The organism is Paenibacillus ihuae, from assembly GCF_001368795.1.
In the GTDB taxonomy this organism is placed as follows: domain Bacteria; phylum Bacillota; class Bacilli; order Paenibacillales; family Paenibacillaceae; genus Paenibacillus_AQ; species Paenibacillus_AQ ihuae.
On record NZ_LN831198.1, the window covers coordinates 3144506 to 3185647 of the forward strand.

General features: G+C 47.3%; 48 protein-coding genes and 1 pseudogene. All 49 read right to left on the reverse strand.

Annotated elements, in window-relative coordinates:
* The coding region (locus AQR02_RS34285) for a site-2 protease family protein (protein ID WP_245237615.1) at positions 1 to 127 on the reverse strand (127 nt) is incomplete at its 3' end.
* Between the two features lie 149 nt (positions 128 to 276).
* Entirely contained in the window at positions 277 to 1416 is a 1140-nt protein-coding gene (locus tag AQR02_RS14275) for a 1-deoxy-D-xylulose-5-phosphate reductoisomerase (RefSeq protein WP_054941048.1), read from the reverse strand.
* A gap of 22 nt (positions 1417 to 1438) precedes the next feature.
* Positions 1439 to 2242: a phosphatidate cytidylyltransferase gene (locus AQR02_RS14280; protein ID WP_054941049.1), complete on the reverse strand. Its 804-nt coding sequence runs from the start codon at positions 2240 to 2242 to the stop codon at positions 1439 to 1441.
* A gap of 21 nt (positions 2243 to 2263) precedes the next feature.
* A complete protein-coding gene (locus AQR02_RS14285) occupies positions 2264 to 3037 on the reverse strand; it encodes an undecaprenyl pyrophosphate synthase (protein WP_054941050.1) in 774 nt (257 codons plus the stop codon).
* A gap of 79 nt (positions 3038 to 3116) precedes the next feature.
* Positions 3117 to 3671: a ribosome recycling factor gene (gene frr / locus AQR02_RS14290; protein WP_054941051.1), complete on the reverse strand. Its 555-nt coding sequence runs from the start codon at positions 3669 to 3671 to the stop codon at positions 3117 to 3119.
* Positions 3671 to 4399 (reverse strand): UMP kinase, encoded by a 729-nt coding sequence (gene pyrH / locus AQR02_RS14295; RefSeq protein ID WP_054941052.1) that lies wholly within the window; start codon positions 4397 to 4399, stop codon positions 3671 to 3673. The genes frr and pyrH overlap by 1 nt, the downstream gene beginning before the upstream one ends.
* A 108-nt stretch (positions 4400 to 4507) precedes the next feature.
* On the reverse strand, positions 4508 to 5158 hold the full coding sequence (gene tsf, locus AQR02_RS14300; protein ID WP_054941053.1) for a translation elongation factor Ts: 651 nt from the start codon (positions 5156 to 5158) through the stop codon (positions 4508 to 4510).
* A 129-nt stretch (positions 5159 to 5287) separates the two neighbouring features.
* Positions 5288 to 5989 (reverse strand): 30S ribosomal protein S2, encoded by a 702-nt coding sequence (gene rpsB / locus AQR02_RS14305; RefSeq protein WP_036692565.1) that lies wholly within the window; start codon positions 5987 to 5989, stop codon positions 5288 to 5290.
* A gap of 200 nt (positions 5990 to 6189) precedes the next feature.
* Complete coding sequence (locus tag AQR02_RS14310) at positions 6190 to 6816, reverse strand: endolytic transglycosylase MltG (RefSeq protein WP_054941054.1); 627 nt, start codon at positions 6814 to 6816, stop codon at positions 6190 to 6192.
* Positions 6813 to 7379, reverse strand: a complete 567-nt coding sequence (locus AQR02_RS14315) for a hypothetical protein (RefSeq protein ID WP_054941055.1) — start codon at positions 7377 to 7379, stop codon at positions 6813 to 6815. Before AQR02_RS14315 ends, AQR02_RS14310 begins: the two co-directional genes overlap by 4 nt.
* 34 nt (positions 7380 to 7413) lie before the next feature.
* A complete protein-coding gene (locus AQR02_RS14320) occupies positions 7414 to 7758 on the reverse strand; it encodes a hypothetical protein (RefSeq protein WP_245237449.1) in 345 nt (114 codons plus the stop codon).
* Between the two features lie 45 nt (positions 7759 to 7803).
* The gene (locus tag AQR02_RS14325; RefSeq protein WP_054941057.1) at positions 7804 to 9207 is read right to left on the reverse strand and encodes a flagellar assembly protein A; all 1404 of its coding nucleotides are present in this window, start codon (positions 9205 to 9207) and stop codon (positions 7804 to 7806) included.
* A gap of 28 nt (positions 9208 to 9235) precedes the next feature.
* A complete protein-coding gene (locus AQR02_RS14330; protein WP_054941058.1) occupies positions 9236 to 10024 on the reverse strand; it encodes a FliA/WhiG family RNA polymerase sigma factor in 789 nt (262 codons plus the stop codon).
* A 75-nt stretch (positions 10025 to 10099) separates the two neighbouring features.
* Positions 10100 to 10510, reverse strand: a complete 411-nt coding sequence (locus AQR02_RS14335) for a hypothetical protein (protein ID WP_342447456.1) — start codon at positions 10508 to 10510, stop codon at positions 10100 to 10102.
* Positions 10511 to 10512: 2 nt separating this feature from the next.
* On the reverse strand, positions 10513 to 11010 hold the full coding sequence (locus AQR02_RS14340) for a chemotaxis protein CheD (RefSeq protein ID WP_054941060.1): 498 nt from the start codon (positions 11008 to 11010) through the stop codon (positions 10513 to 10515).
* Positions 11003 to 11629 (reverse strand): chemotaxis protein CheC, encoded by a 627-nt coding sequence (locus AQR02_RS14345; protein WP_054941061.1) that lies wholly within the window; start codon positions 11627 to 11629, stop codon positions 11003 to 11005. Before AQR02_RS14345 ends, AQR02_RS14340 begins: the two co-directional genes overlap by 8 nt.
* Before the next feature lie 3 nt (positions 11630 to 11632).
* The gene (locus AQR02_RS14350; RefSeq protein ID WP_054941062.1) at positions 11633 to 12094 is read right to left on the reverse strand and encodes a chemotaxis protein CheW; all 462 of its coding nucleotides are present in this window, start codon (positions 12092 to 12094) and stop codon (positions 11633 to 11635) included.
* Positions 12095 to 12121: 27 nt separating this feature from the next.
* Positions 12122 to 13021 (reverse strand): chemotaxis protein CheA, encoded by a 900-nt coding sequence (locus AQR02_RS35570; RefSeq protein WP_425339977.1) that lies wholly within the window; start codon positions 13019 to 13021, stop codon positions 12122 to 12124.
* Entirely contained in the window at positions 13005 to 14198 is a 1194-nt protein-coding gene (locus tag AQR02_RS35575; protein WP_425339978.1) for an Hpt domain-containing protein, read from the reverse strand. The genes AQR02_RS35570 and AQR02_RS35575 overlap by 17 nt, the downstream gene beginning before the upstream one ends.
* A 34-nt stretch (positions 14199 to 14232) precedes the next feature.
* Positions 14233 to 15624: a protein-glutamate methylesterase/protein-glutamine glutaminase gene (locus AQR02_RS14360; protein ID WP_054941063.1), complete on the reverse strand. Its 1392-nt coding sequence runs from the start codon at positions 15622 to 15624 to the stop codon at positions 14233 to 14235.
* Between the two features lie 38 nt (positions 15625 to 15662).
* On the reverse strand, positions 15663 to 16538 hold the full coding sequence (locus AQR02_RS14365) for a MinD/ParA family protein (RefSeq protein ID WP_054941064.1): 876 nt from the start codon (positions 16536 to 16538) through the stop codon (positions 15663 to 15665).
* Positions 16538 to 17935: a flagellar biosynthesis GTPase FlhF gene (gene flhF / locus AQR02_RS14370; protein ID WP_054941065.1), complete on the reverse strand. Its 1398-nt coding sequence runs from the start codon at positions 17933 to 17935 to the stop codon at positions 16538 to 16540. The genes AQR02_RS14365 and flhF overlap by 1 nt, the downstream gene beginning before the upstream one ends.
* A complete protein-coding gene (flhA, locus tag AQR02_RS14375) occupies positions 17932 to 19965 on the reverse strand; it encodes a flagellar biosynthesis protein FlhA (protein ID WP_054941066.1) in 2034 nt (677 codons plus the stop codon). The genes flhF and flhA overlap by 4 nt, the downstream gene beginning before the upstream one ends.
* Before the next feature lie 20 nt (positions 19966 to 19985).
* A complete protein-coding gene (flhB, locus tag AQR02_RS14380; protein WP_054941067.1) occupies positions 19986 to 21080 on the reverse strand; it encodes a flagellar biosynthesis protein FlhB in 1095 nt (364 codons plus the stop codon).
* A gap of 22 nt (positions 21081 to 21102) precedes the next feature.
* Positions 21103 to 21894: a flagellar biosynthetic protein FliR gene (gene fliR, locus AQR02_RS14385; protein WP_245237451.1), complete on the reverse strand. Its 792-nt coding sequence runs from the start codon at positions 21892 to 21894 to the stop codon at positions 21103 to 21105.
* 4 nt (positions 21895 to 21898) lie between these two features.
* Entirely contained in the window at positions 21899 to 22168 is a 270-nt protein-coding gene (fliQ, locus tag AQR02_RS14390; protein WP_054941069.1) for a flagellar biosynthesis protein FliQ, read from the reverse strand.
* A 21-nt stretch (positions 22169 to 22189) separates the two neighbouring features.
* Positions 22190 to 22957 carry a flagellar type III secretion system pore protein FliP gene (fliP, locus tag AQR02_RS14395; RefSeq protein WP_054941070.1) on the reverse strand — a complete coding sequence of 256 codons (768 nt, stop codon included), beginning with the start codon at positions 22955 to 22957 and terminating at the stop codon, positions 22190 to 22192.
* Positions 22954 to 23481 (reverse strand): flagellar biosynthetic protein FliO, encoded by a 528-nt coding sequence (locus AQR02_RS14400; RefSeq protein WP_054941071.1) that lies wholly within the window; start codon positions 23479 to 23481, stop codon positions 22954 to 22956. The genes fliP and AQR02_RS14400 overlap by 4 nt, the downstream gene beginning before the upstream one ends.
* Before the next feature lie 9 nt (positions 23482 to 23490).
* Positions 23491 to 23856 carry a response regulator gene (locus AQR02_RS14405; RefSeq protein WP_019910416.1) on the reverse strand — a complete coding sequence of 122 codons (366 nt, stop codon included), beginning with the start codon at positions 23854 to 23856 and terminating at the stop codon, positions 23491 to 23493.
* Between the two features lie 26 nt (positions 23857 to 23882).
* Positions 23883 to 25184 carry a flagellar motor switch phosphatase FliY gene (gene fliY, locus AQR02_RS14410; RefSeq protein ID WP_054941072.1) on the reverse strand — a complete coding sequence of 434 codons (1302 nt, stop codon included), beginning with the start codon at positions 25182 to 25184 and terminating at the stop codon, positions 23883 to 23885.
* Positions 25174 to 26173: pseudogene (gene fliM, locus AQR02_RS14415) on the reverse strand (flagellar motor switch protein FliM). Before fliM ends, fliY begins: the two are co-directional and overlap by 11 nt.
* 39 nt (positions 26174 to 26212) lie before the next feature.
* Complete coding sequence (locus AQR02_RS14420) at positions 26213 to 26680, reverse strand: flagellar basal body-associated FliL family protein (protein ID WP_054941073.1); 468 nt, start codon at positions 26678 to 26680, stop codon at positions 26213 to 26215.
* Complete coding sequence (locus AQR02_RS14425) at positions 26677 to 26901, reverse strand: flagellar FlbD family protein (RefSeq protein ID WP_054941074.1); 225 nt, start codon at positions 26899 to 26901, stop codon at positions 26677 to 26679. The genes AQR02_RS14420 and AQR02_RS14425 overlap by 4 nt, the downstream gene beginning before the upstream one ends.
* A gap of 120 nt (positions 26902 to 27021) precedes the next feature.
* Positions 27022 to 27840, reverse strand: coding sequence for a flagellar basal body rod protein FlgG (gene flgG / locus AQR02_RS14430; protein WP_054941075.1), 819 nt, complete (start codon positions 27838 to 27840; stop codon positions 27022 to 27024).
* Between the two features lie 124 nt (positions 27841 to 27964).
* Entirely contained in the window at positions 27965 to 28348 is a 384-nt protein-coding gene (locus AQR02_RS14435; RefSeq protein WP_054941076.1) for a TIGR02530 family flagellar biosynthesis protein, read from the reverse strand.
* Positions 28345 to 28839 carry a flagellar hook assembly protein FlgD gene (gene flgD, locus AQR02_RS14440; protein ID WP_054941077.1) on the reverse strand — a complete coding sequence of 165 codons (495 nt, stop codon included), beginning with the start codon at positions 28837 to 28839 and terminating at the stop codon, positions 28345 to 28347. The genes AQR02_RS14435 and flgD overlap by 4 nt, the downstream gene beginning before the upstream one ends.
* Positions 28840 to 28865: 26 nt before the next feature.
* A complete protein-coding gene (locus tag AQR02_RS14445) occupies positions 28866 to 30374 on the reverse strand; it encodes a flagellar hook-length control protein FliK (protein ID WP_054941078.1) in 1509 nt (502 codons plus the stop codon).
* Between the two features lie 23 nt (positions 30375 to 30397).
* A complete protein-coding gene (locus tag AQR02_RS14450; RefSeq protein WP_054941079.1) occupies positions 30398 to 31345 on the reverse strand; it encodes a MotE family protein in 948 nt (315 codons plus the stop codon).
* A gap of 18 nt (positions 31346 to 31363) precedes the next feature.
* On the reverse strand, positions 31364 to 31807 hold the full coding sequence (fliJ, locus tag AQR02_RS14455; RefSeq protein WP_054941080.1) for a flagellar export protein FliJ: 444 nt from the start codon (positions 31805 to 31807) through the stop codon (positions 31364 to 31366).
* A 6-nt stretch (positions 31808 to 31813) separates the two neighbouring features.
* Positions 31814 to 33127: a flagellar protein export ATPase FliI gene (fliI, locus tag AQR02_RS14460; protein WP_054942108.1), complete on the reverse strand. Its 1314-nt coding sequence runs from the start codon at positions 33125 to 33127 to the stop codon at positions 31814 to 31816.
* Complete coding sequence (locus tag AQR02_RS14465) at positions 33120 to 33968, reverse strand: FliH/SctL family protein (RefSeq protein ID WP_054941081.1); 849 nt, start codon at positions 33966 to 33968, stop codon at positions 33120 to 33122. The genes fliI and AQR02_RS14465 overlap by 8 nt, the downstream gene beginning before the upstream one ends.
* Positions 33961 to 34977 carry a flagellar motor switch protein FliG gene (gene fliG, locus AQR02_RS14470; protein ID WP_054941082.1) on the reverse strand — a complete coding sequence of 339 codons (1017 nt, stop codon included), beginning with the start codon at positions 34975 to 34977 and terminating at the stop codon, positions 33961 to 33963. Before fliG ends, AQR02_RS14465 begins: the two co-directional genes overlap by 8 nt.
* Positions 34978 to 34981: 4 nt before the next feature.
* Positions 34982 to 36571, reverse strand: a complete 1590-nt coding sequence (gene fliF, locus AQR02_RS14475) for a flagellar basal-body MS-ring/collar protein FliF (protein WP_054941083.1) — start codon at positions 36569 to 36571, stop codon at positions 34982 to 34984.
* Between the two features lie 34 nt (positions 36572 to 36605).
* The gene (fliE, locus tag AQR02_RS14480; protein WP_054941084.1) at positions 36606 to 36914 is read right to left on the reverse strand and encodes a flagellar hook-basal body complex protein FliE; all 309 of its coding nucleotides are present in this window, start codon (positions 36912 to 36914) and stop codon (positions 36606 to 36608) included.
* A gap of 29 nt (positions 36915 to 36943) precedes the next feature.
* Positions 36944 to 37396 (reverse strand): flagellar basal body rod protein FlgC, encoded by a 453-nt coding sequence (gene flgC / locus AQR02_RS14485; protein WP_054941085.1) that lies wholly within the window; start codon positions 37394 to 37396, stop codon positions 36944 to 36946.
* Between the two features lie 6 nt (positions 37397 to 37402).
* Positions 37403 to 37810, reverse strand: coding sequence for a flagellar basal body rod protein FlgB (flgB, locus tag AQR02_RS14490; protein WP_054941086.1), 408 nt, complete (start codon positions 37808 to 37810; stop codon positions 37403 to 37405).
* A 380-nt stretch (positions 37811 to 38190) separates the two neighbouring features.
* Complete coding sequence (hslU, locus tag AQR02_RS14495; protein ID WP_054941087.1) at positions 38191 to 39591, reverse strand: ATP-dependent protease ATPase subunit HslU; 1401 nt, start codon at positions 39589 to 39591, stop codon at positions 38191 to 38193.
* A 33-nt stretch (positions 39592 to 39624) separates the two neighbouring features.
* Positions 39625 to 40167: an ATP-dependent protease subunit HslV gene (gene hslV / locus AQR02_RS14500; RefSeq protein WP_054941088.1), complete on the reverse strand. Its 543-nt coding sequence runs from the start codon at positions 40165 to 40167 to the stop codon at positions 39625 to 39627.
* A 126-nt stretch (positions 40168 to 40293) separates the two neighbouring features.
* The coding region (gene trmFO, locus AQR02_RS34290; protein ID WP_245237454.1) for an FADH(2)-oxidizing methylenetetrahydrofolate--tRNA-(uracil(54)-C(5))-methyltransferase TrmFO at positions 40294 to 41142 on the reverse strand (849 nt) is incomplete at its 5' end.

The following is a 41142-nucleotide window of genomic DNA, read 5'->3' on the forward strand; positions in this document are numbered from 1 at the left end:
AACCGATAGCGAATTCACGTACAAGAATACCGGCGCGTTTGGCGAAATAATAATGTCCCCATTCATGGACGGTCACCAGAACAAAAAACATAAGCACCGTTAAAAAGACGACTCTTACCATTTCCATCCGTAACATTCCCCCTTTAGGTGTAAGACCGAAGTATGTCCTCTTAATTTATCATTATTCCAAGGCCCGGCACAAGAGAATCAACAGTCTCAGCCTATTTTTCAGGGTAACGCAAATTTCCCAGCTTAAGCAGCATAAATATCATATATTTACAGCTTGGATGCAAGCTCCCGGGCAGCCGCATCACAGTGTTCTATCTGCTCTAAATCGGGATTGCCAACATTTTCATGCTGCTGTAGTACTTCTTCAATAATTTCCTCAATACGCAGGAATGAAATCTCATGACGCAGGAAGCGGGCCACGGCGATTTCATTGGCTGCATTAAAAGCTGTGGTTGCCGTTCCTCCCGCTTTCCCACATTCGATCGCAAGCCGCAGGGCCGGATAACGGATATAATCCATTTCGCGGAAGGTCAGGCGTCCAATCTCAGCCAGCGATAAACGGGCTGCCGGTGAAGACCAGCGGTCCGGATAGGTCAGCGCATACTGGATCGGCACGCGCATATCAGGAGTACCGAGCTGTGCAATGATACTGCTGTCGCGGAATTCTACATAGGAGTGGATAATGCTCTCCGGGTGCAGCAGCACATTCACCTGCTCATAGGGGAGGCCAAACAAATGGTGGGCTTCAATTACCTCAAGTCCCTTATTAACCATGGTTGCCGAGTCTATGGTGATTTTGGCACCCATACTCCAGTTCGGATGACGCAGCGCGTCCTCCACGGTAACATTCTTGAGCTGATCGCGGGTATAGTCGCGGAAAGAGCCGCCTGAGGCGGTAACTGTAATGCTCGCAACATCGGCGCGGTTTTCACCGTTCAGACATTGAAAAATTGCCGAGTGCTCGCTGTCAACCGGAAGAAGCTTTACCCCTTTTCGGTCAGCCAGTTCTGTTACCAGATGACCTGCTGTTACAAGTGTTTCTTTATTAGCCAGTCCGATATGCCGGCCGGCTTCGATAGCAGCCAGCGTTGACTTCAGCCCCACACTGCCTACCACAGCGGTCACAACCGTATCAGCAGCTCCTCCGGCAGCGATTTCAACCAATCCCTCACTCCCGTAGAAGAGCTCCACACCGGATGGCAGGCTCGATCTGATGTCATCCGCAAGCTGCTTGGTGGATACGGACACACGCCGAGGCTGGAACCGGCGCACCTGCTCTAATAATAGGGCGGTATTGCTGCCAGCAGCCAGCCCATCTACTTCAAAGGCTTCCGGATGCATCGCAACGACATCCAGCGTCTGCGTGCCAATGGACCCGGTTGAGCCGAGAATACTTATTTTTTTCACCGTTGTACCTTCTCCCCGTCGTTTAATAGAAAGGCATCAGCATTACGATATGTACGAAAGGAAATACGATAATCCAGCTGTCGCAGCGGTCAAGTATGCCACCATGACCAGGCAGCAGAGAGCCTGAATCCTTAATACCGTACACCCGTTTATAGGCAGACTGTACAAGATCTCCAAGCTGACCGAGAACAGCACAAGAAATACCGATTAGCAGTGCTCGTCCGATAGTCAGCAGATCAGGAACAAATAGTGCAAAAATAACCGAAATCACAACGGAAATGAGAACCCCGCCAAGGGCGCCTTCTACCGTCTTATTGGGACTGATCGCCGGCCAGAGCTTATTCTTTCCGAAGCTTCTGCCAACGAAATAAGCGCCTGCATCACTACCCCAAATGCAGCAAAGCAGCAGCAGTGTCCAGAAGAGGCCATGTTCATCACCCGCAGCACGGGCCGTACCCATATAGGAGAAACCCATTCCTATGTAAACAATCCCGGTAAACAGCAGGGCAGTAATCTTAATATCCTGTTTATTTTTAGTGAATACTGTCACGAGCAAGAACAATAACAGCATCAGCCATATGCCCTGTTCCCAGGACAGCCATGGGGAGACATCAAGCAATCCCCAAGGAATCATGAAACAAACGATCGAGGCATACCCCAGCAGGGAAGTGCTACTGAATGGAGAGAGACCCGTCATTTTCACAAATTCAAACATTCCGATGAGCGCCATGGCAGTCAGTAGGAGCTGATAGGACCAACCCCCAAAAGCACACAGGCCCAAAAAAACTGCTCCGGCAACAATTCCGGTAATCAATCGTTGCTTCAAAGGTTTCCATCTCCCATCAGGCTACTTCAATCCGCCATAGCGGCGTGTACGGCGCTGATACTCGGCAACAGCCTGCAATAAATGCGATTTGTCAAACTCCGGCCAGTATACATCCGTAAACCACAGCTCGCTGTATGCGATCTGCCAGAGCATGAAATTGCTCAGCCGCATTTCTCCGCTGGTGCGGATCAGTAAATCAGGGTCAGGCAGCCCCCCGGACAATAATCTGCTGTCAATCAGTTCAGATGTAATCTCATCTGGAGAGAGCCGTCCTGCTTTTATGTCATTACCCAGTTCGCGCATACAGTCTTCTATCTCTTTACGGCTCCCGTAGTTCAGCGCAAAATTTAAGATTAGTCCAGTATTGTGCTTCGTCCGTTCAACTGCCTCTTCCATAGCCTTACGGGTATGATTAGGCAACGCATTACTATCACCCATTACGCGTACCTGTACATTTTTCTCTATCAGTTCATCCAGTTCAAGCGCAAGAAATTCCACTGGCAGACGCATCAGGAAATCCACTTCATCTTTAGGCCGCTTCCAATTTTCCGTAGAAAAAGCATACATCGTGAGGAATTCTACTCCAAGATCATTTGCGGCTATGGTTGCGCGTTTTACTGCTTTCATCCCGTTTTGATGACCGACAATGCGCGGAAGGCCGCGGCGCTTAGCCCAGCGACCATTACCATCCATGATTACCGCCACGTGCCGGGGAATGTTGTCCGGTGAAATCTCGACTGGCTGTTCTTCCTGCCTGTCTTTACGGCTAAGCCATGCTTGAACCCGTTTGATCATTTCCGTTTCCTCCAAGCTCATATCAGAAAGAGACAAACCCCACCATATAAGGAGGGGCCTTGAGGTCTCTTGATTATCATTATACTTCCATAATCTCTTTTTCTTTGGACAAGAGCACCTTATCGACTTCAGCTATGAACTTATCCGTTGATTTCTGAATATCTTCCTGGTGTCCGCGCGACTCATCTTCCGAAATGCCGTTCTTTTCCATCTTCTTGATGTCATCGTTAGCATCGCGGCGGATGTTGCGGATGGCTACCTTCGCCTCTTCACCGAACTTCTTGGTGAACTTCACAAGTTCAGTACGGCGTTCCTCAGTCAGCGGAGGAATGGATAGGCGGATGATCGTACCGTCATTGGCAGGTGTTAGTCCAAGATCAGACTTCATAATCGCCCGTTCAATGTCGGCTACCGACGATCGGTCCCAAGGCTGGATAAGCAGCGTCCGGGAATCCGGTGTACTGATATTGGCCAGCTGGTTAACCGGCGTAGGTGCACCGTAATAATCAACTTGAATGCGGTCCAGCAACGCTGTCGATGCGCGTCCTGCCCGCAAAGTAGCCAAATCGCGTTTTAGGGAAGAAATCGCTTTTTCCATACGCTCCTCGGCATTTTTCTTAACTGCCTGTGGCATTAATCTACACTCCCTTTAACAATCGTCCCGATTTTCTCACCAAGAACGACACGTTTAATATTGCCTTGCTCTGTAATAGCAAACACAATGAGCGGTATATTATTATCCATGCACAGCGAGGAAGCGGTAGAATCCATAACTCCAAGGTTTTTGTTCAGGACTTCCATGTAGGTCAGTTGCTCAAATTTCTCGGCTGTAGGGTCCTTAAAAGGATCCGCAGAGTAGACACCGTCTACTTTGTTCTTCGCCATTAGAATGACTTCTGCTTCAATCTCAGCTGCTCTAAGCGCTGCGGTTGTATCCGTTGAGAAGAACGGGTTTCCTGTTCCTGCGGCAAAAATAACCACGCGTCCCTTCTCCAAGTGACGGATCGCCCGGCGGCGGATGTACGGTTCGGCAATCTGCTGCATGGAAATGGAGGTCTGCACCCGCGTTGGAACATCAATTTGCTCCAATGCATCCTGCAGAGCAAGCGAGTTCATAACTGTGGCGAGCATCCCCATGTAATCGGCTGTTGCACGGTCAATGCCGCTTGCACTGCCGGCGATCCCGCGCCAGATATTTCCGCCACCGCATACAATGGCAACCTGAACGCCAAGCTCGACCACTTCTTTCACTTGCTCCGCGATGGAAATAATCGTCTCAGCATCAATACCATATCCGTTTTGTCCTGACAGTGATTCCCCACTTACCTTAAGGACGACTCTCTTAAATACCGGCTGTTCCAAATGTATACCCTCTCTTTCTTACAAAAGACGGAACACTACGTGTATGTGTTCCGCTCTTTTGATGCTTGCCATTATTCAGTTCAATGAAGCTGTAATTAAGTTTATCTATTATTGATTAACTTGTGCCATTACTTCTTCGACAAAATTGTCAACTTTCTTTTCCAGACCTTCGCCCAGCTCGTAACGAACAAAACGACGGATAGAGATGTTTTCACCGATCGTGCTGATTTTTTCGTTCAGCAATTGGGAGATCGTTTTGTCAGGGTCTTTAACGAAAGGCTGTTCAAGCAAGCAGTATTCTTCGTAGAACTTGCTGATGCGGCCTTCAACCATTTTCTCAACGATTTTCTCAGGCTTGCCTTCGTTCAGAGCTTGAGCTTTCAGAATTTCTTTTTCTTTCTCTACAGCTTCAGCAGGAACTTCTTCACGACGAACATACTGCGGGCTAGCTGCAGCGATCTGCATTGCGATATCGCGTGCGAATTCTCTGAAGGAATCCGTTTTACCTACGAAGTCAGTTTCGCAGTTGATTTCCACCAGTACGCCGATACGTCCGCCAGCGTGGATGTAGGATTCAACAGTACCTTCAGTAGCGATACGTCCTGCTTTGTTTGCTGCTGCGGAAAGACCTTTTTCGCGGAGCAGTTCAGCGGCTTTAGTGATATCGCCGTTTGCTTCTTCAAGTGCTTTCTTACAATCAAGCATACCTGCGCCTGTTCTTTCACGAAGTTCTTTTACGGATTTTGCGTCTACTGCCATTGTTATTCCCTCCAGATAATTGTCGTTTTATTCCATTTAAGGCCATTATCCTAAAAAAAGGGCAGTGAGAGGTTATCCACCTGCCAACCACCCTTTTCATTTAAGTTCTAGTTTAATTCCGGCTACTACTTAAGCAGTAGTTGTGTCTTCGCCCTGGTGAGCTTCAACAACAGCGTCTGCCATTTTACCAGTCAACAATTTAACGGCGCGGATAGCGTCATCGTTACCTGGGATTACGTAGTCGATTTCGTCCGGATCACAGTTAGTATCAACAATAGCTACGATAGGAATACCCAATTTGCGAGCTTCCGCAACAGCGATACGCTCTTTACGCGGGTCAATGATGAACAGCGCGCTTGGCAGACCTTTCATGTTCTTGATACCGCCCAGAAATTTTTCAAGACGATCTTTCTCTTTGCGGAGAAGGATAACTTCTTTCTTAGGCAGAACTGCGAAGGTACCGTCTTCTTCCCAAGCTTCCAATTTCTTCAGACGATCAATACGTTTCTGAATAGTCTGGAAGTTAGTCAGGGTACCGCCCAGCCAACGTTGGTTGATGAAGAACATCCCCGAACGTTCAGCTTCTTCTTTTACGGAATCTTGAGCTTGTTTCTTTGTTCCTACGAACAGGATTGTGCCGTTGTCGCCAGCGACGCTTTTTACAAAGTTGTAAGCTTCCTCTACCTTTTTAACCGTTTTTTGCAGGTCAATAATGTAAATTCCGTTTCTTTCAGTGAAGATATAACGATCCATCTTTGGGTTCCAACGACGAGTCTGGTGACCGAAGTGTACCCCAGCTTCGAGAAGCTGTTTCATGGAGATTACTGCCATCTTCACACACCTCCTAATTTTGGTTTATTGTGTGTCTCCTCCGCCGCGCGTCATTTTTCTACAAGACTTTCTTCTGAAGAAAGCACCCCTTGTCGAAATCAACCGGCGTGTGTTTTAACACCGTCAATTACTATACCATAATAAAATAATGTATGCAACGATTCATGAAATATTTTGTGATTTTCTGCCTTTGTGTAAGTTCATTTCACTGTAATCAGCTTCTCAATTATAGAGTTTACGCTTTCCCCTTTGGTGAAATTGTAGCTGCCATATTGAATCTTTGCATTAATTTTGCGGCTCATGGCAGTTTTAAGAAACTCGGTCTGCTCCTTAATGACCCCGGCCTTTGCCAAAAGCTGTGCAGTTTCTGTAAGTGTGCTGCCAGCCGGAATGCGAACAGCAACAACTCCGTTTAATGCGGCCTGTGGAGTAGCCGGTGCCTCAGGGGCTGTTCCTGCGCTTTGTACCGGCTTGGAGGGGACGGCCGGCTCTGTGGGCGCAGCAGCAGCACTAGGCTGCACAGCAGCTTCCGGTGACGCTGCAGCGGATGGGACTGGAGATGGAGTGCTGGCGGCATCGCTTGCCTCCGGTTTGTTCTTATTATCAGTCTGACCGGCAGGTTCAGTAACTTGCGCCGATGGCTCGAGACTCGCTTGGGGATCGGCCGCAGGATCTGTTACTGTCAGATTCAGTTTAGCTGCTTGCTGGACAAGCTCCTCTTTTGTTAACGAAGGAGCTGCTCCACCGGAGATCATCACCTGAAGGAGAAGAGCGCCTGATATCAGTCCGGTTCCCAGACCGAACATAAATGAGCGGTTCTTGATCATACCGACTCCTCCTGCTTCGCCAGCTGCAGAATGAGCTGGACTTCACCGCGCTGAAGTCCAGCAGTTTTGGCAATGAAGTCTATAGACTTGCCCTGTTCATGCAATTCAAACAGCCGCGGATAACGCAGCTTGATCGAACTAATAGGCTTTGCCTTTGGCTCAGGAGACACAGTCTCAGCACTTCCCGGAGGAGCCGCTGCAGTAATCTTACCTGCATTGTCTTTAACAAGAGCCGTCAGTTGAAGTAGACCCTTTTCTTCTACCATTAGCCTGGAATCAAACAGCAGCATATTTTTTTGCAATTCGGCGACCTGCTCCCGGAGTCCGCCAATCTCTTCCTGAAGAGCCGCTTTGGTGCTCTGTGACTGCTGCTTAATGCTGCCGACAAGCTGTATCATTTCATTATTCTCACGCTCGATATCGGCCATATAGAGTTCAAGTGCTGCTTCGGTGTCTTTCAGGCTTTGCTTCTCGGCTGGGTCTGATTGTCCGCGTGCCGGCAGCCTAAGAGCATAGACAATAGCAACAGCACCTACCAGCACGATGTATACCCATGGTTGCAAATGCTTTATCTCCTTTTTATATCATTTGAGCATCTCAGAGACTGAGATCAATGCGGCGGCCTTTATATGGATGTTCTGCATCATGGACGGCATCCTGTTTGCGTTCCTCTTGGGCAGATGACTGATTTCCCCGGCCATCCCCTCTGCTGCTGTCATTACGAAGCTTCGCCTCCGCAGATTCATCAACCTCTGTTGTCCGCTGGGCCAGCTCAGCGCTGTGCTTCACATTCTGTGCAGCCAGCTGCTGCTGATCAAGCACAGGACGATGCAGGTGTTCATTCTGAACCTTCCCTGCATCCGTTGTCCGAGGCAAGGCAATTTGTAATTCAACCGGTTTCAGGCTCATGGTAATCCCCTTCCTGAAAGACAACTTGTTCATTCATTACATAAAGCAATGGCCGGCTGCCTTACGCTGCCCGCCTTGTTAAATATACGGGGTCAACGAAATATCGCCTTCCGTATAGCGAAATACAACCCGTTCCGTCGGATCTTTGACGAATCTGGTATATCTACCGATTACAATTTTAGAACCGCCATAGATCGTTTTGATCACTTCCACTTTAGCTCTAGTCGTATCTTCAAGCATTTTCTCAATTTCCAGCACACGTTCTTTAATCCGCTTTTCCTCACGCATGTGAGACTGTTTCGTTGCGTTCAGCTTCACACGAAGCGCCACCTTGTCAGGTGACAGCTGGCCGTTGTTCGCGAGTTGATTCAGCAAATATAGCGCCTTATTGGTTTTGTCCTCATTTTCCAGCAGGTGTTTGAGTTCCTGACGAAGCTCATTTATCTCATTACGCAGCTCAGGAACTACTCCCACTTCAATTGCCGTGGCGGTTGACATCGTATTCCCGATAGTCCGGGCTACAACTTTTTCCCCCGCCTGTACAATTCCGCCTACGATGAGGCCTTTGGTCCCATTGCACAAAACATCATGCCCTGCGCGTATATTCGAATGCATTATACTCTGGGACACAATCACATCTTCACCAGCAACTACATTCCCATCCTGGATAAAGGATACCTTAACATTTTTGCCGGCACTGACCAGGCCTTTATTGTATCCAATAATCCCCCCGGTAATTTCTATCGAACCGCCAGAAATCAACTCCGCGCCTTCCACGCCTCCGACAACACGAATGTCCCCTGCAGATTTCACCGTAAACCCGGTTAACACGTTACCGCGGATAACTACTGTCCCTACAAAATCAATATTGCCTGTGCTGTAATCCACATCACCATTGACTTCGTATACAGGAAACACATTGATTTTCCCTTTGTCTGTAAGCGTAACTAAGCCGTCAATGGCCGCGTACATCGCAGTTTCGCTCTGGTCGACCAGTACGTTCTTACCAACTTTGAAGCGAGCTTCTTTCCCTGCTCTGAAAGGAATCTCCTCTCCGGTGACTGTTTTCCCCTTCTGTCCGGGTACCGGCGGAATCGTTTTCCCGATGATTTGTCCCTTCAAAACATTATGCAGACGTACCAGATCTTTGTAGTCGACCTTACCGTCTTCCTTTTCCAGCGGTTTGCGGTCTTCTTCAAGATCTACGGTCAGAACAACCTTTCCGTCAACACCATGCACCGGCTCATCACCAATTGCAATGGGTACTCTGCTGAAAAAATACTCTTCAGGGTTGCTGCTGATCCGCTTCACAATATCCCGCTGTATGCCGTAACGAACCTCATGACTGTGCAGGAAGCTCTCCAAATCTTCGAAGGAACAGGTGAAATTCTCATCCTTCTTGGAGAACTGTAGGTAGGCAATCCCTTTATCCTCAGAAAACGTAATACTTACGTATTGATCCAAAGCATAATGACCGATCAATATTGCTCCCCCTTGTCACCGTCTCCGGTTAATCATTCTGCATGAGAAGGTCGCGATTTTTCTCAAGCGTTCCCCTCAGGCGCAAAATCGCCTTTGAATGAAGCTGCGAAATACGAGAAGGGGATAATGACATCACCTCTGCGATCTCGCTTAAAGATAAATCCTCATAATATAAAAGGGACACTACGGTCCGTTCTTTCACCGTTAATTTTTCGATGCCTTTGGTGAGTGTATCGCGCAAGTAAAATTCATTCACTTTACGGTCTGGATTCTTAGCTTTATCGTCCACCAGGATGGACATCCGTGTCTCCGACTCTTCTTCACGAATAGGGTCTTCCAATGAGCAGAGTGACATGACCGCAACATCCTGCAGCATGTTCTGAAACTCCGGCTCAGAAATATTTAAATATTGGCTCATTTCCTCGTCACTGACTGATCTTAAATATTTCTGCTCCAGCTGCTGGTAGGCATCCTCGATTTTTTTGGCTTTTTCACGGACAGATCTGGGAACCCAATCGCTTTGGCGTAACGAGTCCAGAATAGCACCGCGTACACGCCAAGAGGCATAGGTTTGAAATTGCAATCCGCGTTTGTAGTCGAATTTCTCAATCGCATCAATAAGCCCCATTACACCATTACTGGCCAAATCGTCTTTTGATACATTTTTGGGCAGTCCGACAGCCAATCGGCTGGACACGTAATCTACAATATGGAGGTAATTCTCAATCAGCTTTTTTTTGGCTTCAGGATCACCGTGTTCTTTCCACCGTTCCCAAAGCACGTCTGTTACCGATAGAGAAGCTTTATGCTCGTTCAATGGCTTTCACCCTTCCCAAAGTTTAGTCAGCGGGCATTATGCGGGAATGATAGTCGTTTGGCCGCAAGCACTCGCTTATTCTTCTTTCAGGTGACGAACGGCCTTGGCCAATTCTTCAGGATCTTTCATGGAGACCAGCTTGGGCGGCTGCAGCGGTGTAAAGGCTTCACTGCCTCCGCTTCCTTCTGCCGGCTTTGGTTTCAGAAGGTTGATCAATTCCTCATCCTCGTCCGGAGTACTGAGATCAAGCTTAGTACCAAGCATATCATCTTCCGCGGCATTTTCTCCGGTCATCTCTGGTGCCGGGGACTGTTTAACAATAAAACCCAATACCCATCCCAGGAGGAATGCAAGCACAAACCAGATAATAAATCCATAAATCCCCCGAATTAGACTCGTCCCAAGTAAATTATGCCCGTAATTCGTAAGAAAGGTAAATAAAAAACCAATCACTCCGGATAAAATGCTTAGTAATATTTTTCCCATCACTATATTTCCTTAGCGCCTTTTTGCACACTGCGGATGTAAAGCACTCCTGTGCTGCAGGCAATTTCTATCGTACGCCCAAAATTTCCGCCTGTGTCTTCGGCAATTAAAGGGATGTTCAAAGCCTCTAAAGCTAGCTTACAGGATTCCACGTTACGAGGCCCGATCCTCATGGTGTCATTCCCCCCGGCAAAGGCAAACATTTGAGAGCCACCGGCCATCTTGGCTACGATCCGGCTGCGAACCGCTCCAAGCGCCAGCAAGCGGGACAACAGCTCCGGCACTGCAGTATCCGCAAACTTGGCGATATTCATTTGACCCTCACGGGCGATCTCCGACGAAGGCAGCATCACATGCGCCATCCCCGCCAGCTTCTTCCCGGGATCAAACATTGTAAGACCAACGCAGGAGCCAAGTCCAGTGGTGCGGATAAGACTCTCTTGGCTGCCTACATTAAGATCTGCCATTCCAACCTTAATAATGCTTTGTTCTTCAATCATTATCAAACGGTACTCCTAATGATTTGAAAATTTTCGGGAATGATTCGGGATCAGGAATAAGGAAAAATTGTCCTTCTATTTCATTCTGGCCTTCCAGGAACGTCGTATCAATGAGCAGTGCGTCATCCCCCATTTGGCCGAACTGCAAGAGTCCATAGCCCAGGATCGCCCCGGCCATATCCATCGCGAGAGCAGGCACAGTCGGATACATGGACAATGACGTAAAGTCTGCAAGGGAAGAAAGGTAAGAGCCGGCCAGAATATTGCCGATTTCACTCAAAGCTGAGAGCTCCATTTCACCCAGTTCCTGATCAGGAGAAATTTCAATACCTGCGACGCGGTTAAGAAGGTTCATAGCCGCTTCCGGTGTTAGAATGAAAAAGAGATTGCCGGGGGCCTCACCTTCAACCCGCAGAAACACTGCGTAAACCAGTTCTTCTGCTCCGCCGACCTTATCCGTAATTTCTTCAAAGCTCAGGAGCTGCACTTTGGGTACAGCCATATCAATCGGCTTGTTCAGGAGCTGGGATAATGCGGTGGCGGCGTTACCTGCTCCAATATTACCGACTTCCTTTAAAACATCCATTTTGAAGTCCTTGAAGTTTTTGAACAGCTCCATAACCTAGCCCTCTAGGCTTTCCAGTTGCACAATTTCACTCTTATTCAGCACTTCAGTCAGGTTTAGCATAATCAGCAGTCGATCTTCCCCGATTTTGGCCACCCCATCCAGATATTTCGCCTTGATACCGCCCACTACATCCGGTGGTGTATCGATGGAATCACGGTTCAAATCAATGACATCATTAGCGGAATCAACAATAAATCCTACTTCCATCTCATTCACATTAACGATAATAATTCGGGTCTGATCCGTATGTTCTGCTTCTTGAATTCCGAAACGGCCGCGCAGATCAATTACCGGAATGACCACACCTCGTAAATTAATGACTCCTTTGATAAAGGAGTAAGTCTTCGGCACACGGGTAATCGGCATCATACGTTCAATGGTTTGGACTTTTTCCACTTCAATCCCGTATTCTTCAGAGCCAAGCTTGAATACTATTACTTTGATATCATCAGCCATGGAATGAACCTCCCTGTTCTATCCTAATTATTTTATAAACGCATTCGGATCAATAATAAGTGCAACCTGCCCGTCGCCAAGAATAGTCGCACCGGAAATGCCTTGAACCTCAGGCAAATATTTACCCAGATTCTTAATTACAATTTCGTTTTGTCCGATGAAGTCCTGCACAGCCAGTGCAACCAGACGTTCGCCCTTGCGGACAACGACGATTTCTGTTTCTTCTTCCGTGCTTTCATCAAAATCAGGTACTGCATAGAATTTGCTTAGCGAAAGCAGCGGAATATGGCTGTTGCGGAACTCAATCATTCTGTTACCATGGATTGTGCGGATCTGGGTATTTTTCACAATTCCGGTCTCTACAATCGATGAAAGCGGAATTGCATATTTTTCAGAGCCAATCTTTACTAACATGGCAGCAATGATAGACAGGGTCAATGGAAGCTGTACCGAGAAGTTTGTACCTTTACCCGGAGTCGAATAGACAACCACATTTCCGCCAAGCGAAGTGATCTTGGATTTTACAACGTCCAAGCCTACGCCGCGTCCAGAGACATCGGAAATGACTTCTGCTGTGCTGAAGCCTGGTGCAAAGAGAAGTTGAATCGCCTCGTCATCTGAATAGGAAGCAGCTTGTTCTTGAGTAATAATTCCTTTTTTGATTGCAGATTGCAAGATCTTCTGCGGCTTGATTCCGGCCCCATCGTCCTCAATCTCAATAAATACGTGATTACCGCTATGGAAAGCCCGCAGATTAACTGTACCGGTATCCGACTTTCCTGAGGCAAGCCGGTCTTGAATCGACTCTACACCATGGTCAACAGCGTTGCGCAGCAAATGCACCAGCGGATCTCCAATTTCATCAATGACCGTGCGGTCCAGTTCCGTTTCCGCACCTGTAACCACAAGATCAATTTTTTTTGTCAAGGGATTTGGCGAGGTCACGAACCATGCGCGGGAACCTGTTGAATACGGTATCTACTGGCACCATCCGCAGTTTCATAACAATGTTCTGCAAATCGCCGCTGACACGTCCCATATGCTCAACAGTTTCAGTAAGATCACCGTTCTGCACTTCAGAAGCAAGCTGTTCCAGACGGACACGGTCGATCAGCAGCTCGCTGAACAGGTTCATCAGCACATCCAATCGTTCGATATCTACGCGGATCGTTCTCGAAGGTGCTCCGCCAGTCCGTACGGGCGCTGATTTGCCGTTCTCCTCTTTCGCTGCAGTAGCTGCTGGAGCTGTTGCAGGGGCAGATGCCGCAGACTCTTGCACAGGGGTAGCAGGAGAAGCTTCAGCTGTAGCAGCAGACATCTCCTGAGCCATCTGTGATAAGGACTCTTGGTCAAGCGCTACTGCAGTTACCTTGTCGATCTCAGACAAGTTCAAAATCATTCTTTGAATCTCATTAGCATCCTTTTGGGTTATGTAATAGAGAGAGAATCCATAGTCGAATTTCTCCTGCTCTATGTCCTGAACCGAAGGGAAGGATTTGACCACTTCTCCTGAACGCTCCAGGAGATCAAAAACCATATAAGCCCGTACCGCCTTCAACTGACAATCCTTACGGATTGCTACGTCGACATACAGCACCTGATGTCCTTCCTGCAGCGATTGCTCCAGAACGGAATACTGGAACTCATCCAGAGATATTTGGGCATCGCCAGTGGTTGCAGCCGCAGCAGTTACTTCAGCTGCAGCACCGGCCGCAGCAGGAACTTCCCCCCGAACGATAGCCTGAAGCGAAGATACGATAGCAGTAACATCCGCTTTACCTTCTCCCCCGCCCGTAATATCCTCTACCATGGATTCCAGGGCATCCAAGCTTTTGAACAATGTGTCAAATATGAAATCCTGCATCCGCAGTTTATTATTGCGAACCAGATCAAGTACATTTTCCATCTGGTGGGTTAGGGAAGCTAAATCCTCAAACCCCATTGTAGCCGCCATACCCTTTAGGGTGTGCGCAGAACGGAAAATCACCTGCACAATACTAATATCTTCAGGATTTGCTTCCAGCCCCATCATGCTCTCATTCAATGACTGCAGATGATCATTTGACTCATCAATAAACATGGATAAATATTGGTTCATGTCCACTAACGAGCACCTCCCCTTCGAGTTCGCTTTTCCTTTATTTTACATTTTGTACCAGCCGTGGTGCGATTTCTTGCAACGGCAGGACATATTTAACACACTTTAATTCCACTGCGGAACGCGGCATTCCGTATACAACGCAGGTTTCTTCACTCTCCGCAAACGTTGAGCTGACCCCTGTATCGTAAAGTGCCTTCATCATTTTTGCTCCGTCACTGCCCATCCCTGTCATGATTACCGCATGGCGCTCCAGCGCTGTCAGCGGCAGCAGTGATTCGAACATGGTATCTACGGAAGGCCGATGGCCGTTGCGTGCTTCTTCATTCGTAAGCTCAATTGCATATTGTCCTCCGGATGCCGGAACAACCTTAAGGTGAAATCCGCCAGGGGCGATATATGCCGCTCCCGGACGCAGAATCATGCCATGTTCAGCTTCTGATACCTCAAGCGGACTAAAGGTGTTCAGCCGCTGAGCAAGCGATTTAGTGAAATTGGGCGGCATATGCTGCACAATAACAATCGGCGCCGGAAAATCAGCCGGAATATTCTCCAAAAATGTTTTGAGTGCCCTTGGACCGCCCGTAGAGCAGCCTACAGCAACCAGTTTACGAAGACCTTTGGTTCCCAGTTTGCGGTCAGTGCCAGTAACTGGCGGCTCATTAAGCGAAACGGAAGGCGATTCAGGTATCGAACGGCTTTCCGGTATAGCTGGAGCTGACTCTTTCTTACCCCGGGTTTGCAGTTTCTCGGGAGCAGCAGGCTTAGGAGGGGCAGCAGAAGGCTGGGACAAATTCCGGGTTGTCCCGTTGCCGGCAGAAGTCTTGTCAGGTAATTTGTTACTCTGCCTACCAGCCGGTTTCGCTTGATTTCCAGCAGGCTTAACAGGAGCTTCTGTAGCTTTCTTTGGCTGAACAGGCTTACGTACAGTAGGCTCTGGAACAACTGTTGGGCTTGCGGCCGGCGGTGAGGCAGTGTCTGATACCTTAACATCAGCGTTGTTGGAAGAAATCCTCGCTTCACGCTGCTCACGGGCCAGCATAGCTCCCTTCATCTGCTCCCTTAGTGCTATCCCTACTGCTGTAATATCCTGTGAATTTGAAATCGACGGCTTACGGATAAAATCGAAAGCACCCGATTCAAGTGCAATGATGGTTTCCCTCATGCCTTCTTCATTGATACCTGACAGCATAATTACCGGCAAAGGATGCTCGGCCATGATTACTTTAAGTGCCTCCAGGCCGTTCATCTCCGGCATTTCCACATCCATAGTCACCAGATCCGGATGAAACTCATTCACTTTCTCAATCGCTTCCCGCCCGTTGGCAGCAGTTGCGGTTACTTTAAAGTTAGGTTCGTTTTCAATTAAATCGGAAATGATCTTACGCATAAATGCAGAATCATCCACAACTAATACTTTATATGGCCTCATAGCATTTCCACCTCTGTCCATCTAATTCTGAACAATTACTATTTTCGCTTCAACCACTTGTTGATAAATCCCTTGATGCCCTGCACCTTGGTTGTATCCGCCGAATCGGCGGCCAGGTAATTGAGGGCAAGCCGTTGCACGTCTTTGGCTGCTGCACTGTTCGGAAAAGCCACTGAGAATGGAACTTGTTTTTTGACTGCCTGAACCACATGCGCATCACTGCTGATAAATCCCAAGAAAGAAATGTCCAATTGCAAAAAGCGGCTGGCCGCCATGCGGATTTTATCGCTGGTGCCTCTTGCTTCCCTTTCATCCCCCGCCTGATTAACAATCAGCTTGAAGGAGACATTAGGATAAGAATTGTGCACAACCTTCATCAGTGCGTATGCATCCGTTATTGCGGTTGGCTCCGGTGTAGTCACCACCAGACAATCATCTGCTGAGGTTATAAATTTTAGCGTCTCCTTGGAAAGCCCCGCCCCCGTATCGAACAAGATGAAATCCATCGTGTCGGCGATTTGTGCAATTTGGGTTGTAAAGTAATTCAAATCGGTTTCCGAGAGGGAAAAAAGTTCATCCATACCCGAACCGCCTGCAATAAACGGCAGACCACCAGGTCCAATCTGGATAATCTGCCCGATATCCGCTTCTCTTTTTAACAGATGGTACAGATTGTATTTAGCCGATACTCCCATAAGCACGTCGATGTTGGCCATTCCGATATCGGCATCGAACAAAAGTACCCGCCTACCCATCGCTTTTAGAGCTAAAGCAAAGTTAAGCGTGAAATTCGATTTTCCGACACCGCCTTTTCCGCTGCAGACGGTAATAATCCGGGCGGAGGCTCCGCCACCGGACACGCGTTTGGAGTCCTGGCTTGATACCAGCTGTCTCAAAGATTGCGCCTGATCCATTAAGACCCTCCTGTTCCCAGCAGCACTCCACTGAGCTGTTCTTTGGTAGCCATTAGCAGATCATCGGGAACATTTTGTCCGTTAGTCATATATGACAGTTTAAGCGGAAAGTCATTCAAGACATTGAACAATGGCCCATAGCTTCCAGTCTCATCCAGCTTGGTGAAAATGACTTTGTCGAGCTGATAACGGCCAAAATGCTCTACAATCATTTTCATATCACGGCTTTTTGAAGTCATGCTTAGTACCAGGAAGGTCTCACTTTTCAGCTCTTTAGCCAGCAGACTTTGCAGCTCGGCGACAAGCATTTCATTGCGGTAATTTCGGCCAGCCGTATCCATTAACACCAGATCGCAGCTTTCTAAGCGGAACAGTGCTCTCTGTAAATCCCCGGGTGACTGTACAACCTCCAGAGGAATATTCAAAATAGCGGCATATGTCCGAAGCTGCTCTACCGCCGAGATCCGATAGGTGTCAGAGGTGATTAACCCCACCTTCCTGCCTTGCTTGAACAATTGCTCAGCGGCCAGTTTGGCGATTGTTGTCGTCTTACCAACGCCGGTAGGACCAGCGATATAAACAATTCGCGTATCCGGTGCGATTCCGGTAGAAATCCTGCCGGCAAGGAATCCGTTCACCTGTTCTTTTAACATTTCATCAAAGTGTTCCGATGTCCAAGTCCGGCCTTCGTCATTCCAGCGGTCAAAAACATTGCCGATCCATTCATCTACGAGCACAGCATCCGTGTCCTGTTCGATTAACCGGCGCTTGAACTCATCGAGAATCTCAGGCAGTTCAACTCCGCTTGAGGAGAAGCGGGCAATCCGCTCCATCCAATGCTTCATATCCCTGATCTCCCGGAGAACATCGCTTTCCAGCATTGCGGGAACCGGCTGCTCCAGATCCGTATTAAGTTTATCGTAGAGGGCCGATAAGGAGGTGCTTTCTTCCTTTAGAGGTGCAGCCGGTTGTGTATCAGCCGGTTTGTTCTCCGCTGGTTGGATTCGCTCCTCTTCCTGATCAAGAGGCGGAAGAACAGCTACAGCCCCTCTTGCCTCCTGCGCTTCAGTTAATGCAGCAGCAATCTCTGCAAAGGACTCGGCAGCCCTTTCTTTAAGCGGCATCTGTGACGAAGAAGCAGCTTTTTGATAAGCCTGCGGTACAGCGCTGCGCGGAATATTTACCGGAGGTGCTGTCGTTGCATTACTCGGTACAGCTGGCTTCCGCGTTTCCTCAACTGCAGCTACCACCTCAATCTTCTTTTTTTGGAACATTCCCATAAATCCGCCGATTTTAATCTCTTTGGTGCTTAGGATGACGGCATCGCTTCCCAGCTCGCTGCGGATGGAATGCATCGCGTCAGGCATCGTATCGACCACATAACGCTTCACTCTCATAAGTTCACCACCCCAACGCTTTGAATTTCAATATTAGGCTCCAGCTCGCTATAAGATAACACTGGAATATCCTGCATCGTCCGTTCAATAACCTGTCGCAAATACATCCGGATGGTCGGGGATGTCAGCACAATCGGCTGTTGTCCGGACTGAAGAAGACGGTTAATCTGCTCCGTAAGACGTTGATATACCGTTTGCGTCGAAACCGGATCGAGTGCCAGATAACTTCCTTGCTCCGTTTGCTGAACACTTTCGGAAATCTTTTTCTCCAAATTAGGCCCGACTGTAATGACCCGCAAAGTCTCTCCCGCCTGGGAAAATTGCTGGGTAATCTGCCTGGACAATGACTGGCGTACATACTCGGTCAGAATATCCGGATCTTTCGTATATGTGCCATAGTCTGCCAGTGTCTCGAAGATCGTAACCAGGTCGCGAATCGAGATCTTCTCACGCAGCAGCTTGCCAAGAACCTTTTGAATATCGCCGATAGCAAGTACTGAGGGAATAAGTTCATCAACCAGCACAGGATAATTCTCCCTGAGGTTGTCGACCAGCTGCTTCGTCTCCTGGCGTCCAAGCAGCTCATGGCCATGACGTTTGATCAGCTCTGTTAAGTGAGTAGCCACAACGGAAGGCGGATCTACTACGGTATAACCGGATAACTCCGCACGTTCTTTAACTGAATCATCAATCCACAGTGCAGGCAGTCCAAACGATGGTTCCACCGTTTCTATGCCATTAATCGACTCATCATCATACCCAGGACTCATGGCAAGATAGTGATTAAGTAATAATTCACCGCCGCCGACGTTATTTCCTTTAATTTTGATGACATATTCATTCGGTTTTAGTTGAATATTGTCGCGAATACGTATAACAGGAACAACAAGACCCATTTCCAGTGCACATTGACGTCTAATCATGATAATCCGGTCAAGTAAATCCCCGCCCTGACCTGTATCGGCCAGCGGAATCAGTCCATATCCAAACTCGAACTCTATCGGATCAACTGTCAGTAGGTTAATAACACTTTCTGGACTGCGTACTTCTTCTATCTGCTTCTCTTCCACCAGCTGCTCCTTGGCAAGCTGCTGTTTGTTAGCCTTTTGGCCCATACTGTAAGCTGCATATGCCATTAGTCCTGCCAGCGGCAAAGTGGATATTACCGTAATAGGTGTGAAGAACCCCAGAAAAGTGATCGTAACAGCCACAATGTATAGCAAATTGGGATATGATATCAACTGGCTTGTTAGGTCTTCCGCTAGATTTCCATCCGATGCTGCCCGCGTAACGATTAGACCCGAAGCTGTCGAAATGAGCAACGCCGGGATCTGGCTGACTAGACCGTCACCAATAGTTAATACAGAATACGTAGACAACGATTCGGCAAAATCCATACCATGAACAACCATACCGATAATAAAACCGCCAATCAGGTTAATCAGCAGGATGATTATACTGGCAATAGCATCACCTTTTACGAATTTACTCGCACCGTCCATGGATCCAAAGAAATCAGCTTCACGTTCAATTTTGAGGCGGCGTTCTCGGGCCTGCTGTTCGTTGATCATACCAGCGTTCAAATCGGCATCAATACTCATCTGCTTCCCTGGCATTGCATCCAGTGTAAATCTGGCGCCTACCTCAGCAACGCGTTCTGAACCTTTGGTAATCACAATAAACTGCACAACGACCAAAATAAGGAAAACAATGAACCCTATGGCAATTTGTCCCCCGGCAATCCAGCTTCCGAAAGTTGCGACAACTTCACCCGCATGTCCGTCTTTCAAAATAAGTTTGGTTGTAGATATATTAAGAGCCAGACGAAATAATGTTGTTATCAATAACAAAGAAGGGAAGATCGAAAACTGCAGCGCTTCTTTGTTATTCATAGCAACCAAAATGATTGTAAGGGCTAATGAAATATTGATAATTAGCAGTACATCCAGAAGCCACGCCGGGATGGGCAGAATCATCATTAGCACAATTCCGATAATACCCATTAGAACTGATATATCTTTAGCCTTCAATGTCCTTAACCTCCCCCGGCTTATCTTCTCTTGCCTTTAAGCTTGTATACATAGGCCAGCACTTCTGCAACCGCCTGGAATAGATCCGCAGGAACCACATCCCCGATCTCTGTCCTTTGGAATAATGCCCGTGCCAGCGGCTTATTCTCCATAGTCATAACTCCATGCTCCTTAGCCAGCTCTCTGATACGAAGCGCCACATAATCCTGGCCTTTGGCAATAACTTGCGGAGCCTCCATTGTTGAACCATCGTATTTCAACGCTACTGCAAAGTGTGTTGGATTCGTAATGATAACATCTGCGTTCGGAATTTCCTGCATCATCCGCTGCATAGCCATTTTACGCTGGGCTGCCTTGATTTTACCTTTAATCTGCGGGTCGCCCTCCATATTCTTGTACTCATCTTTGATCTCTTGCTTAGACATTTTGAGACTTTTCTCATGTTCATATTTCTGATAGATATAGTCAAAAATAGCCATAATAAAAAGGACGACTCCGATTTTCACACCCAAATTCATAGTCATCTTTGCGGCGAAACGGTAAGCCCCCTCTGCATCTACATGTGTAAGTGATGCAAAGCTGTCTTTCTGTCCCCATAGCGCGCTGTAAACTAAATAGCCTACAAGTAACAGTTTGAAGACTGATTTGAGAAATTCCACAAACGATCGAATGGAGAAAATATTTTTAAACCCTTTGATTGGATTGAGCTTGCTGAACTTCGGAGTGATTCCTGATTTCGTGAAAAGAAAACCAACTTCTGCATAGTTAACAACTACAGCAGCTACAAATGTAATAATAAGTAACGGAGCAAGCAGCATCAAAATCTGCAGACCGTACTCATTAAACATATTGATTACATTGTCAGTGGTCACTTCCATCAGCATGCGGTTCTGAAATATGTCTGTGTATAGCGTTATAAAACGCTCCTTCATGTAATCTCCAAACATTGTCAAACTAAGTAATGCCGACAAAAGAACTACAGAACCAGACAACTCTGCACTTTTGGCCACCTGACCTTGTTTGCGGGCGTCTCCCCTCTTCTTGGAGGTCGGTTTCTCGGTCTTATCGCCACCGAAATGTTGAAGGTCCAGTTTATAACGCTTCAACCTAGGCATAATTCACTCTCCTTACTCCCACCTAAGGACTCTTTCCCACAAGGCCGAGTAAATTCTGCATGGACTCAAACATAATGTCGAAGAGGTTCTGAAACAACAAAGCCATACTTGGCATTAGCAAAAGAAACAATGATAGGCCAACAATAATTTTGAGTGGAATTCCAATAACGAACACATTATACTGCGGTGCGGTTCTCGCCAAAAAGGCAAGACCCACATCCGTCAGAAACAGTGCGGTAACTAAGGGTGCAGACATCTGTAAGGCCAGCATAAAAGATTGCGCGAAGCTGTGAACCAGAAACTCCGATAAACTTCCATCGATCATTTTGATAAACAGATTATTATTAAGCGGTACCCATTCATAGCTGTTCACAATCGCATTTAGCAGGTAATGATGTCCATTCATGATGATAAACATAGTAAGTGCAATCATGTATTTAAAATTACCGAAAATCGGGGCAGAGGATCCGGTCACCGGATCAATTACGTTAGCGATTGCAAAACCGATTTGAATATCAATCAAAGAACCAGCAGTTTGTATAGTAATAAACATGAGAAAGCCCACAAAACCAAGCAGCAATCCTATCAATACTTCTCTCAGTATCAGAAGAATGTAAGTGAAATCCTGGGGAACAGCAATTTCCGTCCCTCCTGAGCTAAAAACAATTAACGCTACAAAGAGGGACAGGCCAATCTTAAATTGAACTGGCACAGTCCGGGATGAAAACACAGGAATCACAACAAAAAAGGAGGTAATTCGACAAAAAATTAGCAGAAAGACGGGAAAACTTTGCAACATATTCTCTATAGTCATAATCTTAACCGATGTACATGTATAGACTGCCTAATATTTGGCCAGTGAAGTCCACCAGTTTGGTGATTATCCAAGGTCCGAACACTAACAATGCAAGCAATACAGCGACAATTTTCGGAACAAACGCTAAGGTCTGCTCCTGAATCTGAGTTGTAGCCTGGAATATGCTGACTATAAGTCCTACCACCAGACCAAGAATCAGCATAGGAGCACTTGTTTCAAGTATCAAATATACAGCCTGGCCGGCGAGACCGATAATAAACTCCGTATTCATCCCTTATGCCTCCTCTTAGTGTCAGGTGTTAAAACTTAGCAGCAGTGATTTAACAACTAGGTACCAGCCGTCTACCAGTACGAAGAGCATTATTTTAAAAGGCAATGAGATCATGACCGGAGGCAGCATCATCATCCCCATAGCCATCAGTGTACTTGATACAACTACATCAATAATCAGAAAGGGAATAAAAATCATAAAGCCCATCATAAATGCCTTTTTCATTTCACCGATAGCAAAGGCCGGCACCATCACTGTTAGCGGTATGTCGCTGTAAGTAGCAGGTTTGACTGATGCATTATTACCGGTGTAATTCATAAACAGCAGCAGATCCTTGGTGTTTGTCTGCTTGAACATGAATTCCTTCATTGGATCGGCTGCTTTGGCAAGCGCCTCGGTCTGGGTGAGTGTCCCCTTCATGTACGGCTGCAGCGCCTGTTCATTCACCTGTGAAAGCGTAGGTGACATGATGAACAAGGTGAGGAACAATGCGAGTCCCACCAGCACCTGGTTTGGAGGCATTTGTTGCGTTCCTAGCGAAGTTCTGACAAAACCCAGCACGATGACGATCCGTGTAAAACTGGTCATAAGTACTAAAAAAGACGGAGCCACACTCAGTACTGTCACAAGGAGCAGTATCGAGATGGAACTGGTCCCTCCGCCGGCGGAACCGTCATTATCGCCGACCTGAATATTAATATTCGGAATTGGATCAGCGTGAATCGGATGTATGAGCATAACACTGAACATACCGAGCAACAGAAAAGAAAGAATCAGCTTTTTTTTCATAATTCCCTCGACTCATCCTTAAGACCCTCATCCCGGAGAAGCTCTTCCATTTTCTCTTTACGCTCAGGTGCCAGCGCAAGCTTGGATTGCAAAGTCTCATAAAAAGAGGATGTTTCGTTAAGTTCGATTTCCTGAGAAGGCACATCTCCGCGCACCTTGGCTTTGATCTTAGCTATAAGCGGCAATAGAAAATTATTCTGTCCTGAAGCTTGATCCTCAAACCGAGAAATAATAAGTGCTACTTCACCAGGGTCAGTGATTTTATCCAGTATCGAAATATTCTCACCAACCCCGATCAAGTAGAGGCTATCGCCGATTTCAACAATCTGCACAGACTTATTGGGACCCAATCCGAGCGCACCAAGCGTACGGATGGACTGCCCACTCATTAATGTCTGATTGCGGCGCCCTAGGAACCGGATCAGCAGCACTATGAGGATGATAATAATAGCAAGGACAAAAATAACTTTCAGTAAACTCAGCAGGGGACTACTATCTCCGAGCGTTCCGGAAGCGGATAACATGCCTCGTGCCTAGACGCCCAGCGTTTTGTTAATAGCTTCGATAACACGGTCTGCCTGGAATGGCTTCACAATGAAATCTTTGGCACCTGCTTGAATAGCGTCAATTACCATAGCCTGCTGACCCATGGCTGAACACATGATGACTTTGGCGTTGGCATCCACTTTTTTAATTTCTTTAAGGGCGGCGATTCCGTCCATTTCAGGCATGGTAATATCCATCGTGATCAAGTCCGGACGCAACTCCTTAAACTTCTCAATAGCCTGCGAACCGTCCTGGGCTTCACCCACTACCTCGAATCCGTTTTTCGACAAAATGTCACGGATCATCATTCTCATAAATGCTGCATCGTCCACGATTAGAATTCGGTTAGCCATTTTTAAAAAATCCTCCCTAAGTATGCTTATTGTAATTTTTGAATTCGGTCCCACTGGCTGACGATATCCGTAACGCGAACTCCGAAGTTTTCGTCGATAACCACGACTTCCCCTTTGGCGATCAGCTTGTTGTTAACCAGAATGTCAACTGGCTCACCTGCCAGCTTGTCCAGTTCGATAATCGAACCTTGTGACATCTCTAAAATATCTTTTATCTGCTTCTGGGTCCTTCCTAATTCTACGGTTACTCTCAGTGGTATGTCCATCAATAAATTTAAATTGTTTTCATCAATGTTGCCAAAAGCTCCAGCGCTCAGGTTAGCAAACTGTACAGGCTGTACATTCACATTGCGATTTGGAGGCGGAGTCTGCGGCGGAGTCTGCGCATACGGCATACCTTGCGGCGGCATTCCATAAGGCGGCATTCCCGGCATTCCATAGGCAGGCATGCCTGCTGGAGGATAATAATAGCCTCCTTCCATCCCCGGGTAAGGGGGCATTCCCTGCGGCGGATATTGCGGCGGATAACCGCCGGGCTGAGGCGGTGTCTGCTGTGCAGGAGGAGCTGTAGGGGCTGTCTCTGGAGCAGAGGGTGCTGCTGCAGGCGCTTCAGTCTGCGTAGCAGCCGTCTCCGTGTCTGCCTGGCTGACATCTCCGATGAGCATTGCAACCATATCTTTGGCGAACTGGACTGGCAAGAGCTGCATGATCGTAGAATCTATCAGCTCTCCAATTTTCAGGCGGAATGAGATTTGTATCAGGGTTTCATCATTCGGAAGGCTGCCTACACCTTCACCACTGGACATATTTAGAATATCGATACCAGGGGGCGAGATGTTGACAAACCGGTTAAAGATCGTAGACATGGAGGTAGCGGATGAGCCCATCATTTGATTCATCGCTTCCTGCACGGCGCTGATATGAATTTCATTCAGCTCTTCATCCTTAGGATCACCTTCACCGCCCAGCATTAAATCGGCGATTACCTGTGCATCCCTGATCTTGATCACGAGGGAATTAATCCCCTGAAAACCGTCTACGTACTGTACATGTACTGCCACGTGCGGTTTAGGAAAAGCTTCCTCAAATTCGCTGCGGGTAATAATCGACACCTTAGGGGTAGTTATATCTACCTTCTTGCCAAGCAACGTGGAAAGTGCAGTTGCTGCACTGCCAAATGTAATATTACCGATTTCTCCTAAGGCATCCTGCTCAAACGGGGTTAAGAAGTCCTCTACCGTCTTCTCCTGTGGGGCCAAGGATCCTTCCGCAGATTGTCTGAGAAGAGCATCGATTTCTTCCTGGGATAAATAATCTTTACTCGTCAAACTCTTCAACTCCTTCACTGACAATCTCGTCTATTTGCACAGCCACACGATCTTTTATCATCCCTGGACTTCCGACAAATTTCAGCTTGTCCCCTACTTTGATTGACAATCCTGTATCGACAGTCTTGTTGAGAGATATTACGTCGCCGACACTAAGCCCGAGAAATTCAGCAATGGATAACCTCGATTCGCCTAGTTCCGCCACAATTGGCAACTGTGCCCTATTAACTCTAGATCTAATAGCTTCTAACTCAACCTCATCGCGGACCTTTTTCTCAGAAACAAACCATTGATGAACGGATAGCCTTGTCATGATCGGCTCCAGAACAACGTGAGGTATACAAAGATTGATCATCCCGGTGGTATCACCAATTTTGGTGCTTAATGAAATCAAGGCAATAGTCTCATTTGGTGACACAATCTGCATAAACTGCGGATTCGTCTCCAAGGCTTCCATCCGGGGATTAATGTCCAGCACGGTCTTCCAGGCTTCCTGCAGACTTTCAAAACATCTGCTGAAGATCCTTTCCATAATGGTTGTTTCAATTTCGGTCAGTGCACTGATTTTGCTTGGGGCAGTTCCAAACCCGCCAAGCATTCTGTCCAGCATTGCAAAGGCAATGTTCGGATGCACTTCCATAACCATCCGGCCTTCAAGCGGTTCGGCTTCAAAAATATTCAATATCGTCATCTTCGGAATGGAGCGGATAAACTCATCGTAAGGGAGCTGCTCTACTTGAACGACATTTATCTGCACGAAGGTGCGCAATTGGGCCGAAAAGTACGTCGTAAGATAGCGGGCAAAGTTATCATGAATCCGCGTAAGGCTGCGGATATGATCCTTGGAGAAACGTACAGCCCGTTTGAAATCATAAGAGCGGATTTTTTTCTTGGGTTTCTTCTTTTTTAAGATCGTCGGCATCCATTTCACCGGAAGAAAGTGCAGCAAGCAGAGCATCAATTTCGTTTTGTGATAGTACATCAACCAATTTTATCACCCCCCCAACAAGGAATTATCCTTACAGCAGCTAAATAGAAGTCATGATGAAGTTAGTTACTTCAATCTGGGTCAGCTTGCCTTCAGTCAAGGTCTTGTTAATCAGATTTACCAGTTTGCTGCTCAGCTGATCCTTGCCGTTCGCCCCGTTAAGTTCCTCTGGCTTGGTATCGGCAAGCGTCTTAATAATCAGCGGCTTAATCTTGATGTCCTTGATCTTTTCGAATTCCTCCTTGGACTTAACAGCATCCAGCTGGAACGCGAAATTTATTAAAACGATATAATCGGGGTCGGCAAGATTAGTTTTGATGTCGGTGATTTCCGTCGTCAGCTCAACGATTTCATCAGCGCTAAGACTCTTGGCTTCCACATTCTGGACAGCCGCATTCACATCATTAGTATCGCTAGGAAAAATCTTATCCATTAGTAAAAATGCGGCAACTACAATAAGTGTAATCGCCAGTAAAATCGTAATGAGCCACGGCAGCATCTTTTTCATGAAAGCTCCTCCATTGATTGGACTTTAATGGTGGCAGCATATGTGCCTATGTCCCTGTTATAATCCCGAATCTTACTGATTACCACATCGGCCTTTTCAAGCACGATCAATCTTTTGCCTGTTACAAGTGTTATATAAGTATCTGGACTTTCTTCCACCATTTCTACGAGCAGGGCATTAAGCCACATGGGCGCCCCGTTCAATCTTGTTACCGAGATCATAACAGGCCTCCTTACAATAAATAGGGGGAGGAGTTCCCCCCCCATGACTTGACAATAACGATTCCGTCAAAAGGCGAAACGTTATTTTTTAACAGCTTGTTTGTAATAATGGTCAGAAAATTAACGCTTCAGATTAACAACTTCCTGCAGCACTTCATCGGAAGTTGTAATAATCCGTGAATTCGCCTGGAAGCCACGCTGGGAAACGATCATTTCTGTGAACTCGCCGGTCAGATCAACATTTGACATTTCCAGCTGGCCTGCCACAATAGCCCCTGTACCTACTTCTGTATTGTTGGCTGTTGTAGGTGTAAGTTCGCCATCAGCATTGGCATTGAGTGTCATGCGGAACAGGTTGCCGCCTATTTTCTCAAGGCCCTGCGGGTTGCTCACTTTAGCTACAGCGATTTGTGCTCCTGCCTCAGTCGTACCATCTGCCATAGTCTGTACAATGGTGCCATTGCTGGAAATAGAGAATGCTGTTACATCTTCACCCAACTGAATGGATTCACCATCGGCATTCAGAACATGCAGTCCGTCAGAGGTGATAAGGTTGCGGCTTGCATCCATGTGAAAGTCCCCGGCACGGGTCAGGAAAGGAGTTTCCTGATCATCTGAAAGCTTAACCAAAAAGAACCCGTCACCATCAATCCGCAGGTCGGTTGGATTGTTAGTGGTCATGGCACTTCCCGCCATATGCAGAGTATCAACAGAACCGATACTTACACCAAGGCCGATTTGTTTAGCATTCACCCCGCCTTGTCCGCCATCCACCGGTGCAGAAACACCGGATACCGTCTGGCTCATTATGTCTTTGAACATTACACGGCTTGATTTGAAGCCAATGGTATTCACGTTAGCAATGTTGTTACCGATAACATCCAGCTTCGTTTGGAAACCGCGCATACCTGAAACTCCTGAATACATTGATCTTAACATTGTTAAAAGCCCTCCCAGATTGTAGAGTCCAAGACTCTTCATTTAGTATTAAGAATTGTTCATTGAGCTATGGCCGCGTCAGTCGGTCGGCGGTCATTCCGGCTCTCCGGTTAGGACCGGCCGGTCAAGAAATAATAACTGCACTATCAATTTGCGTAAATACATTGTCCTTCATCGAACTTCCATCCATTGCTGTCACTACAGTGCGGTTGGGCACACTTACAATAAGGGCCATGTCCTTCAATAAAATCAAAGATTCCTTACTGCCTTTGGCGGCTGCCTTGTCCACTGCGGAAGAAATCTGATCCAACTGGCTGCTTCCAAGTTCTATTCCCCGTTGCTCCAGGCGTTTAGCTGCGTGATTGCTGAACTTAAGCATATTCTTTTGCAGCACGCTCTCGAATGACGCTTCTGCAGCAGCAGAATTTTTAACTGCCTGTGTTCTCTGCAGCACTTGTGGGTGAACACTTGCGGGATATAACTGGCCTATAGTCAGCCGGTCGCTCATGTCGTCACCCCGCTCTCCCCACCATCTGAAGAAGTCTTACTGTCACTGACGGTATCAGCTTTAGGAGCAGCATTTTGAATCTGTGTAATATCAGTCAATGCTATACGTTCACTGCCTACTACAGCATATTGCACACCACTACTAACCACGATTGACTCGACATTGCCAGTCTTCGGCTGCTCTGTTGATGCATCTGTCCAAGTGATATCCTTACCGATCAAACCTGATACAGAACCAAGGGACTGATTCAATGCTGTCATTTGGGTCGAAATATTCATAAGCTGTTCTACAGATGAAAATTGAGCCATCTGAGCAATGAATTCCTTATCCTCCATCGGCTGCATGGGATCCTGATTCTGCAGCTGGGTGATCAGAATTTTCAGAAACTGGTCTTTGCCTAACGTGGAGTTGCCGGTTGTTTTGGATGTCGCCGAACTATTAGACACGTAATTCCATTGTTCACTGTTTGATACTGGATTTGTCGTTGCCATTACATTTCACCTCACTTTTCATAAAGCTAAGCCTTAGCCGAGAAACTTCCGCCTTGATTAGGGCTTTCTTCGTTCGTCGCTGCAACCCAGTCCTTCCATTCACCATTCAGTTCTGCGGCAATTACAGCATCTGCAATTTCTTCACGGCGTTCTTTGGAACGACCGCCCTGCTGGCCGCTCGAACCCGGCTGCCTTCCTTGCTCTCCATTAAACTGTGAGAAAAGCGGTGTATTATTCTGTGTAACCTCCAGCTTCTCTACTTGGATTCCCTGGGACTGAAGCGCTGCCCGCAATTGGCTCATCTGCTGCTCCAGCATATCCTTGGCGCCGGAATGTGCAGTATTGAATTGAGCAATCAGATTACCGTTTTGCATCGTAATTTTAACATCGACTTGTCCCAGATTTTCCGGAAACAAAGTAATGGTTGCTTCTGCTACTCCGCCTTTTTTGACGATTTCCAGCTTACCGGTAATAAAAGTATCCATCTGCTGTGCAAATTGGCTAACCGGTACCGGAGCTGATTCTGCCTTCAATGGTGCTGTAAGACCGTCTCTAATCGACAATTGACCGGCTGTCACAATATCATGACTTTCTTCAGCTGCTTTCACTTCGGGAAGCGGCTCTTCTGTGGAAGCAGATTTCAGTGCTTCTGCAGCGCCTGCTGTTTTGGTCACCTGTGTGCCGATTACAACTGTACTCACCTCTTCAACTGCAGATGCAACAGTAGAAGCTGCTTCTGCTTGGTTTTTTGTAGTTACAGTTGAGGGTTTAACAAGCACCGGGACTGTGGTATCAGTGGCTTTCTGCTTAATACTGCCTTCTGTTCCGGCCTGTTTAGCTGAAGCTGCTGGTATATCCGTAGTGTTTGTTCCTTTTGCCTTCACTTTGTTGTTCTCAGGAGTTACTACCTCAGCCATTATGGCCGAGAACTGGTTGAGAAGTTCAGCCCCTTTAACGGCTGAGGCTTCATTTCCCTTTGCTGCCGCATCCTTAATCAGGCTGACGAGACTGTTAAGCTCATCCTGAACGGCAAAACGTATCGTCTCAGGGTTCTGGGCAAGCGGCGACAACACTACACCTGCATCCGTATTGCCTTCACTCACACCGGATTCTGCTGCGGCATTACTGCCAGACAACAGAGCTGAAACTTGAAGCAGCCATCCTTGTAAAGCTGCCAGCAAAGCAGGATCAGCACTAATGTTTTCATCCAGCTTTTCAACATCTTCTGTAAGACCTTTTAATAGATCTGCACTTTGGACGTTTGCAGCCTTGCCTGTTTCTTCACCTGTAGTCTGCACAGTGTTCATCAACCCCTGAAGCAGCGAAGCCAGATTGCCAAACAGTGGTGTCTCAGTACCCTTTGGTATGCTTGCTCCCATGGTTTGAACAAGCGTCTGGGCAAAAGGCATTGCTGTTGCCCCTCCACCTGCAGCCGCCGCAGTTCCAGCCGCAGCTGTTGTTCCGCCAGCCGTTCCAGATACGCCATTTGTCGGTACCATATTTCCGCCGGATAATGATGATAAAACTAAACTCATCTATTTTCACCTCCTCTCAAGTCTTATTTACCGCCCATTAGACGATTTACAATTTTGGCACTCAGCGTACTATCGTTTTTGGTGATTTCACCCAATATCGAAGATCTCACACTATCACTAACCGTATTCAGGATCGTGATTACCTTATCCGGGCTGATCGTGTACATCGAACCTAACAAAGTAGCAGCATCGGCAGCAGGCATCGTGGTAAAGGTCTGGCTGAGTTCATCTTGATTTAGGTTGCCGGCAGTTGATGTTGCAGGTGTATCTGACTGCGTCTGCTTGAGTCTCGATTGAAGGGCTGCAATAGCCATATCGGTAGAATTCGTCGTTTCTTTTAGCTTTACCGACACTTCAGCAGCCTTCTTAGGATCCATTTTTTCGAGGATTGCCGTTTTGCTGGTGTTATTCATTGCACTAAAAATCTGCACCATTTCATCGGCAGTTAAATTTTCCATAATCGGTGCCGCTTTGGAAGCCTTCATTCCCGCATAAAGCTTGGCTAACTCGGTCACTTTCTCCTGATAAGGATCCACTGTTTCCTCAGTGCTCGCAGCCGCTGCCGCTGCCTCTGTTGTCATGGTGTCAATCTGCTTCTGTAGCGCTTCTAGCTGTGTTTTCTGTGCGGTTTTGTCTTCATTAGCCTGCTTCAGCTGGGCTTCCTGTGCAGCAAGCTGGGACTTTAGCTCTTTAATCGTTGATTCTGAGCTTGCAGCCTGTTCTTCGCTCTGCGCGGCTTCATTATCTGAGGATTCACTGGCCGGATCAGCAACCGGATCAGGAACCCACTTATCCACGACTGGGATCTTATTTGCGATTTCCAGGACGTTGTTACGGATGTCCATATTAAAAAGAGTCAGTAATACACCAAGCAGTACGAGTGTAAATATGATAGGTATCATCAGAAATAAAAAACGCTCGAATTTGCCTGCTGACTCTTCATTTTCAAGTTCCATATCATTTTTAGCCACTAGCGGAAACCTCCCGGGTTAGAGGGATTTCATCGCGAAGCGGACGGTAGCCATCTCATCCAGTTCGTTTTGTTCCCGTAAAATCATATTCTGCTGAAAGATCGTCTGTGCTTTGTCTTTGGCCTTCAGCCAAACCTTCTCATCCAATACTTTGGTGCTGAGATGGTCCTGCTTATGCTGGACTTCCTGATGCGCGCGTTTGATGTCCGAGTGTTTGCGGGCGATACAGTGGTCCAAATGCTCCAAATAATTCTGCATCTCAATGATTTTAGCCATTGGCGTTTTCTGCTCCGCCGCACTTTGCAGCGACAGCATCAGCGAATTCCGCTGATCCAGCAATTCATCAAGGCTTTTCTCCTGGGCTTGCAGTTCTCCGAGCGCGCTTGAGAGCATCCACTCTGCCTGTGTTTTCTCGTTGCCTTTCAAGTCCACAACTTTTTGAAAAGTATAATGGAACCTCATTGCCAATCAACTCCTCGAGAACTGTGAAATTAAAGCTTGCTGAACTTCTGCCAGGGTTACTTTCTCGTTTACTTTTTGCTTCGTGAAATCCCATATGCTGTCAATGTAGTGCATGGACTCATCGATCTGGGCATTGGAACCGCGCTGATAGGCTCCGATATTTATCAAGTCTTCCGAATCCTTGTATACCGCCATAAGCCTCTTTACATTCTCAGCAGCCGCAATCTGCTCCTCGGGAGCAATATCCTTCATTACACGGCTGATGCTGGCAAGCACATCAATCGCCGGGAAATGGCCTTTATTGGCAATATTACGGTTTAGCACAATATGCCCGTCCAAAATTCCCCGCACAGCATCGGCAATCGGCTCATTCATATCATCACCGTCAACCAGTACTGTATAAAATGCGGTAATGGAACCCGTTGGTCCGGTTCCTGCCCTTTCAAGCAGCTTAGGCAAACTAGCAAACACGGATGGTGTGTAGCCTCTCATGGCTGGCGGTTCTCCAACCGCAAGTCCAACCTCACGCTGCGCCATTGCATAACGTGTGACAGAATCCATCATCAGCATGACGTTCAGGCCCCGGTCACGGAAATACTCTGCTATCGTTGTAGCTATCAGCGCACCCTTGATCCGGATTAATGCCGGCTGGTCTGACGTTGCGACAACGACTACGGAACGCTGCAGGCCTTCTGGCCCTAAATCACGTTCGATAAAATCCAAAACCTCTCTGCCACGTTCACCAATCAGCGCAATGACATTGACATCTGCCGAAGTATTTCGGGCAATCATTCCCATCAGGGTACTTTTGCCGACCCCGGATCCGGCAAAGATCCCAACCCGTTGCCCCTTGCCGATTGTCAGGAGTCCGTCTATAGCTCTGACTCCAATACTGATAGGCTCGTGTACACGAGGGCGGTTTAAAGGATTAGAAGGGATATTAAAGGTTGAACTGTGCGGCATTCGCGCCGGAATAAGTGATCCGTCCAGCGGCTGGCCCAATCCGTCCAGCACTTTGCCCAGCAATTCCGAACCCACCTGAACACTCAACGGTTTACCCGTGCCAACCACATCGCAGCCCGGCCCTATCGCCTGCAGTTCACCCAGCGGCATCAGCAGTACCTTATTGTCCCGAAATCCTACTACTTCAGCCTGGAGCGGCTTATTGCCTTTTGCCGGATAGATATAACACACATCTCCAATGCTGGCATCTGGCCCTTCTGACTCGACCATCAGTCCGATAACCTGAGTAACCTTCCCGTTGATTCTAACCGGGTCGAAATTACGCAGTTGTTCTTTATATCGTCTACTGTCAAGCATCGCCTTCCCCATTTCTGTGCTCCTCGGTGTCCAATGCGATTCTTACCAACTCTTTTTTGATTTCAGCAAGCTGGGTATCGATCCGGGCATCAATGCTGCCAAAGGAAGAACGGATCACGCAACCCAGATCTTTGACTGTCGAATCGGGCAGGATTTGCAGCTCTGCCTGGGAGTCCACCGCCAGTGACAGTTCCTCTCTCGCCGAGTTAACAAAGGCGAACTGAGCTGGTGAAACGCACAAGGAGATTAATCCCTGCTCCCTTTTACGTGCCAGATTCTTACGAATCAGATCCATAGCAAACTGCGGTTCTACAGTCAGCTGCTTGTCCACAATTTTCTCTGCGATTCCACAGCTTAACTCCACCAGAAAAGGTTCAGCTTCCTGAATTATTACATCTCTTGCCCGGTACGCTTCCTGAAGCACATTCCGTGCCTCTTCCATCATCTCGGCCATTTTTTGAGCCATATCATGTTCTGCCTGTGTCAGGCCTTCCTGGTATCCTTGCTGGAACGCCTCGGATTTGACGGCCTCGACCAGATGTTCATCCTGCTCTCTGCGCTGCCGCCACCATTCCTCTGCTTCCGTCCGTGCCGATTCCACAATATTCTCAGCTTCCTGCGATGCGTTCCGGACCTGACCTTCAGCGAATTCCTGGGCATCCTTCAGCATTTGCCTGCGGGTTTGCTCTGCCTCTTCACGGGCGGGATCATGATAATGAACCTCACCTGCCGCATCTTCTGCAGCAGGCTCTTCAGCAAGGCCGGCATGCTGCCTGGCCTGCTCCAACCGTTTAAGCACATCTACCGGAACATATTGGGAGTGTTTAATCAGCCTAGACAATTATGTCATCTCCTCCACCACGGGCGATGATAATTTCACCTGATCCTTCAAGTCTGCGGATCGTGCCTACAATGCGTGTCTGAGCCTCTTCAACATCACGCAGCCGGACAGGACCCATATATTCCATTTCTTCGCGGAAGGTTTCGGCCATCCGTTTGGACATGTTGCGGAAAATAACATCCCGCACTTCCTCGCTTGCAACCTTGAGTGCCAGCTGCAGATCCGCATTTTCGATATCCTTGATAATGCGCTGAATCGAACGGTTGTCCACATTGACAATATCCTCGAACACGAACATCCGTTTTTTGATTTCTTCGGCCAGTTCCGGATCCTGAATTTCCAGGGAATCCAAAATCGTACGTTCTGTTCCGCGGTCTACCCCGTTCAAGATCTGAACAATAGACTCGATACCGCCGGCATTGGTGTAATCCTGCGTAACCGTTGCGGAAAGCTTTTGCTCCAGTACACGCTCAATTTGCGTAACAACCTCTGGTGAGGTGCTATCCATAATCGCGATTCTTCTGGCAACCTCAGCCTGCTTTTCCTGTGGCAAAGAAGACAGGATCGTGGCCGCTTGTTCAAATTGCAAATAAGATAAAACAAGTGCGATTGTCTGTACATTTTCATTTTGAATGAAGTTTAAGATCTGATTAGGATCAGCCTTACGGGCAAAGTCAAAGGGTCTAACCTGCAGCGTTGCCGTCAGCCGGTTGATAACTTCAAGCGCCTTGGCTGAGCCCAGCGCTTTCTCCAGAATCTCCTTGGCGTAGTTGATACCGCCTTGGGAGATATACTCCTGAGCGAGACATATCTGGTGAAATTCGGACATAATCGACTCTTTTTCTACACTGTCCACCTTGCGGACATTGGCAATTTCCAGAGTGAGCTGTTCAATTTCCTCGTCTCTTAGATGTTTGAATATTTGCGCCGATACCTCGGGCCCTAGTGTGATAAGCAGGATCGCCGCCTTTTGGCGGCCGCTGAGACCCTGCTGGCTAGCTTTTGCCATTAGTTCACCTCTGTTCGTCTGCAAGCCATGTGCGCAGCAGATTTACGAATTCATCCGGTTTCTTCTTCGCCAGACTTTCCAGTTGCTTGCGAACCTGACTTTCGTTCGTTACGCTCTCCAAGTTAATGGATGGGAACTCGGTAGGAACCTGCAGCGGAATATCTTCTTCCACTTCTTCTTCTTCCTTCTTCTTGCGGCTCCGGTAAATAACGAATCCGCCACCCGCACCGATCAGCAGCGCCCCTGCTGCAATCGCCCAAATCATCCATGTCGCAAGTCCGCCAGAACCGGCAGCCGCTTCATTGCTTCCGAATTGTTGCGAGTATACCGAAACTTTTTTGGATAAATCTGCGTCTGTATAAGTGACTCCTGAATCTGCCAATGAAGCTCGTACGATATTAACCAGAATGTTCTGAATTGCAGCCGAAGTTGCAGCATCTAAAGATGTTTGTCCGGTAGGTGGTTCAACAGCAACATTTATGGTTAAATCTTTAACAGTATATGGGCTCGCGATAATATCCTTGGTGATCCGGTTCACTTCGTAGTTCCTGGTTTCCGAAGATTCCTCAGAAGTAGAGGTGCCTGTATCTGTTCCAGAAGGATAACCCGAAACATCTTGCGATCCCGTACCCGCAACTCCCCCGGTTGTGTTTCCCTGACCCGAATAGGTGTTGCTGATAATTTGTGAACTAATTTCAATTCCTTTCATATTCTCCGTATCCACCGGTGTGACTAGATCTTCCTTCCGATTTTCCTTATCAAAATTCAGCTTAGAGAAGACCAGAACATCCACCTTATCGGGACCAGTGAGTGTACTAAGAAATTGTTTTACATCCTTTTTGACTTCTTCTTCAAATTTTTTCTGAAGAGTAAAATTTTCTTCTACCTGGCTGGAAACCCCGGTTTGTCCGCCTCTGGCGCTCGGCATCAATTCGACCTCGTTATTGGCGATCGTAATGTTATCAATCGGCAAATTCGGCACAGCGGTCTTTACAAGATTGAAGTATCCGTCAATATTATCTTGAGAAGGTCTAAATCCCGGATTAAAAGTAAGCACCACGGAAGCGGAAGCCTGTTCTTGATCCTCCTGGGAAGCGAAAACCGTCTCTTTTGGAAGATTGATCAGCACCTTGGCATCCTTGATGCCTTGCATCCGTCTCATCAATTGTTCTACTTCACCATTCAAGGCATTGTTATATTTGACATTGAACTCACTATCTGTCGTACCGATCATGGACGAGGATTCATCAAAGATTTTGTATCCGATAGAACCTCCCTGCACGATCCCCTGTGAACCGATATCTACCTTAATACGAGCTGCCTCTGTGCTTGGTACTGAGATGCTTTTGCCATCCGGGCTCAATCGATAAGAAATCCCGGCGGAATCCAGGTAAGTCATGACACCTGCTGAATCTGTACTATCCAGATCTTGAAAGGCTACCTCGTATTCCGTCTTCGAAAGCTGCATGGTCAAAACTACGATTATTATGATGATGATAAACAGGGTAGAGAAAAATAATATTTTCTGTTTACCGCTGAATCTGTTCCAATACTGGGTTAACTTCTCCCTGTACTGGGCAAATCTTTCATTCACAGTGTCACCCCATCCGAAACTAAGCTAGGATTATTTAGATCTGAGTTCTCATAATTTCCTGATAGGCTTCAATCACTTTGTTCCGGACTTGTGTAGTCAGCTGCAAACTCAGCAATGCCTGTTGCGAAGAAATCATCGCCTCATCGATATTGACTTCTCCTAATACAAATTTATTACTCATATCCTTGGCTTGTTGTTCCTGCCCAGCCACCTGGTTCAAAGCATCTTCCAGATAAGATCCGAAGCTTTGTTTGGAACCGGTTACTTCCCCAGACTCGACGGCTGCAGATTTCATAGCAAGCGGTTGGATAGCCTGTGTCCCGATAGTTAAATTTTGTATCAACGATTACCCTCCTAAAATGTCAGTTCATCTTACTGTCCGATTTCGAGCGCTTTGCTGACCATTGCTTTTGATGCGTTTAGCATCGTAACATTCGCTTCATAAGAACGGGAGGCGGACAGCATATCCACCATTTCTTTAGTCAGATCCACATTGGGCATATATACATATCCGTTGACATCCGCATCCGGGTGACTTGGATTGTAGACTGGCTTCAGTGGTGAAGAATCCTCAATGATTGACTGCACTTTAACGCCTTCACTACCGTTCTCACTACCCATTTTCGAATTCAAAATATTCGAGAAACTGTTATTTTTCTCTGTCTCCAGCACTACAAGCTTGCGCCGGTACGGAACGGCCTTACCATCCACTACAGAGGCTCTTGTTGTCTCAGCGTTGGCAATGTTAGAGGAAATCACGTCCATTCTGAGCCGCTGGGCAGTTAAGGCTGAAGCGCTTATTCCAAAGCTGCTACCAAAATTCACTATTGCTTACCCCCCTTGAACAACTGTGCGCATCATCGTGATTTGACTGTTCAACTGCTGGACATAAGAGTTATACCTGAGCTGGTTCTCAGCACTGAGCGCCATCTCCCGGTCCATATCCACATTATTGTCGTTGTTATTCATCGAAGTTGTTTCATCTGTGCTAACGACCGCAGACGGCACAGCAGACACATTACCGAATTGGAAGTGGCGAGAATCCGTTACCTTCGCACCGAGCGTCGGCTTCAGTCCACTTTCCTGTGCGGCAAGCACACTCTCAAAAGAAACGTCTGAACGTTTAAATCCGGGTGTGTCGGCATTTGCTACGTTATTGGCTAAAACACTTTGTCGCTTGTTGGCGGCATCAAGGCCTCCCTGTAATCGTTGAAAACTGAAACTATTCAGCAAACCCATGGAAATCCCCCTTCCAAAGCTATCATAATGAAAAGAATTCCACAACTTCCTTACGAACTCCTGCTTGATTCGACAAAAAAGGCTAATTTATTTGCTATTTTTTTCAAACTAGGGTCGAAAGGTGTCGACGGATGATTCTATTGGCAATCTCATATACTTTGATTCTCGTAGAATTTGTATATTATTACAATAAGAAATAAGCCCTATCTTTTCTGAAAAGAGAGGGCTTAAAGCATGGTTTTTCAATTTTTTGACATTCCGATGCCATAATATGCATTTATTTAACAATTTATTACATGATTTATTCTATTTCAGGGATTTTTATGCACATCACTAATTCTAAATACCTAAATTTAATGGAATTTCCGAAGAGCACCGTTTTACAGAATATATTGACTTAAATCCCGATCCTGCGCGATTCCTGACAGTTTTTCGCGAACATATTCGGGTGTTATCACCATAGTCTCCAGAGTCAATTCTGGCGCTTCAAAGGAAAGGTCTTCCAACAGCTTCTCCAGAATGGTATGAAGACGCCGGGCACCGATGTTCTCCATATTCTGATTCACTGATGCAGCAATTTTGGCAATTTCCTGAATTGCTTCCTTCTGAAATTGAATTTCAATATTCTCTGTCTTCAGTAAGTTGACATATTGCTTCGTCAGCGCATTCTCCGGTTCCGTCAGAATAGACACAAAGTCCTCCAGTGTCAGGCTACTCAGCTCCACACGGATCGGAAAGCGCCCCTGAAGCTCAGGGATAAGGTCAGAAGGCTTAGCAATATGGAAAGCTCCGGCTGCCATGAAAAGCACGTAGTCGGTCTTCACAGGGCCGTATTTGGTCATCACAGTAGAACCTTCTACGATTGGCAGAATATCACGCTGTACCCCTTCACGGGAGACATCCGGTCCGGAACCTTTACCTTGACTGGCTACTTTATCGATCTCATCAATAAAAATGATACCGGACTGTTCTGCACGGGTTATTGATTCCTGAATAACATCATCCATATCAATCAGTTTGGCAGCCTCATCCTGAATAAGCACCTTACGGGCTTCCTTAATAGGAAGCTTACGCTTCTTGGTGCGCTTAGGCAGCAGATTTCCGAACATTTCCTGCATGTTCATCCCCATCTGATCATTACCCTGGCCGGCAAACATATCGAGCATGGTTGGAGCCGTATCTTCAACATCGATTTCAATAATGTCTTCTTCCAGCTGACCTGCCAGCAGCTTGAATTTGATATTGCGGCGGCGTTCACTCAAGCTTCCGTCTTCTGCTTCATCCTTGCTGTCCTCGGAACTTGCATTGTTCCCTCCGAAAATCATCTCAAAAGGATTGCGCTGCGATTTGTTCTTCGAAGACGACGGGGCCAAAATCGAGACGATACGTTCATTAGCAAGCTCTTCAGCCCGATCTTTCACTTTCTCGGTCCGTTCCAGCTTGACCATACGGATTGAAGTTTCCACCAGATCGCGAACCATGGACTCCACGTCCCGTCCCACATATCCAACCTCGGTAAACTTGGTAGCCTCAACTTTGATGAACGGTGCATTAACCAGTTTGGCCAGGCGCCGGGCAATCTCCGTCTTTCCTACACCGGTTGGACCAATCATCAGAATGTTTTTGGGAACAACTTCATCACGCAGCTCCTCCGGGAGCAGACTGCGCCGGTAACGGTTACGCAGAGCAACTGCTACCGATTTTTTGGCCTGCTTCTGGCCTACGATATATTTATCAAGTTCAGCAACGATTTGACGGGGTGTGAGCGATTGATTCACCATTGCGACTTCCTCCCTCTTTCTGTGGCACCGTGCCTACAATTGTTCAACAATAATATTGGAATTGGTATATACACAAATCTCCGAAGCAATCTGCAGCGCTTCTTTGGCAATTTCTGCGGCACTAAGGTCAGGAGCATGGCGCTTGAGTGCGCGTCCCGAGGCCAGGGCAAAGTTGCCTCCGGAGCCGATGGCCAGCACATCATCATCCGGCTCAATGATTTCGCCGTTGCCCGAGATCAGCAGCATACCTTCCCTGTCCATCACGATCATCAGCGCCTCCAGCTTGCGCAGGATGCGGTCCTGGCGCCAGTCCTTTGCCAGTTCTACTGCGGCCCGCTGCAGATTGCCGTGATGCTCCTCAAGCTTACCTTCAAACTTCTCAAACAAAGTAATCGCATCGGCTACGGAACCTGCAAAACCGGCGATTACTTGTCCTCTGTACAGGCGGCGGACTTTTTTGGCTGTGGTCTTCATGATAACGCTCTCGCCAAAAGTAACCTGTCCATCGCCCGCTATCGCTGCATGGCCATTATGTCTAACCGCACAAATTGTAGTTGCATGAAAGCTGGGTAACATAAATTTAGCAACCTCCTAGAATAAACTTACTTCTTATTAATATGAATTTTAAGAATGTGGCGTGGTAAGCAGCACCCTTAAATTCATGCTGTATAAATCATAAGCTTATGCTGTGTAAACTTCAAATTATGACGGGTTGGGTTCCGCTGGCTCCGGTTCTTTGTAAGCAAGCCCTGTTCGGGCCGCGAATTCCGTGATACTGTCGAGCGCCCGGTAGGCGAGCAGTTCATTCTTTTCTTTTTTGCTGCGGATCTTCTTCTCAAGCTTCGGAAGCAGTCCAAAGTTAGCGTTCATCGGCTGGAAATGCTCCGGATCGGCGGAAGTAATATATGCCGGCATACTGCCCAGTACACTATCTTGCGGGAATATGATGCCTTCTTCACCAAGCGCAGCTCTGGCTGCATTGATTCCCGCAATCAGTCCGGATGCCGCAGACTCCACATAGCCTTCAACGCCGGTCATCTGTCCGGCGAAGAATAATCTTTCCCGGCCCTTCATCTGATAAGTAGGGTGCAGCAGCTTGGGAGAATTAATAAATGTATTACGGTGCATTACGCCATAACGGACGTACTCCGCATTCTCCAGACCCGGAATCAGTGAGAATACCCGCTTCTGTTCACCCCATTTAAGGTGAGTCTGAAAGCCAACCAGGTTATAAAGCGTACCAGCAGCATTGTCCTGGCGCAGCTGAACGACAGCGTAAGGCAGTTTCCCCGTATGTGGATTCATAAGTCCCACCGGTTTCATTGGCCCGAATAACGCTGTCTGCTTGCCGCGCTTCATCATAATTTCAATCGGCATGCAGCCTTCGAAGTAAATCTCTTTCTCAAAATCTTTGAGCGCAGCAGTTTCAGCCGAAATCAGCGCATCATAAAAACGGTCAAATTCCTCTTCGGTCATCGGGCAGTTCAGGTAAGCCGCTTCTCCCTTGTCGTACCGGGAAGCCAAATATACCTTACTCATGTCGATAGTATC

Bases quoted from the DNA above. Each gene is read 5' to 3' on its own strand.
- AQR02_RS14285 (WP_054941050.1), bottom strand. From the start codon at position 3,037: ATGATCAAACGGGTTCAAGCATGGCTTAGCCGTAAAGACAGGCAGGAA.
- frr (WP_054941051.1), bottom strand. From the start codon at position 3,671: ATGCCACAGGCAGTTAAGAAAAATGCCGAGGAGCGTATGGAAAAAGCG.
- tsf (WP_054941053.1), bottom strand. From the start codon at position 5,158: ATGGCAGTAGACGCAAAATCCGTAAAAGAACTTCGTGAAAGAACAGGC.
- rpsB (WP_036692565.1), bottom strand. From the start codon at position 5,989: ATGGCAGTAATCTCCATGAAACAGCTTCTCGAAGCTGGGGTACACTTC.
- AQR02_RS14310 (WP_054941054.1), bottom strand. From the start codon at position 6,816: ATGATCAAGAACCGCTCATTTATGTTCGGTCTGGGAACCGGACTGATA.
- AQR02_RS14320 (WP_245237449.1), bottom strand. From the start codon at position 7,758: ATGAACAAGTTGTCTTTCAGGAAGGGGATTACCATGAGCCTGAAACCG.
- AQR02_RS14335 (WP_342447456.1), bottom strand. From the start codon at position 10,510: ATGGGAAAAATATTACTAAGCATTTTATCCGGAGTGATTGGTTTTTTA.
- AQR02_RS14340 (WP_054941060.1), bottom strand. From the start codon at position 11,010: ATGATTGAAGAACAAAGCATTATTAAGGTTGGAATGGCAGATCTTAAT.
- AQR02_RS14345 (WP_054941061.1), bottom strand. From the start codon at position 11,629: ATGGAGCTGTTCAAAAACTTCAAGGACTTCAAAATGGATGTTTTAAAG.
- AQR02_RS14350 (WP_054941062.1), bottom strand. From the start codon at position 12,094: ATGGCTGATGATATCAAAGTAATAGTATTCAAGCTTGGCTCTGAAGAA.
- AQR02_RS14360 (WP_054941063.1), bottom strand. From the start codon at position 15,624: ATGAGGCCATATAAAGTATTAGTTGTGGATGATTCTGCATTTATGCGT.
- AQR02_RS14365 (WP_054941064.1), bottom strand. From the start codon at position 16,538: ATGGATCAGGCGCAATCTTTGAGACAGCTGGTATCAAGCCAGGACTCC.
- flhF (WP_054941065.1), bottom strand. From the start codon at position 17,935: ATGAGAGTGAAGCGTTATGTGGTCGATACGATGCCTGACGCGATGCAT.
- flhB (WP_054941067.1), bottom strand. From the start codon at position 21,080: ATGCCTAGGTTGAAGCGTTATAAACTGGACCTTCAACATTTCGGTGGC.
- fliR (WP_245237451.1), bottom strand. From the start codon at position 21,894: ATGACTATAGAGAATATGTTGCAAAGTTTTCCCGTCTTTCTGCTAATT.
- fliQ (WP_054941069.1), bottom strand. From the start codon at position 22,168: ATGAATACGGAGTTTATTATCGGTCTCGCCGGCCAGGCTGTATATTTG.
- fliP (WP_054941070.1), bottom strand. From the start codon at position 22,957: ATGAAAAAAAAGCTGATTCTTTCTTTTCTGTTGCTCGGTATGTTCAGT.
- AQR02_RS14400 (WP_054941071.1), bottom strand. From the start codon at position 23,481: ATGTTATCCGCTTCCGGAACGCTCGGAGATAGTAGTCCCCTGCTGAGT.
- AQR02_RS14405 (WP_019910416.1), bottom strand. From the start codon at position 23,856: ATGGCTAACCGAATTCTAATCGTGGACGATGCAGCATTTATGAGAATG.
- AQR02_RS14420 (WP_054941073.1), bottom strand. From the start codon at position 26,680: ATGAAAAAGATGCTGCCGTGGCTCATTACGATTTTACTGGCGATTACA.
- AQR02_RS14425 (WP_054941074.1), bottom strand. From the start codon at position 26,901: ATGATCTCGGTAACAAGATTGAACGGGGCGCCCATGTGGCTTAATGCC.
- flgG (WP_054941075.1), bottom strand. From the start codon at position 27,840: ATGTTAAGATCAATGTATTCAGGAGTTTCAGGTATGCGCGGTTTCCAA.
- AQR02_RS14435 (WP_054941076.1), bottom strand. From the start codon at position 28,348: ATGAGCGACCGGCTGACTATAGGCCAGTTATATCCCGCAAGTGTTCAC.
- flgD (WP_054941077.1), bottom strand. From the start codon at position 28,839: ATGGCAACGACAAATCCAGTATCAAACAGTGAACAATGGAATTACGTG.
- AQR02_RS14445 (WP_054941078.1), bottom strand. From the start codon at position 30,374: ATGAGTTTAGTTTTATCATCATTATCCGGCGGAAATATGGTACCGACA.
- fliJ (WP_054941080.1), bottom strand. From the start codon at position 31,807: ATGAGGTTCCATTATACTTTTCAAAAAGTTGTGGACTTGAAAGGCAAC.
- fliI (WP_054942108.1), bottom strand. From the start codon at position 33,127: ATGCTTGACAGTAGACGATATAAAGAACAACTGCGTAATTTCGACCCG.
- fliG (WP_054941082.1), bottom strand. From the start codon at position 34,977: ATGGCAAAAGCTAGCCAGCAGGGTCTCAGCGGCCGCCAAAAGGCGGCG.
- flgB (WP_054941086.1), bottom strand. From the start codon at position 37,810: ATGGGTTTGCTGAATAGTTTCAGTTTTCAACGATTACAGGGAGGCCTT.
- hslU (WP_054941087.1), bottom strand. From the start codon at position 39,591: ATGGTGAATCAATCGCTCACACCCCGTCAAATCGTTGCTGAACTTGAT.
- hslV (WP_054941088.1), bottom strand. From the start codon at position 40,167: ATGTTACCCAGCTTTCATGCAACTACAATTTGTGCGGTTAGACATAAT.